General features: G+C 71.6%; 50 protein-coding genes (2 of these 50 only partly in view). 32 read left to right on the forward strand and 18 right to left on the reverse strand.

Annotated elements, in window-relative coordinates; genetic code table 11:
• Both OG417_RS25685 and OG417_RS25690 read right to left on the reverse strand, forming a co-directional pair.
• Positions 1-289, reverse strand: the beginning of a protein-coding gene (locus OG417_RS25685; RefSeq protein WP_329261110.1) for a helix-turn-helix domain-containing protein. Its footprint begins 1,322 nt before the window's first position; the window shows 289 of its 1,611 coding nt (coding positions 1-289); the start codon lies at positions 287-289; its stop codon lies beyond the left edge, outside the window.
• A complete protein-coding gene (locus tag OG417_RS25690) occupies positions 286-1,353 on the reverse strand; it encodes a DUF917 domain-containing protein (RefSeq protein WP_329261113.1) in 1,068 nt (355 codons plus the stop codon). The genes OG417_RS25685 and OG417_RS25690 overlap by 4 nt, the downstream gene beginning before the upstream one ends.
• Positions 1,354-1,483: 130 nt before the next feature.
• Here OG417_RS25690 and OG417_RS25695 point away from each other — a divergent pair, with 130 nt between their 5' ends.
• Genes OG417_RS25695 through OG417_RS25710 form a run of 4 tightly spaced genes read left to right on the forward strand, consistent with a single transcriptional unit; the run spans position 1,484 to position 6,617 of the window.
• A complete protein-coding gene (locus tag OG417_RS25695; protein ID WP_329261116.1) occupies positions 1,484-2,827 on the forward strand; it encodes a purine-cytosine permease family protein in 1,344 nt (447 codons plus the stop codon).
• 60 nt (positions 2,828-2,887) lie between these two features.
• Positions 2,888-4,450, forward strand: a complete 1,563-nt coding sequence (locus OG417_RS25700) for a hydantoinase/oxoprolinase family protein (RefSeq protein WP_329261118.1) — start codon at positions 2,888-2,890, stop codon at positions 4,448-4,450.
• Positions 4,447-5,529 carry a DUF917 domain-containing protein gene (locus tag OG417_RS25705; RefSeq protein ID WP_329261122.1) on the forward strand — a complete coding sequence of 361 codons (1,083 nt, stop codon included), beginning with the start codon at positions 4,447-4,449 and terminating at the stop codon, positions 5,527-5,529. The genes OG417_RS25700 and OG417_RS25705 overlap by 4 nt, the downstream gene beginning before the upstream one ends.
• Positions 5,517-6,617: a DUF917 domain-containing protein gene (locus OG417_RS25710; RefSeq protein WP_329261126.1), complete on the forward strand. Its 1,101-nt coding sequence runs from the start codon at positions 5,517-5,519 to the stop codon at positions 6,615-6,617. Before OG417_RS25705 ends, OG417_RS25710 begins: the two co-directional genes overlap by 13 nt.
• Positions 6,618-6,690: 73 nt before the next feature.
• Here OG417_RS25710 and OG417_RS25715 read toward each other — a convergent pair whose 3' ends face one another.
• Positions 6,691-8,073 (reverse strand): cytochrome P450, encoded by a 1,383-nt coding sequence (locus OG417_RS25715; protein WP_329261129.1) that lies wholly within the window; start codon positions 8,071-8,073, stop codon positions 6,691-6,693.
• A gap of 174 nt (positions 8,074-8,247) precedes the next feature.
• Positions 8,248-9,441, reverse strand: coding sequence for an ROK family transcriptional regulator (locus tag OG417_RS25720; RefSeq protein ID WP_329261132.1), 1,194 nt, complete (start codon positions 9,439-9,441; stop codon positions 8,248-8,250).
• Between the two features lie 169 nt (positions 9,442-9,610).
• Between OG417_RS25720 and OG417_RS25725 the strand changes: the two genes are divergently transcribed.
• The 3 genes from OG417_RS25725 (at position 9,611) to OG417_RS25735 (ending at position 12,600) form a co-directional block, all read left to right on the forward strand.
• Positions 9,611-10,474 (forward strand): sugar phosphate isomerase/epimerase family protein, encoded by an 864-nt coding sequence (locus tag OG417_RS25725; protein ID WP_329261135.1) that lies wholly within the window; start codon positions 9,611-9,613, stop codon positions 10,472-10,474.
• 139 nt (positions 10,475-10,613) lie between these two features.
• Positions 10,614-12,305: a sodium:solute symporter family protein gene (locus OG417_RS25730; RefSeq protein ID WP_329261138.1), complete on the forward strand. Its 1,692-nt coding sequence runs from the start codon at positions 10,614-10,616 to the stop codon at positions 12,303-12,305.
• 19 nt (positions 12,306-12,324) lie between these two features.
• The gene (locus OG417_RS25735) at positions 12,325-12,600 is read left to right on the forward strand and encodes a hypothetical protein (RefSeq protein WP_329261141.1); all 276 of its coding nucleotides are present in this window, start codon (positions 12,325-12,327) and stop codon (positions 12,598-12,600) included.
• Between the two features lie 165 nt (positions 12,601-12,765).
• Here OG417_RS25735 and OG417_RS25740 read toward each other — a convergent pair whose 3' ends face one another.
• The 4 genes from OG417_RS25740 to OG417_RS25755 all read right to left on the reverse strand — a co-directional run bounded on the left by OG417_RS25740 (position 12,766) and on the right by OG417_RS25755 (position 16,811).
• Entirely contained in the window at positions 12,766-14,490 is a 1,725-nt protein-coding gene (locus tag OG417_RS25740; RefSeq protein WP_329261144.1) for a thiamine pyrophosphate-binding protein, read from the reverse strand.
• Between the two features lie 47 nt (positions 14,491-14,537).
• Positions 14,538-15,524, reverse strand: a complete 987-nt coding sequence (locus OG417_RS25745) for a hypothetical protein (protein WP_329261147.1) — start codon at positions 15,522-15,524, stop codon at positions 14,538-14,540.
• Between the two features lie 74 nt (positions 15,525-15,598).
• A complete protein-coding gene (locus OG417_RS25750) occupies positions 15,599-16,207 on the reverse strand; it encodes a carboxymuconolactone decarboxylase family protein (RefSeq protein ID WP_329261149.1) in 609 nt (202 codons plus the stop codon).
• Positions 16,208-16,241: 34 nt separating this feature from the next.
• Complete coding sequence (locus tag OG417_RS25755) at positions 16,242-16,811, reverse strand: carboxymuconolactone decarboxylase family protein (RefSeq protein ID WP_329261153.1); 570 nt, start codon at positions 16,809-16,811, stop codon at positions 16,242-16,244.
• A 209-nt stretch (positions 16,812-17,020) separates the two neighbouring features.
• On the opposite strand from OG417_RS25755, the gene OG417_RS25760 reads away from it, so the two are divergent.
• Entirely contained in the window at positions 17,021-17,629 is a 609-nt protein-coding gene (locus tag OG417_RS25760; protein WP_329261155.1) for a TetR/AcrR family transcriptional regulator, read from the forward strand.
• Positions 17,630-17,643: 14 nt separating this feature from the next.
• Here OG417_RS25760 and OG417_RS25765 read toward each other — a convergent pair whose 3' ends face one another.
• Entirely contained in the window at positions 17,644-18,366 is a 723-nt protein-coding gene (locus OG417_RS25765) for a hypothetical protein (protein WP_329261159.1), read from the reverse strand.
• Positions 18,367-18,605: 239 nt separating this feature from the next.
• On the opposite strand from OG417_RS25765, the gene OG417_RS25770 reads away from it, so the two are divergent.
• Positions 18,606-18,911: a hypothetical protein gene (locus OG417_RS25770; RefSeq protein WP_329261162.1), complete on the forward strand. Its 306-nt coding sequence runs from the start codon at positions 18,606-18,608 to the stop codon at positions 18,909-18,911.
• A gap of 411 nt (positions 18,912-19,322) precedes the next feature.
• The gene (locus OG417_RS54435) at positions 19,323-19,577 is read left to right on the forward strand and encodes a DUF3761 domain-containing protein (RefSeq protein ID WP_442875763.1); all 255 of its coding nucleotides are present in this window, start codon (positions 19,323-19,325) and stop codon (positions 19,575-19,577) included.
• Positions 19,578-19,655: 78 nt separating this feature from the next.
• Here OG417_RS54435 and OG417_RS25775 read toward each other — a convergent pair whose 3' ends face one another.
• Positions 19,656-20,216, reverse strand: a complete 561-nt coding sequence (locus OG417_RS25775) for an EF-hand domain-containing protein (protein WP_329261165.1) — start codon at positions 20,214-20,216, stop codon at positions 19,656-19,658.
• A gap of 132 nt (positions 20,217-20,348) precedes the next feature.
• On the opposite strand from OG417_RS25775, the gene OG417_RS25780 reads away from it, so the two are divergent.
• Entirely contained in the window at positions 20,349-21,599 is a 1,251-nt protein-coding gene (locus OG417_RS25780; protein ID WP_329261168.1) for a hypothetical protein, read from the forward strand.
• A 19-nt stretch (positions 21,600-21,618) separates the two neighbouring features.
• On the opposite strand, the gene OG417_RS25785 is transcribed toward OG417_RS25780, so the two are convergent.
• Positions 21,619-24,402, reverse strand: a complete 2,784-nt coding sequence (locus OG417_RS25785; protein WP_329261171.1) for a glycosyl hydrolase family 95 catalytic domain-containing protein — start codon at positions 24,400-24,402, stop codon at positions 21,619-21,621.
• Between the two features lie 208 nt (positions 24,403-24,610).
• Here OG417_RS25785 and OG417_RS25790 point away from each other — a divergent pair, with 208 nt between their 5' ends.
• The 13 genes from OG417_RS25790 (at position 24,611) to OG417_RS25850 (ending at position 40,270) form a co-directional block, all read left to right on the forward strand.
• Entirely contained in the window at positions 24,611-25,369 is a 759-nt protein-coding gene (locus OG417_RS25790) for an SDR family NAD(P)-dependent oxidoreductase (RefSeq protein WP_329261175.1), read from the forward strand.
• A 3-nt stretch (positions 25,370-25,372) separates the two neighbouring features.
• Positions 25,373-26,740, forward strand: coding sequence for a class-II fumarase/aspartase family protein (locus OG417_RS25795; RefSeq protein ID WP_329261178.1), 1,368 nt, complete (start codon positions 25,373-25,375; stop codon positions 26,738-26,740).
• Complete coding sequence (locus OG417_RS25800) at positions 26,733-27,680, forward strand: thiamine pyrophosphate-dependent dehydrogenase E1 component subunit alpha (RefSeq protein WP_329261181.1); 948 nt, start codon at positions 26,733-26,735, stop codon at positions 27,678-27,680. Before OG417_RS25795 ends, OG417_RS25800 begins: the two co-directional genes overlap by 8 nt.
• Positions 27,673-28,677 carry an alpha-ketoacid dehydrogenase subunit beta gene (locus tag OG417_RS25805; protein ID WP_329261184.1) on the forward strand — a complete coding sequence of 335 codons (1,005 nt, stop codon included), beginning with the start codon at positions 27,673-27,675 and terminating at the stop codon, positions 28,675-28,677. The genes OG417_RS25800 and OG417_RS25805 overlap by 8 nt, the downstream gene beginning before the upstream one ends.
• Before the next feature lie 62 nt (positions 28,678-28,739).
• Positions 28,740-29,720, forward strand: coding sequence for a sugar ABC transporter substrate-binding protein (locus OG417_RS25810; RefSeq protein ID WP_329261186.1), 981 nt, complete (start codon positions 28,740-28,742; stop codon positions 29,718-29,720).
• Positions 29,717-31,228, forward strand: a complete 1,512-nt coding sequence (locus tag OG417_RS25815; protein ID WP_329261189.1) for a sugar ABC transporter ATP-binding protein — start codon at positions 29,717-29,719, stop codon at positions 31,226-31,228. The genes OG417_RS25810 and OG417_RS25815 overlap by 4 nt, the downstream gene beginning before the upstream one ends.
• Entirely contained in the window at positions 31,218-32,426 is a 1,209-nt protein-coding gene (locus OG417_RS25820; protein WP_329261191.1) for an ABC transporter permease, read from the forward strand. The genes OG417_RS25815 and OG417_RS25820 overlap by 11 nt, the downstream gene beginning before the upstream one ends.
• Complete coding sequence (locus tag OG417_RS25825; RefSeq protein WP_329261194.1) at positions 32,423-32,884, forward strand: VOC family protein; 462 nt, start codon at positions 32,423-32,425, stop codon at positions 32,882-32,884. The genes OG417_RS25820 and OG417_RS25825 overlap by 4 nt, the downstream gene beginning before the upstream one ends.
• A 16-nt stretch (positions 32,885-32,900) precedes the next feature.
• Positions 32,901-33,746, forward strand: a complete 846-nt coding sequence (locus OG417_RS25830; RefSeq protein WP_329261197.1) for an amidohydrolase family protein — start codon at positions 32,901-32,903, stop codon at positions 33,744-33,746.
• A gap of 2 nt (positions 33,747-33,748) precedes the next feature.
• Positions 33,749-34,834 (forward strand): Gfo/Idh/MocA family protein, encoded by a 1,086-nt coding sequence (locus OG417_RS25835; RefSeq protein ID WP_329261200.1) that lies wholly within the window; start codon positions 33,749-33,751, stop codon positions 34,832-34,834.
• 11 nt (positions 34,835-34,845) lie between these two features.
• Positions 34,846-35,838: a LacI family DNA-binding transcriptional regulator gene (locus OG417_RS25840; protein WP_329261203.1), complete on the forward strand. Its 993-nt coding sequence runs from the start codon at positions 34,846-34,848 to the stop codon at positions 35,836-35,838.
• Between the two features lie 129 nt (positions 35,839-35,967).
• Positions 35,968-38,847, forward strand: coding sequence for a glycoside hydrolase family 35 protein (locus OG417_RS25845; protein WP_329261205.1), 2,880 nt, complete (start codon positions 35,968-35,970; stop codon positions 38,845-38,847).
• Between the two features lie 13 nt (positions 38,848-38,860).
• A complete protein-coding gene (locus OG417_RS25850; protein WP_329261207.1) occupies positions 38,861-40,270 on the forward strand; it encodes a glycoside hydrolase family 28 protein in 1,410 nt (469 codons plus the stop codon).
• Between the two features lie 19 nt (positions 40,271-40,289).
• Here OG417_RS25850 and OG417_RS25855 read toward each other — a convergent pair whose 3' ends face one another.
• Together OG417_RS25855 and OG417_RS25860 are read right to left on the reverse strand one after the other, a co-directional pair.
• Complete coding sequence (locus OG417_RS25855) at positions 40,290-44,063, reverse strand: tetratricopeptide repeat protein (protein WP_329261209.1); 3,774 nt, start codon at positions 44,061-44,063, stop codon at positions 40,290-40,292.
• 11 nt (positions 44,064-44,074) lie between these two features.
• Complete coding sequence (locus tag OG417_RS25860) at positions 44,075-44,452, reverse strand: trypco2 family protein (protein WP_329261212.1); 378 nt, start codon at positions 44,450-44,452, stop codon at positions 44,075-44,077.
• Between the two features lie 315 nt (positions 44,453-44,767).
• Between OG417_RS25860 and OG417_RS25865 the strand changes: the two genes are divergently transcribed.
• Both OG417_RS25865 and OG417_RS25870 read left to right on the forward strand, forming a co-directional pair.
• On the forward strand, positions 44,768-45,622 hold the full coding sequence (locus tag OG417_RS25865; protein ID WP_329261215.1) for an endo alpha-1,4 polygalactosaminidase: 855 nt from the start codon (positions 44,768-44,770) through the stop codon (positions 45,620-45,622).
• Positions 45,623-45,706: 84 nt separating this feature from the next.
• Positions 45,707-46,207: an NUDIX hydrolase gene (locus OG417_RS25870; protein WP_329261217.1), complete on the forward strand. Its 501-nt coding sequence runs from the start codon at positions 45,707-45,709 to the stop codon at positions 46,205-46,207.
• Between the two features lie 103 nt (positions 46,208-46,310).
• On the opposite strand, the gene OG417_RS25875 is transcribed toward OG417_RS25870, so the two are convergent.
• The 3 genes from OG417_RS25875 to OG417_RS25885 form a co-directional block, all read right to left on the reverse strand.
• Complete coding sequence (locus OG417_RS25875; protein WP_329261220.1) at positions 46,311-47,297, reverse strand: tetratricopeptide repeat protein; 987 nt, start codon at positions 47,295-47,297, stop codon at positions 46,311-46,313.
• Between the two features lie 144 nt (positions 47,298-47,441).
• Complete coding sequence (locus OG417_RS25880) at positions 47,442-48,251, reverse strand: acyl-CoA thioesterase (protein ID WP_329261222.1); 810 nt, start codon at positions 48,249-48,251, stop codon at positions 47,442-47,444.
• Positions 48,252-48,347: 96 nt separating this feature from the next.
• Entirely contained in the window at positions 48,348-49,007 is a 660-nt protein-coding gene (locus OG417_RS25885; protein WP_329261225.1) for a class I SAM-dependent methyltransferase, read from the reverse strand.
• Between the two features lie 378 nt (positions 49,008-49,385).
• Here OG417_RS25885 and OG417_RS25890 point away from each other — a divergent pair, with 378 nt between their 5' ends.
• Together OG417_RS25890 and OG417_RS25895 are read left to right on the forward strand one after the other, a co-directional pair.
• Positions 49,386-50,657, forward strand: coding sequence for an acyl-CoA dehydrogenase family protein (locus tag OG417_RS25890; protein WP_329261228.1), 1,272 nt, complete (start codon positions 49,386-49,388; stop codon positions 50,655-50,657).
• A 109-nt stretch (positions 50,658-50,766) separates the two neighbouring features.
• Positions 50,767-51,633: an alpha/beta fold hydrolase gene (locus tag OG417_RS25895; protein WP_329261231.1), complete on the forward strand. Its 867-nt coding sequence runs from the start codon at positions 50,767-50,769 to the stop codon at positions 51,631-51,633.
• 28 nt (positions 51,634-51,661) lie between these two features.
• On the opposite strand, the gene OG417_RS25900 is transcribed toward OG417_RS25895, so the two are convergent.
• Positions 51,662-52,588, reverse strand: coding sequence for a LysR family transcriptional regulator (locus tag OG417_RS25900; RefSeq protein ID WP_329261233.1), 927 nt, complete (start codon positions 52,586-52,588; stop codon positions 51,662-51,664).
• Between the two features lie 72 nt (positions 52,589-52,660).
• On the opposite strand from OG417_RS25900, the gene OG417_RS25905 reads away from it, so the two are divergent.
• A complete protein-coding gene (locus OG417_RS25905) occupies positions 52,661-53,572 on the forward strand; it encodes a DMT family transporter (RefSeq protein WP_329261235.1) in 912 nt (303 codons plus the stop codon).
• A gap of 12 nt (positions 53,573-53,584) precedes the next feature.
• On the opposite strand, the gene OG417_RS25910 is transcribed toward OG417_RS25905, so the two are convergent.
• Positions 53,585-54,223: a flavin reductase family protein gene (locus OG417_RS25910; RefSeq protein WP_329261237.1), complete on the reverse strand. Its 639-nt coding sequence runs from the start codon at positions 54,221-54,223 to the stop codon at positions 53,585-53,587.
• Between the two features lie 290 nt (positions 54,224-54,513).
• On the opposite strand from OG417_RS25910, the gene fes reads away from it, so the two are divergent.
• From fes to OG417_RS25925, 3 genes are all read left to right on the forward strand, one after another.
• Positions 54,514-55,758 carry an enterochelin esterase gene (gene fes, locus OG417_RS25915; protein WP_329261240.1) on the forward strand — a complete coding sequence of 415 codons (1,245 nt, stop codon included), beginning with the start codon at positions 54,514-54,516 and terminating at the stop codon, positions 55,756-55,758.
• A 330-nt stretch (positions 55,759-56,088) separates the two neighbouring features.
• A complete protein-coding gene (locus OG417_RS25920; RefSeq protein ID WP_329261243.1) occupies positions 56,089-56,346 on the forward strand; it encodes an iron chelate uptake ABC transporter family permease subunit in 258 nt (85 codons plus the stop codon).
• Positions 56,343-57,338: the 5' portion of a FecCD family ABC transporter permease gene (locus OG417_RS25925; protein ID WP_329261245.1), read on the forward strand. It continues 36 nt past the right edge of the window; the window shows 996 of its 1,032 coding nt (coding positions 1-996); its start codon is at positions 56,343-56,345; its stop codon lies off the right edge, out of view. Before OG417_RS25920 ends, OG417_RS25925 begins: the two co-directional genes overlap by 4 nt.

The raw sequence follows: 57,338 nt of genomic DNA on the forward strand, positions 1-57,338 counted from the left end.
TGGACAGCGCGGCGGCGAACGTGCCGCCCGCCACGACCAGCAGCCGGCCGGCTCGGCCGTGCAGCCGGCGGCAGACGATCTCGGCCAGATGCTGGCGCCGGAGGGCGCCGGTCGCTCCGCCCAGATCGAGGACCGCGGCGGTGCCGTACGGTGCGTCGTCGAGTTCGGCGCCGGTCACCACGAGGGTCACGTGATGCACCGCCGCCTCGATGCCCGCGCGTCCGCCGATGACCTCACCGTCGCGCAGGGCCTCGTCGGCCAGCAGGTCGCCCACCGTGACGGCGGTCATGACGCGGTCACTCCGGCCATCGGGAGGTCGAGGCCGAACGCGGACGGTCCGACGAGCCGTGCGGCGGCCGTGGTCCGCAGGGCCGGCGGCGCCGGCAGGCTGAGCACGTCCACGTGCCGCCCGGGCGCGACCCGCTCGGTGGAGATCGGGTACCAGGTGCGCGCGTGGAGCATCACGATGATCTCCGGGACATGGGCGGTCACGGCGCCGTCGTCGAGGGCGAGCAGGTACTCATCGGCCATCTCCAGCCGGAGTGTCCGCCGAGGGGAGCGGGCGTGCTCGATGGTGACCGTGCCGCTGAGCGCGGCCGTGTCGCGGCCCCGCTGGCGTACCTCCAGGACGGTGCCGGTGAACAGCCGGCGGACGGCCATGTCGGCGAGCAGCCGGTCGCGTTCGGCCGGATCACGTTGCCCGCGCCGCAGTGCCCGGCCGAGCCGCAACGCGCGGCTGATGGTGCCGGGCAGCGCGTGCCGGTGCGAGTCGGTGGCACGCATGACGCACAGCGCGCTGGCCGCCCATCCGCCCAGCGCGGGCAGCGCGGCGCGCGCCAGCCGTTCGGCCCCCGCCCCGTCCACGCCGGTGATCAGCAGTTCCGCGCCGGACGGCTCGGCGAGCGCGAGCGGTGCCGTGGGCAGACCGGCGAGCGTGAAGACGGTCTGGTCGATCCGCGGGAAGGCCCGGCCCATGCCGTCCGCGTCCACCAGCGGCAGGCCGAGCCATGCGGCGGCGGCCACCGGCAGCAGGGCGTTGACACCGGCGGACTCCAGACCGTGCAGCGCCGTCACCGCGATGCCCAGGTGCCGCTCGAGTGCCCGGACCGCCGCGGTGAACTCGGTCTCACCGGGGAGGCGTTCGATCATCACCGTGGTCGCCCCGATCGCCGCGACCGGCACGACCCACGCGCCGGGATCGAGGTCGGCGGGGCTCAGGAGCCGTACCGGCCCGTGGTGGTCGAGGACGCGCCGAAGCGTCGCGGCGGCGTTCTGAGTGTCACCTCCGCCACCGGAACCGAGGAGGGTCGCGCCCGCCGCGAGGTCGGCCACGTCACCCGGCGTGATCAGCACAATGCGGGCGATTCTACCCACGGAGGTGGTGCGACCTGCACCTCCGTCCCCTGAGCGTGGTGCAGGTCGTCCATTTCCGGCGGAGCGGGCGGTGCCTAGCCTGCTCGCCAACGGAACTTCGGGAGGACCGATGGCCCAAGGCGATGTGACGATCGCGACCGCCGCGCAGGGCGAGGCCGCGATCGGCAGCGACGACTACGCTCTGCAGCGCGTCCCCCAGCACGCGCGCTACCACTGGTTCTCCATCGCGGCCCAGCGCTTCGGGCAGGTGTCGGCGCTGTCGCAGTTCCTGCTGGGCGCCACGCTCGGCGTGGGCATGTCGTTCTGGGGCGCCGTCGGTGCGATCACGCTCGGTGCGGTGATCCTGGAGATCGTGGCGATTCTTCTCGGGATCATCGGCGTCCGCGAGGGGATGTCCACGTCGGTGCTGGCCCGCTGGACCGGTTTCGGCCGCTACGGCGCCGGCCTCATCGGCCTGGTGGTCGCGGTCAGCCTGATCGGCTGGTTCGGCATCCAGAACGCCGTCTTCGCGCAGGGCCTGCACAGCCTGCTGGGCGGCCCGCCGCTGTGGGCGTGGACGCTGATCGCGGGAGCCTTCATCACGCTCATCGTGGTGTACGGCTTCGCGAGCATGCAGTGGATCGCGTACGTGACGGTCCCCCTGTTCGTCGTGCTCGCCGGCTGGTCGATCACGGTGGAACTGTCCAAGCACTCGTTCGGCTCACTGGTCACGTCTCCGGCACCGGGGCCGCACCTGAGCATGACGGCGGGGACGACGCTGGTCGCGGGCGGGTTCATCGTCGGAGCGGTGATCACGCCGGACATGACGCGGTACAACCGCAGCGTCGCGGACGTCGTCAAACAGACCGTTCTGGGGATCACACTCGGCGAGTACGTCATCGGGCTGATCGGCGTGTTGCTCGCACACGCCGTACGGACCGGCGACGTGGTGGCCATCGTGACCTCGACCAGCGGTACCGCCGGCACCGTGATCCTCATCGCCGCCACGTTGAAGATCAACGACTGGAACCTGTACTCGTCGTCGCTGGGCTTCGTGAACATCATCGACACGCTGTTCGGCCGGCGGGTGAACCGCGCGCTCGTCACGATCGGGCTGGGCGCGGCCGGCACATTGCTGGCCGCGGCGGGGATACTCGACCGCTTCCAGGACTTCCTCACCATCCTCGGCATCGCCGTGCCGCCCATCGCCGGGATCATGGTGGCCGAGTACTTCCTGGTGCGGCGCTGGCGCGGCGACCTGGACGCGGCCGGTGACACCGTGCCCCGCGAGGCGCCGGCCTGGGTGCCGGCCACGCTGGTGATCTGGGTCGGCGCGTTCCTGGTCGGCAAGTACCTCGGCTGGGGCATCCCCGCACTGAACTCCCTGATCGTCGCGTTCGTCGGCTACGTCGTGGCCGGCCGTGCCGGCCTGACCCGCGGCGTGGGGAGCACCGAGCACCGACCCGGCGGCTGACCGCCCGGACACGGCGGAATCGGCGATCGGGCAAGACCGGAGAGAAGGAAGAAGACAAACGTGCGCATCGGAATCGACGTCGGCGGCACGAACACCGATGCCGTCCTCATGGACGGGTCCGCGGTGTTGGCCGAGATCAAGACCTCCACGACCAGCGACGTCACCAGCGGCGTCGTCGCGGCGCTGCGGGGGCTGGCGAAGGGCGCGACCTTCTCTCCCGCCGACATCCAGGCCGTCATGATCGGCACCACCCATTTCACCAACGCGATCGTCGAGGCCCGTCGCCTGGCCCCGACCGCCGTGATCCGCCTCGGCCTGCCGGCCACCAAGGCGCTGCCGCCCATGGTCGACTGGCCCGATCGGCTGCGGTCGGCGATCGGCGACCACGGGTACCTGTGCCACGGCGGCAACGAGTTCGACGGCCGCGTCATCTCCGACCTCAGACCGGACGAGATCAAGCGGGTCGCCGACGCGATCGGCGCCGCGGGGGTGCGCTCCGTCGCGATCTCCTCGGTGTTCTCGCCGGTCAGCGCCGACTTCGAAATGCAGGCGGCCGACATCGTGGCCGAGGTGCTGCCCGGCGTCCACATCAGCCTTTCCCACCAGATCGGCCGCATCGGCCTGCTGGAGCGGGAGAACGCGACGATCGTCAACGCGTGCCTGCGCGATCTCGCCGACACGATCGTGGACGCCTTCACCAGCGCGCTGACCACCGTCGGTATCAGCGCGCCGCTGTACCTCTCGCAGAACGACGGCACGTTGATGGACGTCGAGTTCACGCGCAAGTACCCGGTCGCCACGTTCGCCTCGGGGCCGACCAACTCGATGCGCGGCGCGGCCCTGCTGTCCGGCCTGTCCGACTGCGCGGTGGTCGACATCGGCGGCACCACCTCCGACGTCGGGATGCTCACCCGCGGCTTCCCCCGGGAGGCGGCGACCGAGGTCGACATCGGCGGTGTGCGGAGCAACTTCCGGATGCCGGACGTCCTGTCGGTCGGCATCGGCGGTGGAAGCCGGGTGCGCGGTGACTCGGACCCGGCCATCGGGCCGGACAGCGTCGGCCACGAGCTCACCGAGCGGGCGCTGGTGTTCGGCGGCGACACCCTGACCGCCACCGACATCGTCGTGGCGGCGGGCCACGCCGACATCGGCGACGCGTCCCTGGTCCGCCACCTGGATCCCCGGCTGGTGACCGGGGCGATCGAACGCATCGCTCACGACGTCGCCGAGATCGTCGACCGGATGCGCACGTCCGCGGAGCCCGTGCCCGTGGTGATCGTCGGCGGCGGCTCGGTTCTCATCCCGGACGCGCTGCCGGGCTTCGCCGAGGTGCACCGGCCCGACCACTTCGCGGTCGCGAACGCCATCGGCGCGGCCATCGCGCAGGTCGGCGGCGAGGTCGACCGGATCTTCGCGATCGGCCGGCAGTCCCGTGACGAGGTACTCGACCAGGCCAAGGCCGAGGCCGTGGACCAGGCGGTCGCGGCCGGCGCCCGCCCGGGCAGCGTGCAGATCGTGGAGGTGGAGGAGGTCCCGATCGCGTACCTGCCGGGAAACGCCGTGCGAGTACGGGTGAAGGCCGTGGGCGACCTCGAGTTCGCCGCGACCGGAGGTGCCAGGTGAGCGTGCAGATCACGGCCGACCGGATGGCCGACATCGCCCGCGGCGCCGCGATCCTGGGCACCGGCGGCGGTGGCGACCCGTACATCGGGCGGCTGCTGGCCGAGCAGGCGATCCGGCGGCACGGCCCGGTGACCCTGGTCGACCTCGACGAGGTGCCGGACGACGCGGTCATCGTGTCCGTGGCGATGATGGGCGCGCCGACGGTGATGGTGGAGAAGATGCCGGGCGGCACGGAGATCCAGACGGCGTTGCGGGCCATGAACGAGGTGCTCGGCGCGGAGATCACGCACCTGTCCTGCATCGAGGCGGGCGGGATCAACTCCACGATCCCGTTCGTGGCCGCCGCCGAGACGGGGCTGCCGCTGCTGGACGCCGACGGCATGGGCCGCGCGTTCCCCGAGCTGCAGATGGTGCTGCCCACGCTGGCCGGGGTCTCCACCTGCCCGCTGGCGCTCGCCGACGAGAAGGGCAACAGCGCGCTGCTGCGCACGGTCGACAACCGGTGGGCCGAGCGGTTCGCCCGCTCCATCGCCATCGACATGGGATGCCGGGCGATGACCCTCCAGTACGTCCTGCGCGGTGATCAGGTGCGCGAAGCGCTGGTACCGGGCACGCTGCGTCTCGTCGAGCGGCTGGGACGCGTGGTCCGCGAAGCACACGGCCGCCGCGACCCGGTGGCCGCGGCCACCGAGGTCCTGGACGGGCACCTGCTGTTCACCGGCAAGATCACGGACGTGGCCCGGCGCACCACGGGCGGCTTCGCGCGCGGCACGGCACGGCTGGAGGGCACCGGCGCGTACGAGGGCCGCACGCTGGAGCTGGAGTTCCAGAACGAGAACCTGGTGGCCCGCAGGGACGGCGTGGTCGTGGCCGGGGTGCCCGACCTGATCTGCGTGCTGAACAGCGACAGCGGTGAACCCGTCACCACCGAGGGGCTCCGCTACGGATTCCGCGTCAGTGTCGTCGGCGCGCCGTGTGACCCGCGCTGGCGTACGCCCGCCGGCCTCGACCTCGTCGGTCCCGGCTACTTCGGGTACGACCACGACTACGTGCCCGTGGAGACGTCATGCGCGAGCTGACGACCGTCGACCTGCGCGATCTCGCGCTGGGCGCCACCGTGCTCGGCACCGGCGGCGGAGGCGACCCGTACATCGGGCGGCTGCTCGCGGAGCGGCAGTTGCGTTCCGGCCGCCGGATCCGGGTCGTCTCCGCCGACGAGCTCGACGCCGACGCCCTGGTCATCCCCACCTCGATGATGGGGGCACCGACCGTGATCGTCGAGAAGCTGCCCAGCGGCACGGAGAACGTCACGGCCCTGCGGGCGCTCGAAGCCCGGCTGGGGCGCACCGCGGCCGCGACGATGCCGGTGGAGTGCGGCGGCGTGAACTCGATGATCCCGCTGTACATGGGGGCGCTGCTCGACATCCCGGTGGTCGACGCCGACGGGATGGGCCGGGCCTTTCCCGAACTCCAGATGGAGACGTTCCACATCTACGGCGTGTCCGGCTCCCCGATGACCGTCGCCGACGACAAGGGCGACGCGGCGCTGTTCGAGACCGGCGACAACCGGCGCATGGAGTGGCTCGCCCGGGGCGTGACGATCCGGATGGGCGGCGCGTCGTACGTGTCGATGTACCCGATGACCGCCGCGCAGGTGCGCCGCACCGCGATCCCCGGCACGCTCGGCCTGGCCCAGGCCATCGGCCGTACGCTGCGGGAGGCGCGCGAGGCGCACCGCGATCCGTTCGCCGCGCTCACCGAGATGCTCGGATCCACCATCTACCGCCACGGGTCGGTGTTGTTCCGCGGCAAGGTCGTCGACGTCGAACGCCGCACCGTCGAGGGCTTCGCGCGCGGCACCGCCACGCTGGAGTCCTTCACCGGCACCGACCGGCTCCAGCTCACCTTCCAGAACGAGCACCTGGTCGCCCGCACCGACGGAGAGGTCCGCGCGATCGTGCCCGACCTCATCTGCACGCTGGACAGCGAGACGGGGATGCCGGTGACGACCGAGTCGCTGCGCTACGGCATGCGGATCACGGTGTACACGATCTCCACACCGGAGCTCATGCGGACACCGTCGGCCCTGGAGACGTTCGGCCCGGCCGCCTTCGGCCTCCCCGATGCCTACATCCCGGTGGAGGACCTCGTCAACGGCGATGCCTGAGGAGAGGCGTCCAGGCCACACCTGTGGGTCGGTACGGCTTCCGCTCACCGGTCCTGACGACTCGTGACCACCGTCAGTCCGTGTCGCCGGCCCACCAGTTCGCCAGGCGGCGCCACCAGCGGGCCGGTGCCTGGGGTGCCGGTGGCTCCTCGGCGCCGGGGGCCGTCGGCGTCTCCGGGACGTCGTCGTCACCCGCTTCGGTCACCGGGCACGGCTCGGCGAGCGGTGGCGGCGCGGGCTCGGGAGCGGCGGGGAACCGTACGGGCAGCGAGGACAGGGCGCGCTGGATGAAACCGGGTCGCCACGTGAGTTCCTCGGCGGGGACGGCCAATTCCATGTCCGGCAGCCCGTCGAGGAGCTTCTCGATGGCGACCGTGGCGAGGATGCGCGCCTGGCCCTGAGCCGGGCAGGCATGGGGCCCGACGCCCCACGACAGGTGGGCGCGGTTACCGGCCCGGTCCTCGGCCCGGGTCGACGGATCGTTGTTGGCGGCCGCGAAGCTGATGACGACCGGCTGGTCGGCCGGCAGCCTGACACCGTGGAAGTCGAGCGGCTCGACCGGATAGCTGATGCCGAAGTTCGCGAGCGGCGGGTCCGTCCACAGGACCTCGTCGAGGGCGTCCTCGACGGACAGGCTCCCGCCGGACAGGCCGCCCCCGAACCGCTCGTCGGACAGCAGCAGCCGCAACGTGTTGACGATCAGGTTCTGCGCGAGCTCGCTGCCCGCGCCGACGATCATCACGATCTGGTGCGCGACCTCCTCGTCCGTGAGTTCGGCCGGATGCTCCATCAGCCACGTCGTCACGTCCTGGCCCGGGTTCTCGCGTTTGAGGGCCATGAGCTCCAGGACGGCCAGGCCGAGGGTCATGTTGGCCTCTTCGGAGTTCTCCCACTTGAGGACCTCCCGTACGGCCGCGACCATCCGCTCGCCGAGCTCGGCCGGACAGCCGCACAGTTCGTTGAACACCAGCAGCGGCAGAACCAGGGCGTACTCGGTGCGCAGGTCCGCCTCTCCCAGAGGGCTCATCCGGCCGATGAGACGGCTTGCGCTGCGCTCGACGAAGGTGCGGAGCGCGTTCTGGTCGACCCGGTCCAGGGCGTCGGTCACGGCCTCGCGGAGCCGCGAGCGGAGGGGGTCGTCGGTCAGGTTGCATGTCGGCCGGTACGCCATGATCGGCAGGACCGGGCAGTCGGGCGGAATCCCCTGTTGCCACCGGCGGGCGTCGCGGGGGAATCTCACCTGGTCGCGCAGTATTTCGAGGGCGACGTCGTAGTCGGTGACCAGCATCCCGGGCACGCCGGGGGACAGCTCCACCGGCGCGATGGGGCCGTACGCGCGGAGCCGGCGGTACACGCCTTCGGGGTCGGCGGCGAACTCCGGCCCGTGCAGCGAAAGGAGCCCGTCGGTGGTCGAGCCGTCCGGCGACGGTGACGGACTGGAACCGGGCGAGGTCATGTGCGCTCCTGACCATGTGCCTGCGAACAAGGGCGTCCGAAGCCCATGTGGGGTCAGCGGGTGATCATCGGGCCACGCATCGAAGTCGGAAAGGCTACACTCAGCGATCTTGTCGTCGCAAACAGGACTCACTTCGCTGACGGCAGTGTCGAGGAGGGACCGCCGGGAGACCGCTCAGGTCCAGCCGAGGGCCCGGTCGACCGCGGCCGGGGCGAAGACGGTGTCGCCGAGCAGGTGCGCCGCGCCGACCATGCCGGCCTCTTCTCCCAGGCCGGTGCGCACGATGGACAGGTCGCGGGTCGCCAGCGGTGACGACTGGCGGTAGACGACCTCGCGGACCGTCGCGAGGAACGACTCGTCCGCGTCGACGAGCGGGCCGCCGATCGCGATCACGTGCGGGTTGATCAGGCTGGCCACGTCGGCCACGGCGTGTCCGATGATCCGGCCTGAGCGGCGGACCATCCGCCGTACGTCGGGGTCGTGGGCACGGGCGAGGCGCACGAGGTCGTGGACCGACTCGGTGTCGCGGCCGAGGCTTCGCAGATCGCGGACGAGTGCCCAGCCCGAGGCGTACGCCTCGACGCATCCGCTGTTGCCGCAGCGGCACAGGGGCGGGTCGCCGGTGCGGTCGGACTCGATCGCGGGGATGTGGCCGATGTCGCCGGCCGCGCCCACCGCGCCGCGGTGGATCCGCCCGCCGAGCATGAGACCGGCCCCGACGCCGGTCGCGGCCTTGACGAGCAGCAGGTCCTGCTCGCCGGGATGGCAGGCGCGGTGTTCACCGAGGGCCATGAGGTTGGCGTCGTTGTCGACGAGCACCGGGCCGGCGAACTCTCCGGCGAAGAACTCCGGCACGCGATAGTCGTCCCAGCCGGTCATGATCGGCGGACTGACGACGGTGCCGCTGTCGAACTCCACGGGGCCGGGCACGCCCAGCGCGACGCCGCGCACCGCGTCGCGATCGCGGCCGCACTCGGAGAGAAGCGCGGCGAAGTGTCGGCGGACCGTGCCCAGCACGCGGCGCGGCCCGGTCGCGACGTCGAGGTTCACGGCACGGCGGGCGAGCAGGCGGGCCGCGAGGTCGGTGACGGCGGTGCGTACGTGGCTACCGCCGATGTCGGCCACCAGCAGCACCCCGACGCCGGCGTCGATCTCGAAGGACCCGGCCGGTCGGCCCCTGGTCGAGTCGCCACCGCTGGACTCGATGATGTAGCGGGCGCGGGTGAGCGCGTCGAGCCGCTGTGCGACGGTCGACCGGGACAGCCCGGTGTGCGCCATGATCTGCGCGCGCGTGGTCGCCCGTCCCGTCCGGATCAGTCCGAGGACGGCTCCCGGCCCCGTCGGGCCGCCCACGACGACCGGTGCCATGGCGTGCTCCTTCCACGACCTCCCGGGTGGCCACCCGCTCGGTACGGGAGAGCATAAACCGCCTTATGCGTTCCCATCAGTCGAATATGTGCAGTGTCACATCCACTTTTGCTTGTCGATTACGCATAAGTCGGACTAGCTTCGCCTGGCAGGAGCCAAGGAGGTGATCGTGAACCCTCTGGGCGTCCACTCACTGGTGTGGGTCGGAGAGCTGTCGCCCGAACCGCTGCGCGGCGCGGTGGAGCAGTCACGAGCGGCCGGGTTCGACCTGATCGAGCTGTCCCTGCACGACCCCGGCGCCATCGACGTCGGGCACACGCGTGCCGCCCTCGCCACGGCCGGCCTGGACGTCGTCTGCTCGCGCGGGCTGGACTTCGACGCCGACATCTCCAGCGACGACACGCGGACCGTCGAACGCGGAGCCGTCCAGCTCGCCGAGTCGGTACGGCTGACCCGCGTGCTGGGCGGACGTTACTTCGGCGGGGCGTTGTACAGCGCGCTCGGCAAGTACCCCCGCCCGGTGACCGCCCGCGGGCGCGCGAACTGCGTGGCGGTCCTGCGCGACCTCGCCGCCGAGGCCGCCGGTATCACCCTGGGACTCGAGGTCGTGAACCGGTACGAGAGCAACGTCGTCAACACCGCGCGGCAGGCCCTCAACCTCATCGACGACATCGGCGCCGACGGCGTGGTGGTCCACCTGGACACCTACCACATGAACATCGAGGAGGGCGACCTCGCCCGTCCCGTCCACGAGTGCGCCGAGCGGCTCGGCTACGTTCACGTCGGCGAGAGCCATCGCGGTTACCTGGGCTCCGGGACGATCGACTTTCCCCGGTTCTTCCGCGCCCTCGCGGCGATCGACTACCAGGGGCCCATCACGTTCGAGAGCTTCTCCTCCGCCGTCGTCGCGGAAGGGCTCTCCAACAACCTCGCGATCTGGCGGAACCTGTGGGACGACGGCGCGGACCTCGCCCGCCACGCTCGCGCGTTCGTCACCGAACAGCTCACCGCGGCGCGTATGAACCGCCGCTGACCCTCGCCCGCCGAGCCCGCGCGCTCGCAGTGGACCTGCCCGCTGCCGCCACGGCTCCGGTCGGGCGTGAACGCGCCGGCCTCGTCGTGAGATCCCCGATGGCGCCACGAGACCCCGAGGAGGAAGAAGTGATCGCCGAATGAACGTGTCGGCCGCCGGAACGCTGGACGTCAACGGCCTGGACTACACGATCCTCGCCATCTACTTCGCCGTCGTCCTGGCGATCGGCCTTCTCGCCAGACGGGCGGTCGCCACCAGCGAGGACTTCTTCCTGTCCGGCAGGTCGCTGCCGGCGTGGGTGACCGGACTGGCGTTCATCTCCGCCAACCTCGGCGCGCTGAAGATCCTGGGAAACGCCGCCAACGGGGCGCAGTACGGCTTCGCCGCCCTGCACTTCTACTGGGTCGGAGCGATTCCGGCGATGGTGTTCCTCGGCCTGTTCATGATGCCGTTCTACTACGGCAACAAGGTGCACAGCGTGCCGGAGTACCTGCGGCGGCGGTTCAACGCGCCGACCCACTTCTTCAACGCGCTGACGTTCGCGGTCGCCCAGGTGCTGATCGCCGGGGTCAACCTCTACGCCCTCGCGCTGGTCGTGAAGAGCCTGCTCGGCTGGCCGCTCTGGCTGGCGATCATCGTGTCGGGGGGACTGGTCCTCGTGTACATCACGCTGGGCGGTCTGTCGGGCGCCATCTACACCGAGGTGCTGCAGTTCTTCGTCATCCTGGCCGGGCTGATCCCGATCGTCGTGATCGGGCTGCACCAGGTCGGCGGGTTCGGCGGCCTGGTGGACCGGGTGCACGACCGTACGCTGCTCGACACCTGGCAGCAGAGCGGCGTCGGGCACTGGAAGAACCCGCTCGGCGACTGGCTCGGCCTGGTGCTCGGGGAGGGCTTCGTCCTGTCATTCGGCTACTGGACGACCAACTTCGCGGAGGTCCAGCGGGCGCTGTCGGCCAAGGACATGTCCGCCGCGCGCCGCACGCCCCTCATCGGCGCCTTCCCGAAGATCTTCTTTCCGCTCCTGACGATCGTTCCCGGCATGATCGCGCTGGTCACGATCCCGCACTTCGGCGGCGACGGCGGCCCCGCGTACAACGATGCGATCCCGGAGCTGATGGGCCGGCTGTTGCCGAACGGCGTGCTCGGCATCGCGCTCACCGGCCTGCTCGCGGCGTTCATGGCCGGCATGGCGGCGAACGCCAGCGGCTTCAACACCGTCTTCACCTACGACATCTGGAAGCCGTACGTCGCCCGCGACCGGTCCGACCGTTACTACCTGAACGTCGGCCGGATCGCCACCGTGGTCGGCATTCTCATCAGCGTGGGCACGGCGTTCATCGCCTCCGGCTACGGCAACATCATGAATTACATCCAGCTGCTGTTCTCGTTCTTCAACTCGCCGTTGTTCGCGACGTTCGTGCTCGGCCTGTTCTGGAAGCGTACGACGCCGTGGGCCGGTTTCTGGGGCCTGATCGCGGGCACCGTCGCGGCGGCCGCCATGCACTTCGCGGCCTTCCACATCGGATACTTCTACCCGGGTGGGCATCTCGACCCGACGCACGCCACGATCAACGCGCAGATGTCGAACTTCTACGGCGCGATCGTGGCCTTCGTGGTCGACGCGCTGGTGACCGTCGCCGTCACCCTGGTGACCCGGCCGAAGCCGGACAGCGAGCTCGCCGGGCTGGTGTGGCGGCTGCCGTCGGCGGGTGGCCTGGTGGAGGCGCGCGAGCCGCGCCGGCACTGGTGGGAGTCCGAGCCTCTGCTGGGCTCCGGTGCGCTCGGCATCGCGCTCGTGCTCTCGCTCGTCGTGCTGTTCGTCAAGTAGACCTGGGGAAGGTGCTTCGATGTCCGAACAATCCGGCGCCGGCCCGGCCAATCGCTCGCGGCGGCTCTTCGACCTCCGGTTTCTGATCAGCGGCCTGTTCCTCGTCTACGGAGTGATCGAGGTCGTCACCGGCCTGCTGGACTCCCACGCCGAACTCGCCAAGGCCGACGGCATCCGCATCAACCTCTGGCTCGGCCTCGCCATGCTGGTGCTCGGGCTGAGCTTCCTGCTCTGGGCGAGACTACGGCCACTCCGGCCCGCCGACCACGGCGAGGGAGGAACTGACAACGCGTGAGGTGCTTGAGCGCAATATAGCGACCAGGCTCGCGCTCACCGGACCGGTCGGCTTGCTTCTTCTCGCCGGGGGCTCGATTCCGATCCTCTTGGCCGTCCATGCCTCGTCGCCCAACCTGGCGAGGTGGAGGCACGAGCCGGCCGCTCGGCGCCCTGGGCGCCTGGCTCAGACGTCGCGTTCGAGCCGGGCGTCGAACGTGGTGACCGGAGCGATCCTTTCCTTGCTGATGACGACGTCGATCAGTGCGGGACGCGTACCGGCGATCGCCTTCTTCAGCGCGTCGCGGAAGGTCTTCGCCGAGTCGACACGGGCGGCGAACAGGCCATACGCGGCGGCGACTTCGGCGTGGTCGATGTCGATGAAGTCGCAGACCTCGTGTACGACGTCGCCTCCGAGAGCGTGCTTGAACCCCACGTGCTCGTACGCGAGGCTCGCGTTGTTCAAGACGATGGTCACTGCGGGTAGGTTCAGCCGCACCGCGGTTTCAAGGTCTCCGACGTTGTAGCCGAAGCCGCCGTCGCCGGTGAGCGCGAACGCGCGCCGTCCCTCTGGTGCCGCGAGCTGGGCGCCGAGCACGGCGGGAAACGCCCAGCCGAGCGTACCGGCGGCGCGCAGGAACGTCCGGCCCGGTGCGTGTACGGGGAACAGCGCGCCTCCCCAGGCGCCCATGAAACCGGTGTCCGCCACGAGCAGGTCACGGTCGTCGGCGAACTCTCGGAGGATCGCGACGACGGCCTCGGGCCGCACGTGGCCGGCGGCGGGGCGACGCGCGACGGCCTGGAAGGCCTCTCGCCAGGCATCGTGTCTTCTCCGGACGGCCGCGCCCCATGCGCGGTGAGCGTCCTTGCCCGGTCTGGAGGCCAGTGCCGTGGCGAGGGCTCGGCAGGTCTGTCCGGCATCGGCGACCACACCCGCCTGGACGGTGCGGGTCCGGCCGATGCGTTCGGCTGAGAGGTCGACCTGGACGAGCTCGGCGTGAGCCGAGGGCAGCGTGTACGTGTCGGTCGCCAGGCCGCCGAGATCCGTGCCGATGGCCAGGACGAGGTCCGCGTCCCGGGCGACCTCATTGGCGATCTTGCTCGAGTATCGTCCCGCGACGCCGGCCGACAACGGATGGTTCTCGCGAATCGATCCCTTGCCACCGAGTGTCGTCAGGACGGGAACGGCCGCGGTCTCCGCTAGTTCGGTGAGGTCGGTCGCGGCGTCGGCGAGCAACACGCCGTTGCCGGCCAGGATCACCGGTCGCCGGCTGCGGGCAAGCCGATCGAGGATGTCGTCCACCGCGCTCGCCGCCGGGGCGGGCGGCGTCGGCGCACAGGCGGGTGCGCGGCGAGCCGGTGGCTGCGTGACTTCTGCGAGTATGTCGCTCGGGATGTCGATGTGCACCGGCGCGGGGCATCCGGCGGCCGCGATACGCACGGCCTGGCTGACGAGCTCGCCGGCGCGATCCGCGCGCGTGACGCGTGCCTGCCATTTGGTGACCGGCTGGAACATGGGTGGCTGGTCGAGCTCTTGATACTCGAACTTGTACTCGACCCGCGTCGAGACGGTGCTGGTGAGCGCGACGAGCGGGCTGTGCGCCCACCAGGCGTCCGCGAGCGCCGCAGAGACGTTCGCCGCCCCCGGCCCCCACTGTCCGTACACGACCGCGGGCCTGCCGGTGACGCGAGCGTATGCGTCGGCCATGACGACGGACGCGGCTTCGCTGCGGGCGAGATGCATTTCGACGCCGTGGTCGCGTAGCGCGCGCCACAGCCACAGATCACCACCCGTGACCAGGAAGACGCGCTCGATCCCGTTGTCCTTCAGCGCGCGAGCGACCGCGTACGCGACGCGGAGCTCATCGGCCGGGTGTGGCCGGTCCGTCGCCGTGCCACTGCCTGCCCTCATCATGAACGTTCTCCTGTCTCAAAGGATCTGGTGGTGCCGCGAGGCGGTCAGCGCGCCGCGTGCGGCCGCAGTTCGACGCGCAACAGCGCGGCTTTGCGGACGACCCCGCCGGGCGGCGCGGTCGTGCCGCCATCGGTGGTCACGTAGGCCACCCGGCCGTGGTCCGCGGGCCCACGGCCCCAGACGGCGCTGGACGGCCCGGCCAGCACCGGGTCGAACGGGTCACCGGCGATGTGACGGACCTCGCTGCCGTGCCGTGGCGTGAGCGGAACCCGGTCGATCGTGTTGGCGCGATGCCGGGTGACATAGGCGAATCCGGCGTCTTCGTCTACACAGAAGTCGTCGGCGTTGTCGATGGCGGCGACGAACTCCGGAGCGCCGGCGGGATCGAGCGTGGCCGGGTCGACCGGCACGCGCATGAACACCTGCTGGGCGGTCGAGGTGTACCAGACGTAGCCGGCGCGTGCGCCGTAGCGCACGCCGTTGACGCCCGGTTGCGGTGGCGGTGGGACCTCGCTGTCGGGGTCATCCGCCATCGTGTCGTGGGCCAGCCATACGCGCGCCGACGCGCCGCGGGCGCCCTCGGTCAGATCGATGCGCCAGATCAGCCCGGCGAAGCAGTCGGCGGCCAGCATCACGCCGGGACCGAGCAGGCAACTGCCGTTGAGGGCGCGGACCCGCGTATCGAAGGTGAAAATGATCTCGGGTGAGACCGGGTCCCCCGGGGCCCAGCCACGAAGATCCACCCGGGCCAGGTGGGACTCGTGGGTGGTGTAGCCGTCGGACAGGCTGACGATGAACACCTCGGGTTCGACCTCGGCGATGCCGGTGACGAGGTGCTCGAAAGCGTGTACCAGCACCGGGCCGACCGCGGCGCGCGGTTCGGGACCGGGCACGCACCACAGTTCCTTCTGCAGCACCGCGGTGATCAGGACCGAACCGTCAGCGCGGACGGCGAGGTTTTCCAAGAAGTACTTTTCCGGGAAGTACGCGACCGGAGTCAGCGTAACCGCCGGAAGCGGGGCGATCGGCATGGAATTCCCCCACTCGTGGCTTCGCGTTGGTCGGAGGGTCGTCGTCGGTCGAGCCCGACGGCGCGGAGGCGTGCTCAGTCGCCATGAGAGGTCTCCGGAACGGGGATCTCGAAGGTGTTGAGCAGGCCGCAGACGGTCTGGTAGGCGCCGATCAGCAGCACCATGTCGGCGACGCCCTCCGTTCCGAATGCCGTCCGGGCCTCGTCGTAGACCGGCTGTTCGACCCGGCGTTCGGCCATCAACCCGCGTGTGAACCGCCACGCGGTCCGCTCGGAGGCCGACAGCTCGCCGGGCATGTCGCCGGTGGCCAGCGCCTCGACGGCCTCCTGCGACAGGCCGGTCGTCCGGGCCGCGGCCGAGTGGGCGTACAGTTCATAGGCCGAACGCCACACGGCACCCACGGTCAAGATCACGACCTGTCGTACTCGCGCGGTCAGCGAGGTGTTCTCCTCCTCGGCGGCCTGGAAGTCCAGGAAACGGCCGGCGATCACGGGAGTGAGCAGCGCCGGATTGAAGGGGCCGATGAAGCGGCCGTCCTCCGTGCGGCTGACGAATCCGTGGTGCTCCGCCCATGGCGCGACCGTCTCCGCCATGCGATCGAACAGTCGCTGCCGCCTCTCGGACAGTGCCGCACGTTCCGCCAGTGGAAGGCGCCCGCCGAGCCCGTGGTTGCGGATGGACATACGACGTCTTCTTTCTGTCTTCTTTCTTTCGGGTCTACTGGTCGAGCCCGACCGCGTTGGACGGCACATCGAAGGCGGCCAGGGTCAGGGACACGGCGGTGAACCAGCCGAGCAGCACCGTGAGGTCGACGATCCCCGCGTCGCCCAGCAGTTCCTGAGCACGCCGGAACAGCCCGGCGGGGACGACGCGCGCCGCGATGAGCGCGCAGGTCAGCTCGTAGACGACCTGCTGCCGGGGATCCTCGAACGAGGTCGGCAGACCGGCGATGAGCGCCTGTATCGCCTCGGGCCGCAGCCCGCCGGCCTTCTCGCCGATCTTCTCGTGCTCGTAGCCGGCGTACGCCGCCCCCCAGCGGCCGCAGACGAGGTTCGTGGCGATCTCGATCTCGGCCTTCGTCAGCGTCGACTCGGTCTGGTAGTAGGCCCCGGTGGGCACGATCGTGCGCGACAGCCGGGGGTTGGCCAGCCAGATCTTGTGCGGGCCGGGGACGAGCCCGCGAAGCTCACGGGTGAACTCGTACGCCGCCTTCATGTCCGGGGGCATACGGTCGACCGGAGTCTCGGTGAAGCGCCCGAACGTTCCGAAGTCGGATGAGTCGATCATGTCGTCGTCCTTTCTCGACGCGGCACCGTGAGGACGCGTCGGCGACCGCGAGCACTGTGGGCATCCGCCGCTTCTTGTTCCCGGGCCTGCCTGCGGTCGGTCGCGGTTAATCGCGCACGAACGTTCATTTTTATGCTGTCCACTGTGCTCTTCGTCGTGTCCTCGCGTCAAGTGCGAACGTTCATGCTTTTTTGCTAGCGTGACGTGCCGTGCCGAAGGTCTCGCCTGAGTACCGCGACGAGCGCCGCGCCCACATCATGGCCGCGGCCCGCCGCTGCTTCGTCCGTGACGGGTTCCATGAGACGTCCATGCAGGACCTGGTGCGCGAGGCCGGCATGTCATCCGGCGCGGTGTACCGCTACTTCGACAGCAAGGACGCGGTGATCCTCGCCATCGCCGAGGAGAATCTCGACGAGGTCGTCACGCTCGTGCGGGAGTCGGTCGAGCATGGCAGGCGCGGCGTCGGTGCGGCGCTGGCGGCGGCGTTGGAGTTCGTGGCCGCACGGCACGCGGACGACGGGTTCGGCGCGATCGCGCTGCTCGTGTGGTCGGAGGCCCTGCGCAACCCCGCGTTGGCCGCCCGGCTACGGCAGTCGTTCGACGTGGCCGGTCGCACACTCGCCGAGACCGCCGGAGCCGGAACGGCCACCCGCACAGGGCTCGCCCCGGAGGACTTGGCGAATGTGCTGCTGTGCGTGCTTCCGGGCTATCTGCTGCAGGTGACGCTGCGCGAAGGCGAAGCCCTGAAGGGTATTCCCGATGCCGTACGCACGCTCTGGCCGATCGACACCGATACGCCACCCTCGTCCACGTCTTGAAGCCGCCCGCCGACCTATCTCAGGGTCGTGCTCGCCCTGCGTTGAGCCTGCCGGGCAAGGGTCTCGGCGTCCGCCCGGGTCACATTCGTGCCGGTGACGTCGATGTTCGCGAGGTACCCCGGACCGGTGAAGAAGACCTGCCACGAGCGCAGGCGCGTACCGCCGGTCACCTGGTCGGTCCGGATGATCCGCCCGCCGTCTCCGATGTGCAGGGGCTCGTCGGAGACCACGGTGGCCGTGACGGTCGTACCGGCGGCGCGTGCCTTGATGGTCCGGCACGCCTGCGGGACCGGCTGGGTGACCGCCTGCTCGGCCACCGGATCCGGGACCGCGACGAGCACTTCCGAAGGGGACCGCCCGACCTGGGCGAAGCTCACGAAGGCGCTGGGCATGGAGCCGGTGACGTCGATGCCGGTACGGCCCATCGCGTCGCACGACGGGTTACCCGTGGCCTGCGGCGCACCCCCGGAAAGCTTCTTGATCACCGTCTCGTACGGACCGCTGCCCTTGGAGATCGCGGCGGCTCCGGCAGGTGGTTTGATCAGAGCGCCGGCGAGCTGCCGCGCCGTGTATCTCGGCGACGCGGATGCCGGCGTCGCGGACGCCGATCCGCTCCGTCCGCCGTGTGGCGACGCCGTGGTCGGCGCCGCGCTCTTCTCGCCCCCGCCGTGACAGCTCGCCGACGCCGCCACCGCGACCATCACGACGATCGCCGCCCGTGTTGCGCTGGTCCCCATTCGCCACGCTCCCCACTAGCCGATTCGGCGGGGTACTGACTAGGACGCGCGAACGGCGAGCCGCGTTGACGGACATTGACGCGACCGCGAGACGCAGGGCTCCGTACGTGCATGGCCGTGCTAACGGCCCTCAAAGTCCGCGTGATCGCCGGCGGGTCCCACCGCTCGCCGGGCGCCACGAACGTACACACGCGGTAGGCCGCCGGCCGTCTGCGGCGGCTCGCTGGAGAGGAATCGACGTGAAACTCAAGACTCTTGCCGTCGCGGTCGCCACGGGCGCCGCCGCTCTGCTGCCCGCCGCCGCCGTGGCCGCCACCGGCGGCTTCTACTGGAGCCCGGACGGCAGCGGCACACAGTCGGCCTCGCTGCAGAATCCGCAGGCCGGCCACTGCTACACCCTGCGAGGCACCCGGCCACCCTTCTATGCGATCAACGCCACCGACCACACCGTGCACTATTACCGTTCGGCCGGCTGCTCCGGCGAGGCCGGGTCGCTGCCCCCGAGCACGACCGGCAACGTCACCCGGTATGTGAAGTTCGACTGATCGGCCGTACCGCAGCGTGCTGTTCGGCTGAATCGTCATCGCCGCCCGGGTCGGCTGGGCGCTTTCCGGGGCGCGCAGGCCGAACCGCTTCGGGTGCCGTACGCCGACGCCCGCGTGCGGGCGAACAGGACGTCGTACTTCATCCTTCCGGCCCAGCCGGACGTTTCCTCTATGTCCGACAACGGTCACCGCGATCCGGCCCCGTCATCCGCCACGACGCAGCTTGCGTCACACAAGCACCAACGACGGGGAGATGTGATGCGCCGAGTTCTGATCATGCTGCTTGCCGCGTGCACGGCGGGTGCGCTGTTGACGGGGTGTAAGGCACCGCAGGACGCGAGCGGGCCGGCGCCGTCCACGTGGCCGGAGGAGTCGGCTTCGGCGGAGAGCTCGCCGGACCCGGTGCCCTCGATGGTGACGCCGTCGGCTCCGCCCTCGAGTGCGCCACCGAGTTCGTCGCCGCGCAGGACTCATCGGGTCACCCATCGGCCGGTGACGCGTCCCGTGCCCACGCATCGGCGGCCCACGCATCGTGCGTCCGCGCCGAAGGCGCCGTCCAACCCCTCCGGCGCGACCGCGAAATGCAAAGACGGCACGCTGTCCTACTCTCAGCACCACCAGGGCACGTGCTCCCATCACGGCGGCGTCGCGATCTGGTACAAGTAGCCGCCCATCCGCGGATCAGGGGGACGGCCTGCCTCTCCGCGCACGAGGCAGGCTGTACGTTCGGCGGAGGCTCCCGGCTCAGGGGTCGGGAGTCGGGGCCACCAGGACGTGGCCGGGAATGTCGGTGCGTTCGGACCTGTACCAGTCCACGATCGCCGCGGCCCAATGGTCGACCGCGATCCGGCCGTGGCCCGATTCGTCCAGTTCCTCGAACACCGCCTCGCTGTTCGCCCTCGCGAAGCCGCTCGCGGTCATGCAGGTGAGGAAGTCGTCGCGTTCGACGTATCCGTCGTCATCCCGGTCGACCAGCGCGGCCACCGACGTCGCGTAGTCGGTCACGGTGTGTTCGGCGTCTCCGGGGTCGCCCAGCCGGGCGAGGTACTCCTCCCGGCTGATCCGGCCGTCGCCGTCGGCGTCGAGGGTCGCGCGCAGGCCCGCCCAGAAGCGGCGATGCCCGTTCACGACCGCCTGCCCCTTCGCCGACCCGCGCGGCTCGCCCACCGCGCTGAGCACTCTGGTGGCGAGCCGGTCGAAGTCGCTCTCGTCCAGGTAGCCGTTACCGTCGGAGTCGAGTATGCGGAACCGCAGCAGCAGCCGCTCGCGGGCGCCGGAACCGGCCTGCGCGGACTCGTGACCCATGGGGGACCTCCCGATCACCTTTTGTGATCGCCAACTTACATTAGGTGAGCATCAGGGGGAAGGTCCGGTTGTGGCCGTGGCGACGGGTCCGCGGACCGAGGGATCCACCTCCTGAAATGGGACAATGCGGGCATGCGTACGGTCCGGCAGAGTGGCTGGTGGAGGCGCGCGGCCCGGCCGGCCGTGGCGTTAACGCTCATCGCGGGCCTCGGAGGGGCGTGTGCCGATCTACCGGGGGGCGCTCCGCCGGCGGGATGGGACGACGCGTTCCGCCACCCGGAGCTGCCCGAGCGCACGGCGCCGGCCGGCACCTACCCGTGGGTCGAGCCGGATGACCCGTCCGCGGTCAAGGTGTCGGTGGCCGGTGGGCTCATGAACGCCGTCGTGGTCGGTGACGTCATCGTCGTGGCGGATCGGGTCGAAGGCGTGCCCGCCGGCTCGACGGGCGCTCTCGGCGTACGGGTGCGTGGGGTGGACCCGGAAGGGCACACCCTGTTCACGGGTCCGGTCCTGGCGGCCGAGTCCGGCCTGTCGGACGGGCCGGGGCTGCATCTGCTCGGAGACGGCCCCGGGCTCCGTGTCGCCTTCAGCTATCACAAGACCGGTCCCGGCGGGCGGTTGACCTACGTCGACATCTACGACCCGTCCGCGCGAGGGCACGTGCGCCCCCGTACGGTGCGGTTACCCACCGACGAGCAACTGGAATGGGCCGGAGACACCGCCTTCCAGGGCGCGTTGCTCGATGACGGCGGCCCGATCACGATCCTGGACGCCGACGGCACGCTGAGCCCGTGGCATCGCCCGGGATGGTCGCCGGTCGCGGCCACCGGCGACGTCGTCGTCGACGCCCACCGCAGCGACGACAGCCGGCACCAGGGGTTCGAGGTCGTCGACCGCCGTACCGGCCGGGTGCTGTGGTCCGGGCGCGGCCAGACCGTCTACGCCGTGTCCACCCGGGCCGTCATCGCCGGGCACACCCGCCGGCTGATGCTGTCGGACCTGCGCACCGGCGAGGTCCTCGCCCGCGGCGATGACCCCCTGTCCAGTGGCGGCACCCCCTCCGACGCCGACGGCACCCGGCAGCAGGGCGATCTGATCACGACCTGGGAGGTCGCCGGCAGCACGCGCCACCGATGGGTGCACGGCGGCTGGAACGTCGGCTACTACGCCATCTGGCAGGGCGACCTCTACGGCTTCCAGAACCCGGGGAACCCGATGGACGACGACCCGATGGCGCTGTGGATCCCGCCGACCGGGGTTCCGCACCGGTTCCCCGTCACCGGCAAGGCCGCGCCTCTCGGCGTCACCACCGACGGTCACGCCGTCGCCCTCACCGGCACGTTTCGCGGCCATGCCCTGTACGTCCTCCCTCTGCGCCGCTGAGCGGGCCCGCGTCCCGGAGTCAGCCGGTCCGGGCGGTGACGAACGTGACGTAGCTGGAGCCGCCCTGGCCGTCCACGCCCGAGTTCGGTCCCAGGTGTACCTGGCCGGCGGGCATGGTCTTGGCGAACACCGCGAGTGGCCGGTCGCTCGTCTGGACCGTCATGGCGGTGCGCGTGAAGCCCTGGTCGGCGAGCCAGCCCGGCCACCACGATCCCTCGCCGCGGGTGTCGAACGCGACGTACACCGTCGCCGGACGCGCCAGGTCGAGCGTCAGGTAGTCCGCGGGCTCGGTCAGCTGGGAGTCGTCGTTCGCGCCGCGGATCAGGACCGCGCCGTCGAGGGCGTCCGGGAGTCCCGTGACCGTGTAGCCGCGGTCGACGTACGCCGGCGCCCCGACCGCCGCGCGGACCAGGGCGTGCAGCTTGTCCGGCCGCTCGACGGTCACCAGGTCGCTGTTGATCTGCGGCGTGCTGTGCGCGACTCCGAGCGTGCGCTGCCCGAGCGTCTTCACCTTGTCCGCCGGCCGCCCGCCCAGTTCGCCGAATGAGAAGGACGAGTAGGGCTGTGCCGTGCGTTCCAGCAGGTAGCTCGCGCCGCGCTTGACCGGCAGCGCGATCTGCGACGCGGTGGTCGCCGCGACCACGGGCCGGCCGCAGCCGCACGCGCCGTTCACGACCTGGATCCGCTGGCCGGGCCACGGGTTCTGGATCTTCAGCGTGTCCGTGCTGCCGGCCCGGATGCCGACCAGCGAGGGCGAGCCGCCGCGTGTCTCCACGCTGACGCGGTGGCCGCCCGGGATCTGCACGGCGCCCGTGGCGGTCCAGTCCGCCGGCCACGCCGGGGCGATGCGGAGAGTGCCCTGGTAGGACTGCACGAGGGACTCCTGCAACGCGGACGCCACCACGGCTCCCCAGCCGTCGTAGTAACCGCCGCCGCGCGCCGGATCGGAGTTGCGGCTGTGCGAGGCGAAGCCGTTCGGGAAGATCTGGAAGTCGGAGGTGCCCTGGACCAGCAGGTTCTTCATCTCGTCGGCCCGGCCGAGCCGTGCGGCCCAGACCGAGTCCGAGGCCCATTCCCGCGTCTGCACGTAGACGCGGTTGGTGAACGTCGACTGCATGAGCGAGGAGTCGGCGCCGTACAGGCCCCACGGCCACAGCGCCTCCAGGTCGGGGTCCTGGGTGTTGTGCGCCGCCTCGTCCGTGCCCGACCAGGCGAGCACCGGCTGTCCGTTGCGCGTCGCCGTACGGAACGGCGGCAGCTTGGCGACCGCCTGACGAAGCTGCTCGGCGAGGTCGTGGTCGCCGTGCCGATCGGCGAGCCCGGCGACGACCGGGAAGATCGTCCGCATCGCGGCGAGGTCGGGGGTGGGGTCGGTGGTGTCCCACTGCACCTCGAGGGCGTTGACGTGCTGGAGATGCAGGTACCCGTCGTCTCCGGGACGCAGCACGGACAGGTAGAACCGCGCGACATCGCTCATCAGCGGATACCCGGAGTCCAGGAGCGCCTGGTCGCCGGTGTAGCGGTACTGCGACCACAGGTTGGCGACGACCTCCGGGCCGGTCGACAGGATGCGGTTGACCCAGTCCGGATCGGCGCCGCTGTCACACGATCCGGCGGTGCCGTCGAAGCGCAGGAACTCCGGCACGCACACGCCCTTCGCGCCCGGCCAGTGCTCGGCGGTCCACTTCCGCATCTTCGCGAGGCGGTCGAGGTACAGCCGGAAGTAGGGGGTGTTGAGCGCCGCGGTACCGGCCCCGAGGTTGGTGTACACCGGCTGCCGCAGGTTGAAGTGCCACCAGTTGGCCGCCGACCAGTGGATGTCGTCGCGCCAGGGCGAGAACAGGCTGGTGACGCCGCCGTGGCTGCTCGGCACCGCCGAGCGCATCGACGCCGCGGACATGTACAGCTGCATCGCCCGCAGGTTCTCCAGGTACTCTCCGGTGCCGTCCGGTGAGCTGATCTCGATCGGCGCCGCGTCGTTCCAGAACCGGTGCCACCAGCGCAGATGGCCCGCGTCGGCGCCGGCGTCGAACGCTCCGCGCACCGCGGCCCGCGTCGCCTTCGCCACGTCGCCGCCCTTGTACGCCGGGACGCCGACCACGATGCGGAAGCTGCCGTCCTGTCGCGGCTTGAAGCTGAGGTGGACGGTCCGGTCGCCGGTCACCGTCGCGTGCACCTGGCGCCCGTCGGCGGTCATGGCGGCGATCGCGCCCGACGTGGTGCCGGAGGGCTCGTCGTGGAAGGTCTCGGCCAGTGCGGCCACGCCGCCCGACGCGTACGTGACGGGACTGCGGCCCTGCCACAGCTTCAGGTCGGCGGTCTGGGTCCGGCCGGGGTCGGCGCCGGTGACGTCCAGCACGAACTGGTCCGTGCCGGCACGGACGTGCGCGTGCGCCGTCATGCCCCCGCCGCGCTGGTCCAGGTCGGCGTCGTACAGGCCGAGCCGGCCGCGGTAGTCGGCGGAGCTCATCAGCGGGAACAGTCCTGGGACGACCAGCTGTCCCGCGCCCTTGAGGTCGGGGAACGTGTCGCCGCGGTTGAACTGCGCGGTGAGCCCGTCCTCGGACCAGACCGCGGCGCCGAGCCGGCCGTTGCCGAGCGGCATGCTCTGGTAGTTCTGCCACGGCGGGCTCTGCAGGACGAGGTCCGAGCGCGACACCACGCCGCGCGGATCCGTCTGCAACGCGCCGTGCCGCCAGGCCGTCGTGGGTGGTGACGCGGCGACGGCTGGAGCGACGGGGGCCACCATCGCCGTCGTGACCGCCGCGCAGGCGATGAGAATCGAGAACCGGCCGCGCCTCATGACAAATGCACCTCGGAGGTCAATCGATTGACTGAGGTCGAGCGTTCCGGATTGTGGCCCGTTGCCGCGGAACCGTCAAGACCTCGCCGCCTCGACCGGCGGCCGAAGGCGAGAATCGGACGAACGCCCCAACTGCCCCCTTGTTTTGGTCCTGTTCCCGCTGTTACGTTCCAGTCAATCGTTTGAACGAGCGAAGGAGGACGCCCGGATGGGGGTCGCGATCGACCTGGCGGGGCGTACGGCGCTGGTCACCGGTGCGGCGGGAGGTCTCGGGTCCGCGTGCGCCAGGGCACTGGCCGAGGCAGGGGCCGACCTGGTCCTCACCGATCTGGACGAGGACCGTGTCGCGGCGAGCGCGGCCGGCCTCGGGGCGCGCGTCCGTGCGGCCGACCTGGCCGACCTGGACCAGGCGAGGGCGCTGGTCGAGGAGATCGGTGAGCTGGACATCCTGGTGAACTGCGCGGGGATCATGCGGACCACGCCGTTCCTGGAGGTGTCACCGCAGGAGTGGCGGCGGATCGTCGACGTGAACCTCAACGCGACGTTCTGGATCACACAGGCGGTCGGCCGCCGGATGGTCGAGCGGGGCCGCGGGTCGATCGTGACGCTGGCCTCCGTCGCCGCGCGGTCCGGACGGCCGAACGCCCCGCACTACTCGGCCACCAAGACCGCGCTGCTGTCCCTGACGAAGTCGGCCGCCGAGGCGTTCGCGCCGGTACGGGTCAACGCGGTGTGTCCCGGCGTCTTCCTCACGCCCATGTGGGAGGAGATCATCGCCGACCGGGACCGGCGGTTCGGCGACGGAGCCGGACAGGGCTATCTGAAGGAGGTCGGCGACCGGGCGCCGCTGCGCCGCCCCGGCCGCGCGGAGGAGCTCGCGTCCGTGGTGCTGTTCCTGGTCAGCGACCTCGCGTCGTACGTGACCGGGCAGGCGCTCAACGTCGATGGCGGACTGGAGATGGACTGACGGATGGCGACGCCGAGGATGACGCAGACCTTCAAGCTGCTGCCCGAGTTGTTCGGCGACGGCGGCATGGCGGATGTCTTCTCCGCCGAGAGCACCGTGTCGGCGTGGCTGCGGGTCGAGGCCGCGCTCGCGCGGGCGCAGGCCGACGCGGGAGTGCTCACCGAGAGCGACGCCGAGGCCATCGCCGGAGCGTGCGTGCTCACCAACATCGACCTGGAGCGCCTCTGGCGTGAGGCGGTCAACGTGGGGTACCCGATCCTTCCGCTGGTCCGGATGATCGCGGCCGCGCTGCCCGAGGGCCCCAACGGCCGGGTCCACTACGGCGCCACGACCCAGGACATCATGGACAGTGCCCTGTCTCTTCAGATGGGGGAGGCGCTGGACCGCCTGCTCGTGCTGCTCGGGGAGTTCGGTGACGCGCTCTCCCGGCTGGTCGAGGAGCACGCGGGCACCGTCATCGCCGCGCGTACCCATGCCCAGCAGGCGGTTCCCACGACGTTCGGGGCCAAGATCGCCGTACTGCTCGCGGAGGTGACGCGGCAGCGCGAGCGGCTCAGGGCCGCCGCGCGGACCGTACGGATCGTCTCGCTCTTCGGCGCCGGCGGCACCTCCGCGGCGCTGGGCGCGCAGGCCGCCACGGTCCGGAAGGGCATGGCGCTGCGGCTCGGCCTGCGCACCACCGACGTGCCCTGGCACGTGGCCAGGGACGGCGTCGTCGAGTTCGGCGTCGCCTGTGCGGGGGTGACCGCGACGGCCGCGCGGTTCGCACGTGAGGTCGTCGACCTGTCCCGGACGGAGGTCGCCGAGGTCCGCGAGGCGGGCGGTCACCACCGTGGCGCCTCCTCCACGATGCCGCAGAAGGCCAACCCGATCGGCTGCGAGGCGATCATCGGCATGTCCGGCACCGCCGGAGCGCTCAGCTCGGCCCTGTTCCGCGCGATGGAGGCGGGCCATGAGCGGGCGGCGGGGGAGTGGCAGGTGGAGTGGTACGTCGTGCCGCAGCTCGCGGAGCTCGGCGCCGGCGCGCTGGCCACCGCCGCGCAGGTCGCCGGCGGACTGCGGGTCTTCCCCCAGGCCATGAGGGACAACCTCGAAGCCGAGGGCGGACTGATCATGGCCGAGGCCTACATGATGCGGCTCGCTCCGGCGCTCGGCCGGGAGCGGGCCCACGACCTGGTGTACGAGGCGGCCGGCCGGGCCCGGGCCGAGCGCCGGACGCTGGCGGAGACCCTGCGAGAGCTGGCCACCCCCGGCGACGCGGCGGTCCTCGGCGAGTTGTCCATCACCCCCGACTCCTATCTCGGGGACGTCGAGGCGATCTGCACGGCCGCGCTGGCGGCATGGCGAAAGGAGGGTGTCGACGGTGAGTGAGCGGCGGCTCGCGGACCTGCTGGCCATGTGGCGGATCCGCGCTTTCGAGGAAAAGGTGCGCGACCTGCGGGCCGAGGGGTCGATCGTCGGCTCCGTGCACCTGTGCATCGGCCAGGAGGCCATCCCGGTCGGTGCCTGCGACGCCCTCGAACCGGAGGACGCGCTGTTCGCGACGTACCGCGGCCACGGCTGGGCGATCGCCAGGGGCGTGCCCGTCACTCCGCTGTTCGCCGAGCTCATGGGCCGGGCCACCGGCGTGAACGGCGGGCGGGGCGGCTCGGCCTACTTCACCGCGGCCGACCACGGCTTCCACGGGGAGAACTCCATCGTCGGCGCGGGCGCGCCCATCGCGTGCGGCGCGGCGCTCGCGGGCCGGTACGACGGCTCCGGGCGCGCGGCGGTGACGGTGTTCGGCGACGGCGCGATGAACCAGGGCGCGGTGCACGAGGCGATGAACTTCGCCGCGGCCTTCGACCTGCCCGTGGTCTTCGTCTGCGAGAACAACGGCTACTCGGAGCTGACGCCGATCGCCGACATGGTCCGCAGCGACCGCCTCGCGGGCCGGGCGGCGGCGTACGGCATGCCCGGCCACCGGGTCGACGGCAACGACGCCGAGGCGGTCCGGTTCCACATGCGTGACGCGCTGGAGGTCGCGCGCGAGGGAGGCGGGCCGACGTTGCTGGAGTGCGTGACCGAACGCCTCGTGGGCCACTACATCGGCGACGCCGAGACCTATAGGCGCCCGGGGGAGATGGATCGGATCCGGCGAAGAGAGCCGATCGCCCGGCTGCGCGAGGGTCTGCTGGCCGACGGTGTTCCCGCCGCGGAGATCGACGCGGTCGAGACGCGGGCCAGAGCCGAGATGGACGCGGCCGCCCGTACCGCCCTGGCGGCGCCGCTCGCCGACCCGGCGACCGTGAAGGAGCACCTGTATGCCTGAGACCGGGACCGGTGAGGTCCGCAAGCTCTCCTACGGCGAGGCGGTGAACGCCGCCCTGCACCGCCTGATGGAGGAACTCCCCGAGACCCTGGTCTACGGCGAGGACGTCGGCGAGCCCGGAGGCGTCTTCGGCGTGACCCGCGGGCTGCGCAAGCAGTACGGGGCCCGCGCGTTCGACACCCCGATCAGCGAGTCGGCGATCCTCGGCAGTGCGGTCGGGGCGGCGATGATGGGCCGGCGCCCGATCGTCGAGATCATGTGGGCGGACTTCTCGCTCGTCGCCCTCGACCAGATCGTGAACCAGGCCGCGAACGTCCGGTACGTCTCGAACGGCCGGCTCAGCGCCCCGTTGACCATCCGCACCCAGCAGGGCGGCGCGCCGGGTGCGTGCGCACAGCACAGCCAGTGCCTCGAGGCCCTCTTCCTGCACGTCCCGGGCCTTCGGGTCTGCATGCCGTCCACGCCGCAGGACGCCTACGACCTGCTGGTGACGGCGGTGCACAGCGACGACCCGGTGCTGGTGGTGGAGAACCGGACGCTCTACTTCGGGCCGAAGGAGGAGGTGCGGGTCGGCGGCGAGCCGGGTCCGATGGGCGGGGCGCGCGTCCGCCGCTCCGGCGCCGACGCCACGGTCGTCACGTGGGGTGCGATGACCGTCCGGGTGCTCGAGGCCGCGGAGTCCCTCGCCGGTGAGGGCCTCGACGTGGAGGTGCTGGAGACACCCTGGCTCAACCCGTTCGACACGGACGCGGTCACGGCGAGCGCCACCCGCACCGGCCGGCTCGCGGTGGTGCACGAGGCCAACGTCACCGGAGGGTTCGGCGCCGAGGTCGTGGCGCGCGTCACGGAGTCGGGGGTACCCCTGTCGGCTCCGCCGGTCCGCGTCGGAACCCGCGACACGCGGATGCCGGCCGCGCCGGCCCTGGCGCAGGCACTCGTGCCCGACCCCGCGCGCATCGCGCGAGAGCTGCGGGCGCTCGTCCGAGGGACGTCGTAACAGGCCGTCCCGCAGCCTCGGGGGGCTTTCATAGTCAATCGTTTGACCATTCAGGAGAACCCGTGCGCAAGCCATTCCTCGTCGCGGTCGCCCTCGCGGCCGCCGTGACCGCCTGCAGCAGTTCGTCCGGTTCCACGTCCGCGCAAGGCGGCGGGAAGAAGCACTACACGATCGGCGTCTCGAACCTCGGCCTGAGCTTCCCCTTCCCCGCGGCGATCAGCAAGGGGATCAAGGAGGAGGCGGCCACGCTCGGCGTCAAGCTCGTCGAGCTGGACGCGCAGGGCAAGGCCGACAAGCAGAGCAACGACGTCCAGGACCTGATAGCCCAGCAGCCGGACGGGGTCCTCCTGCTGCCCGTGGACTCCGGTGTCGCCCAGGGGCTGGCGGACCGGCTCAGCGCCGCGAAGATCCCGACCGTCGCCGTGGCCTCGCAGGTCGGCGACCCCAAGCAGCGCAAGCTCAAGGACGTCTACCCGAGCCTGGTCGCGCTGGCCACCCAGGATGAGTACGCCGCCGGCGCCCAGGCGGGGCAGCTCGCGGCCGAGATCGTGCCCGGCGGCGGGAAGATGGCCGTCGTGGAGGGCCAGGCGGGCTTCGCCGAGGTCACGAACCGCTGGCAGGACTTCCCCCAGGCGGCCGCGTCCAAGGGCGGGACGTTCACCGTGGTGGCCCGGCAGCCGGGCGACTGGGTTCAGGACAAGGCCCAGTCGGCGTGCCAGAACATGCTGGCCTCCCACGGCGACATCGGTCTGTTCTACGCCGAGTCCGACGACATGTCGGTCGGCTGCGCCAAGGCGGTCTCGGCCGCCGGCTCCAAGGCGAAGGTCATCGGCATCGGCGGCAGCAAGCTCGGCATCGACGCGATCAGGTCGGGCCAGGTCGCCGGCACCGTCTGCTTCAAGCCCGAGGACCTCGGCAAACTCGCGCTGAACACGCTCTACCAGGACCTGACCGGCCAGAAGAAGCAGAAGGCCGCGTTCGTGACCTACGACACGCCGGTCATCACCAAGGACAACCTCAACGACTGCACACCGCAATGGTGACCACGCTGCTGTCCCTCGACGGCGTCGGCAAGGCGTTCCCGAGCGGCACCGTCGCCCTGCGGGACGCCCGGCTGGACGTCCGGCGCGGCAGCGTCCACGGTCTCGTGGGCGCCAACGGGGCCGGCAAGTCCACGATGATCAAGGTCATCGCCGGTGCGCACGCTCCGACGGCCGGCACGCTGCGCTGGAAGGGCGAGGAGGTCCGCTGGAGGAATCCCGGCGCCGCTCGCAACGCCGGCATCGCCACGATCATGCAGCACGTGCCGCTGGCACCGGCGCTGACGGTCCTGGAGAACGTCTTCCTCGGCAGCCCGGGCCCCTGGCGGCTCCAGCGCGGGCGGCGCGTGGAGCTGGACCGGCTGCTGGACCGCGTGGGCTACGCGATCGACCCCGACGCCGAAGTGGCCGACCTGGCCATCGGCGAGCGGCAGATGGTGGCGATCCTCCAGGCGCTGGCCACCGGCGCCGAACTCGTCGTCATGGACGAGCCGACGGCCTCGCTCGCCGACGCCGAGCGTCAGGTGGTCTTCGACGTGGTACGGCGGCTTTCCGCGCAGGGCACCGCGTTCCTGTACGTCTCGCACTTCCTCGATGAGGTGCTCGACCTGACGGACCGGGTGACGGTGCTGCGGGACGGCACCGTGGTGGAGGACGGCGAGACCGCCGCGTACGACGAGGACCGGCTCGTCCAGGCGATCGTCGGCCGGGACCTGCTCGCCGCCGAACGCCGTACGCCCGCGCCCGTCGCGGCCGACCGCCCGCCGTTGCTCACGGTCCGCGACCTCGACTCGCCGGCCGGCGTTCACCGGGTCTCCTTCGAGGTACGGCCCGGTGAGGTCGTCGGCCTCGCCGGACTCCTCGGCTCCGGCCGGTCGGAGATCCTGCACGCGGTCTACGGGGCCGACCCGCGTGCGCGTGGCGAGGTGCTCGTCGACGGGCGGCGCGTTCGCCGCGGACCCCGCGCGGCCGTCGCCGCCGGCATGGCGCTCGTCCCCGAGGACCGGAACGCGCAGGGCCTGGTGGGCGCGTTCCCGATCTGGAAGAACATCTCCCTGCCCGACCTGTGCTCGCTGGCCTCGGGCCGGGCCCTGCCGCGGGAGGGGGCCGAGCGCCGGCTCGCCGCCCGGGCCATCGAGGATCTCGGCATCGTCTGCCCGGGACCCGACGCCGCCGTCACCGAGCTGTCCGGCGGCAACGCGCAGAAGGTCGTGTTCGGCAAGTGGCTGTACGGCGGTGCCCGGGTCTTCCTGCTCGACGAACCCACGGCCGGGGTCGACGTCGGCGCCAAGGCCGACATCCTCGACCTCATCCGCGGCTTCACCGCCGAGAACGGCGCCGTGCTCATCGTGAGCAGCGAGTTCGAGGAACTGCTCGCCGTGGCGACCCGCGTTCTCGTCGTCCGCGACGGGCGCGTCGTCGCCGAGCGCGCGGCTCATGAGACCTCCGAGGAGGAACTGCTGATGCTCGCCAATGGTTTCGACGGCGGAGGAGCTCCGGATGACGATTGAGAAACCCGCGGCCCGCTCGCGGCTGGCCGCCGCGTTCCGGCCCGGCAACGCCGGTGTCGTCTACGCCCTCGTGCTCATCATCGTCGTGCTGACCGTCCTGTCGGCCCAGATGGGCCGGCCGAGCTACCTGTCGGCGACCAACATCACCAACATCCTCGACCAGTCGTCGCTGGTCGCGATCCTCGCCGTCTTCACGACGGTCGTGCTGATCAGCGGGAACTTCGACCTGTCCATCGCCTCGGTCGCGGCGTTCTCCGCGGCCACCGCGCTCAGCCTGGTCAGCTCGCTCGGGCTGCCGCTGGCCATGGCCATCGCCCTGGGCGCCGGTCTCGTGTGCGGTGTCGTCAACGGCGTGATCGTCCAGCTCGTGGGCATCAACGCGTTCATCGTGACGCTCGGCACCATGACGGCCGTCCGCGGCCTGGTGCTCATCGTCACGGACGGCCGTACGATCACCGCCAAGGACCCCGACGCGCAGCGGTCGCTGATCGCGCTGCAGGCCGGCTACTGGACGCTCACGCACCTCCTGGCGATCATCGGTGTCATCGCGCTGGTGGCCGGGGCCGTCGTGCTGATCCGCCGGAAGGACCGGAGAGTGGGCGGCGTCGCGGTGGCGGCGGGCGTCGTGCTGATCGCGCTCGACCCGCTGCTCGGGTACCAGGTGCGGCTCAGCAAGCCGACCTACTACCTCATCCTCATCGCCGCCGTCACGTGGGCCGTGCTGCGCTACACCGTGATCGGCCGCCGCCTGTACGCGGTGGGCAGCAACGCCGAGGCGGCCCGCCTGTCGGGCATCAACGTCAACCGGTACAAGATCGGCGCGTTCGTCCTCAACGGGCTCGGGTCCGGGTTCGTCGGCGTGCTCTTCGCCGCGAAGCTGCTCGCCATCAACCCGACCGGCCTGAACGGCACCGAGCTGACCGTCCTCGCGGCGGCCATCCTCGGCGGCACCTCACTGTTCGGCGGCGTGGGCAGCGTGCTGAAGTCCGTGGTCGGCGCGCTGATACTTTTCACTCTCGACAACGGCTTCAACGTGCTGAACCTGGGCGCCAACTACCAGGGGGTCATCGTCGGTACGGTCCTCATCGTGGCCGCCGCGATCTACACGATCGCCGGCCGGAAACGCCAGACCCGCGGGCGCGGCGCGGCGGCACGGGCCGCCGCACCCGGCCCCAAGAAGGAGGAAGCCCTGCGATGAACGGGGTCTGGCACTTCTCCTTCACCGTCGCGGACCTCGACCGGTCGGTGGCCTTCTACCGGGATCTGCTCGGCTTCACCCTCGTGCACCGGCAGGACCAGGACAACGACTACACGCGCCGGCTCGTCGGCTATCCCGACGCGGTGCTGCGCGTGGCGCAGCTCGCCGTGCCCGGCCAGCCCCGCGGCGTCTCCACCCACGACCTGGAGCTCGTGGAGTACATGCGGCCACGGGGCGCGCCCCGGGACCCCGCGCGGCACCTGCCGGGCGCCGCCCATCTGGCCCTCACCGTCGAGGACGCACGGGCGGAGCACGCCCGGCTGTCCTCGGCGGGGGTGCGGTTCGTGTCACCCCCGAACGAGATCACCGCGGGAGTCAACGCGGGCGGGGCGGCCTGCTACTTCCTCGATCCCGATGACATCACGCTGGAGCTCGTCCAGCCTCCGCCGGCCACCTGATGGGAGAGAGAGCCGAATGGTCGTGATCGACGCTCACCTGCACTTCTGGGACCTGGAGACGGGCTCCTACCCGTGGCTGACGCCCGCCTCCGGGTCGATCTTCCGCACCTTCGCGCCCCCGGAGGTGCTGCCACAGCTCGACGCCGCGGGCGTGGATCGCGTCGTCCTCGTGCAGGCCGCCGACACCTACGCCGACACCGACGCGATGCTCGCGCAGGCCGACGCCCACGACGACGTCATCGCCGCCGTCGTCGGCTGGGTGCCGCTGAACCGCCCGGACGAGGCCGCCCGGGCCCTGGAGCGGTACGCCGCGCATCCGAAGTTCGCCGGGGTGCGGCATCTCATCCACGACGAGAGCGACCCCGACTGGGTGGTGCAGGACGCGGTGATCGAGGGGCTCGGCCTGCTCGCCGAGGCGGGCCTGCCGTTCGACGTGGTCGCGGTGCTGCCACGGCACCTGGAGCACGTGGCGGTGCTCGCCGAACGCGTCCCGGGCCTGCGCATGGTCATCGACCATCTCGCCAAGCCGCCGATCAGGGAGAAGGGGTGGGAGCCGTGGGCCTCGCTCCTCGCCCGCGCCGCCGAGTGCCCCGGGGTGTACGCCAAGGTCTCCGGGCTGAACACGGCCGCCGACCCCGAGACCTGGACCGCCGAGGACCTGCGGCCGTACGTCGACCACGCGCTCGGGGTCTTCGGGCCCGAGCGGCTGATGTTCGGGGGTGACTGGCCGGTCGCGACACTGGCCGGCGACTACGCCAAGGTATGGGAGGAGACCGGCGTGCTGCTGCGCGACCTGCCGGACACCGAGCGAGCCGCCGTCCTGGGCGGCACCGCCGCGCGCTTCTACGGCATCGGGAGCTGACCGTGCTCGACGTCTTCGCCCCCATCGCCGCCGCCGTCGACCTCACCATCCCGCCCGAGCATCGGCTGCCCGTCGCCGTCGTCGGCGCGGGCGCCATCGTCGACGTCGCCCACCTGCCCGCCTACCGCGCGGCCGGGCTCGAGATCACCGGCCTGTTCGACCTCGATGCCGGCAAGGCGCGGGCCACGGCGGACCACCACGGCATCGAGCGGGTCTACGGATCACTGGAGGAGCTGCTCGCCGACGAGCGGGTGGCCGTCGTGGACATCGCGGTCGCGCCGGACGCCCAGCCGGGCATCGCCAGGACCGCGATCGAGGCCGGCAGACACCTGCTCTGCCAGAAGCCCTTCGCGCCCGACGCCGCCACCGGCCGCGAGCTGGTCGACGCCGCCCGCGAGCGCGGCGTGAAGGTCGCGGTCAACCAGCAGCTGCGCTTCGACGAGGGCATCGCCGCCGCGCGGGCCATGGTCCGGGCCGGCTGGATCGGCGAGCCGACGGCCATGACGTTCACCGTGAACATCTTCACCGACTGGAGCGCGTGGGACTGGCTCGTGGCCTCCGACCGACTGGAGATCGCCTACCACTCGATCCACTACCTGGACGCGATCCGTTCGATCCTCGGCGATCCGGAACGCGTGTTCTGCACGGGCAGCCGTACGCCCGGCCAGCTCGCCAAGGGCGAGACCCGGACGATGAGCACGCTGGTCTATCCGGGCGACGTACGCGCGCTGGTCCACGCCACGCACGAGAACCGGACGGGCGACTACGAGGCCGCCTTCCGCATCGATGGCTCCGAGGGGGCGATCAAGGGAACCCTCGGGCTGCTCTACGACTACCCGCACGGGCGTCCCGACACCCTGGAGGTCAACAGCCGGACCCTGCCGACCGACGGCTGGCTGCCCTACCCGGTGACCACGCGCTGGCTGCCCGACGCGGTCGCCGGCCCGATGGGGTCGCTGCTGGCCGCGATCGCCGAGGACGGCGAGCCGGAGACGACGGCGGCGGACAATCTCCGTACTCTCGATCTCATGGACGCGCTGTATCGATCCATGCGGACCGGAGAGAGTGAAAGACTCCTGTCGTTATGAGAACGGCCCGTGTGACTCTGGCGGACGTCGCCGCGATGGCCAAGGTGGACCGCGCGGTCGTGTCCCGGGTGGTCAACGACGATCCCACCCTCAACATCCGGCCGGAGACCCGTCAGCGGGTCCTGGCGGCGATCAAGGAGCTGGGTTACCGGCCCAACGTGACGGCCCGCAGCCTCCGCACCGCGCGGGCCCACATGTTCGGGCTGTTCATCCCCGACTTCGCCAACCCCGTCTACGCCGAGATCATCAAGGGCGCCGAGGCCGCGGCGGCGGCCCTGGGCTGCGTGCTGGTCACCGGCAGCGCCACCGGCGCCGGGCTGGTCGGCTACATGGACCTGCTCGGCCCCGGCCGGATCGACGGGCTGCTGCTGGCGGGGTCGGGGGAGGACACCGGGCTGATCGAGCAGCTCGACCGCGCGGCCGTGCCCTGGATCATGCTCAACCGCCGCAGCCCGGCCGTCGAGCGCTACGTGATCCTGGACGACGAGCGCGCGGCCCGGCTCGCCGTCGGGCATCTCGTCGGGCTCGGCCACCGCCGCATCGCCCACCTCGCCGGTCCCTCCGGCGCGGACACGGCGCAGCGGCGGTTCGCCGGCTACTCCGCGGCGATGCGTGAGGCCGGGCTGCCCGACGGGCCGATCGCCGCCGCCGACTACACGCCGGCCGGCGGGGCCGCGGCCATGGGCTCGCTGCTCGCCGACCCCGACCCGCCGACCGCCGTCTTCGTGGCGAATGTGGCCTCGGCCATCGGCGCGATGGAACGCCTGCGCGAGGCCGGGCTGGAGATCCCCCGCCAGATGTCCATCGTGGCGGTGCACGACCTCGACCTCGCCAGCTACCTGGCGCCGCCCCTGACCACGGTGCGGATGCCGCTGGAGGAGCTCGGCCGTCGTGGCGTCTCGCTGCTGAACGGCCTCAAGCCCGACGACAGCGTCGAGGAGATCCTCGCCGGCCCGATGGCGCTGATCACGCGGGCCTCCACCGCTCCTCCGTCCCACGACTGACGATCACGCGCCCCGGGCGCCGTGCTCGGTGCCGACGTCGGCCAATTTGGATCAAACGATTGACCGGCGCGGCACCACACGATAGGACCGGGGTTTAGGAAAACCTTTTCCCGACGAAGGGATGGGCCGATGGCGATCCGGCGGCCTCTTCTGGCCCTGGTGCTCGCGTGCCTGCTGACGACCGGGCTGCTCTCCGCGCCCGCGCACGCCGAGCGCGAGGGGCGGCACACGGTCGGCTTCGACCGCTACTCGCTGACGATCGACGGCCAGCGGGTCTACCTGTGGTCCGGCGAGTTCCACTACTGGCGGCTGCCCAGCCCCGCCCTGTGGCGTGACGTGCTGGAGAAGATGAAGGCCGCCGGGTTCAACGCGGTGTCCATCTACTTCGACTGGGGTTACCACTCACCGCGCCGGGGCGTGTACGACTTCACCGGGGTCCGCGACGTCGACCGGCTGCTGGACATCGCCGACCAGGTCGGGCTGTACGTCATCGCCCGCCCGGGCCCGTACATCAACGCCGAGACCGACTCCGGCGGCTTCCCCGGCTGGCTGACGACCCTCAAGGGCAAGGCCCGCTCCACCGATCCGGCCTACCTCGCCGCCGCGAACGAGTGGCTGGGAGAGATCGACCGGATCCTGGCCCGCCACCAGGTCACCGACGGCCGCGGCCCCGTGCTCCTCTACCAGGTGGAGAACGAGCTCTACAGCGTCAAGCAGAGCGAGGAGGAGAGCCGGGCGTACCTGAGCGCGCTGGAGAAGAAGGTCCGCTCCGACGGCATCACGGTGCCGTTCACCGGCGCGAACGACGCCAGGTTCACCTCCGGCACGGGCGCCGTCGACATGGAGGGCTACACCGTCTACCCGCAGAGCTTCGACTGCGCCGAGCCCGGCCAGTGGAAGCCGGTCCCGTCCGACTACGGGCAGTACCGCGCGGGGCTCCCCGACACGCCGGTGAACTTCGCCGAGTTCCAGGGCGGGGCGTTCGACGAGTGGGGCGGCGCGGGCCATGAGAACTGCCGGACGCTGACCGGCCCCGACTTCGAGCGGGTCTTCGAGGAGGCCAACCTCGCCGCGGGCGCGACGATCCAGAACTTCTACATGACCTACGGCGGCACCAACTGGGGCTGGCTCGCCACGGACTTCGACTACACCTCCTACGACTACGGCGCCGCGATCGACGAGGCGCGCCGGCTCACCCCCAAGTACACCGAGCAGAAGCTCCTCGGCTACCTGGTCCAGTCCGTGGCCCCGCTGCGTACGACGGATCCGCTCACCACCGCGCCGCCGGACGACGGCGCGATCCGGATGGACGCGCGGGTCGACCCGAACACGGGGACGCGGTTCTACGTCGTGCGCCACGCCGACTCCACCTCCACCGCCGACGACCGGACGCACCTCGCGCTCGATCTCGGCGCGGCGGGCCGCTACCCGACCGTGCCGAGCGCGCCCGGTACCGCGCTCACCCTCGCGGGGCGTGACTCGAAGCTGCTCGTCGCCGCATACCGTTTCGGCGGCCAGGAGCTGGTCTACTCGACCTCGGAGCTGATGACGCAGGGGACGTTCGCCCAGCCCTCGGGCACCGGCAAGCGCGACATCGCGGTGCTGTACGGGCGCCACGGCGAGGACGGAGAGACCGTGCTGCGCTACGCCTCCAAGCCCAAGGTCACCGTGCTGTCCGGCTCGGTGCGGTCGAGCTGGGACGCCGGCCGGCACGACCTCCGCCTCGACTACGAGCACGACGGCCTGGCCCGCGTGCTCGTCCACGGCGGGACGCGCGACCTGCTGCTGCTGATCGGCGACGACCAGGCCGCCGGGACCTTCTGGCGGGCCGACACGAGCGCCGGCCCGGTCCTGGCCCGCGGTCCCTACCTGGTGCGCGGGGCATCCGTCTCGGGCCACGGCGCGGAGGTCGCGCTGACCGGCGACACCGACCGGGCCGGGCCGCTGGAGGTCTTCGCCCCGCAGGGCGCGCGTTCGGTGCGCTGGAACGGCCGTCCGGTCCGCATGACGCCGACGAGCTCCGGCAGCCTCGGCGGACAGCTGGCCGGGCCGCGCCCGGTGTCGCTGCCGGCGCTGACGAACTGGAAGTACCGCTACGAGACGCCGGAGGCCCAGCCGGGCTTCGACGACTCCGCCTGGCCGGCCGCCGACCACACAACGACGGACAATCCGTACTGGGACAAGACGGCGCCGGTCCTGTACCCGGACGACTACGGCTTCCACCACGGCGACGTGTGGTACCGCGGCCACTTCACCGCCACCGGAGGCCAGACCGGCATCACGCTGTCCGCCACGGTCACCGACCACGGCGCCTACGCGGTCTGGCTCAACGGCCACTACCTCGGCAGCGGCGGCGACGGGAACAAGAACTTCGCCTTCCCCGCCTCGGCGCTGCGCCCGGGGGCGGACAACGTCGTGTCCGTGCTGGCCGAGAACATGGGCCACGACCAGGACCGGGCCGCCGACGACTCGTACCGGGAGCCGCGCGGTCTCACCGGCGCCGCGATCACCGGCTCGTCCGCGACGATCAAGTGGCGGATCCAGGGCAACCAGGGCGGCGAGAACCCGGCCGACCGGGTGCGCGGCCCGTACAACAACGGCGGGCTGTACGGGGAGCGGGCCGGCTGGTCCCTGCCCGGCCGTCAGGACGCCGGCTGGCCGACGGTGAGCCTGCCGCACGCGGAGCCGACCCCCGGCGTGGGCTGGTACCGGACGACGTTCCGGCTGAACGTCCCCAAGGGACAGGACGCACCGATCGGGCTCAAGATCGACGACGACGCGGCACGGCACTACCGGGCACTGATCTTCGTCAACGGCTGGCAGGCCGGCCGGTACATCAACGACGTGGGTCCGCAGCACGTGTTCCAGGTACCCGCCGGAATCCTGCGGACCGACGGCGAGAACACCGTCGCGATCGCGGCCTGGGGCCTGGACGGCTCCGGCGGGCTCGGTGACGTCTCGCTCGTGCGGGAGGGCGACTACGCCGGTCCCGTCTCCTCCTCGCGATGAAAGGACTCTCCCGATGACCTCACACGACTGGTCGCGCAGGACAGTGCTCGGTACGGCCGGCGGGCTGGTGCTGGCCGGGGCCGTCGCGGCCGTGAGCGGGCCCGCCGGGGCCGCGACCATCGGCGTGCACGGACGGCCCGGGTGGGGGTACGCCGAGGGCATCGCGCACCGCGTCCGGCCGCCGAGGTTCCCGAACCGCCGCTTCCCCGTCACCCGCTTCGGCGCGGCGGGCGACGGGACGACGCTGTGCACCGAGGCGTTCGACCGGGCCGTCAAGGCCTGTCACGCCGCGGGCGGCGGGCACGTCATCGTCCCGGCCGGCACCTTCCTGACCGGGCCGATCCACCTGCTGGACAACGTCGACCTGCACCTGGAGAAGGACGCGCGGATCACCTTCAGCACGAACGCCGCCGACTATCTGCCGGCCGTCTACAGCCGGTGGCAGGGCATCGAGTGCTACAACTATTCGCCGCTGATCTACGCCTACGGCCGCAAGAACATCGCGGTCACCGGATCGGGCACGCTCGACGGCCAGGCCACGTGGGACAACTGGTGGTCCTGGAACGGCGACGACGCGGCGGACGCGGCGTGGGCCACGCTGCAGAAGATGGCCGTCGACGGTGTTCCGGTGAAGCAGCGGGTGTTCGGCGACGGAAATCACCTGCGGCCGAACTTCATCCAGTTCTACCGGTGCCGGAACGTGCTCGTCGAGGGCGTCACGATCGTCGATTCCCCGATGTGGGAGATCCATCCGGTCCTGTCGGAGAACGTCACCGTCCAGGACGTCACGGTCGTGAGCAAGGGACCGAACAACGACGGTTGCGACCCGGAGTCCTGCCGTGGCGTCGTGATCCGCGGCTGCTCGTTCGACGTCGGCGACGACTGCATCGCGATCAAGTCCGGCCGCGACGACGACGGCCGCCGGGTCGGCGTGCCGTGCACGGACGTGCTCATCGAGGACACCGAGATGATCAACCGGTACGGGGCGATCGCCATCGGCAGTGAGACCTCGGGCGGCGTCGCGAACGTGTACGCCAGGAACTCCCGGATGGGCGGTTCCGATCTGCACTACGGCCTCTACGTGAAGACGAACTCGGTGCGCGGCGGGCTGATCGAGAACATCTACCTGAAGGACATCGCGGTCAGCGGCATCAACCACGAGTTCATCTCCATGAACCTCAACCACGGCGAGGGGGACACCGGAGAGTACGACCCGATCGTGCGCAACATCGAGGTGCGCGACCTGACCTGCGAGAGCGCGCGCGCCGTCGCGAGCATGGTCGGCTACGAACGCGACCCGATCAGGGACGTCCGGCTCCGGAACTGCGTGTTCGACAACATCCAGCAGGACAGCCAGATCCAGTACGTCGAGGGCCTGTCCCTCCGCGACGTCCTGGTCAACGGTCAGCCGATGACCGTCTGACGTCTTCACGCCGAGGTCGTCACTGGATGTACTCCTCGTACTTCTGGGTCAACCGAGCGGCCTCGGCGAACCGTCCGGTTTCGATCAGCACGTGCCACAGGGCCCCGACGGTCTCTCTCAGCCTCGGCAGCGTCTCGCGATTTCCGGCCTCCGCCTGCCGGAGGTAGAGCGTCGCAGCCTCCTCGAATAGTGGTACCGCCTGCGCGGACAGGTCGCTTGCGCGGAAGGCGCTGCCCAGGTTGTGCAGGGTATCCGCGAGCTCCGGTTCGTACCGGCCGGGGTCGGCGGCGGCCAGATCCCGCCGGATGCCGACGACCTCGTGGAAGAGCACCAGCGCGTCGGCGACACGCCCGGTCAGTGCGTACGTTCTTCCGGCATTGCTCAGGGTCCGGGCCAGTCGCGGACGGTATGTGCCGGGGGAGCTCTCGGCGACCTGCCGTATGAGCGCGACCGCCTCCTCCACTGCGGCCCATGCCTTGGACCGCGGGCCGAGGGCGGCGTATGTCTGGCCCAGCTGGCTCAGCGAGGCGGCCAGGTCGGCGACGGCGGGCTCCGACGAGAACTCGGTGACGAGCGCGCGGCGGATCTCGACGGCCTCGTCGGCGGCGGCCACCGCGCCTTCCATGTCTCCGGCCATCAGGCACTGAATGGACAGATTGTGCAGCGCCTGCGCGAGGTACGGACGGGACTCGTCCCGGTCCGGCTCGGGCAGGTCGTGGTACGCGGTGACAGCCTCCTGCGTGACGTCCAGGGCCCGGCGGGCGTCACCGGCCTGCCAGGAGCGATGGCCGAGCACGAGGAGACCGTCGGCGAGCGACCGGCCATGGCGGAGCGGGTCCGTCGCGGCGAGGGCCGAACAGACCCGCACGCGCTGCTCGGCGGCGGACATCGCCTCGTCGTGGCGGCCGATCCGCTCCGACCGCTTGACCAGCAGGTCCAGGGCGCGGGCGTACTCGGGGCCGTAGCGTTCGAGATCCACTACGGCGAGCCGCTCGCGGATCGCGGCTGCCCGGGCGGTCGCGTCCGCGGCCTCCTCGTGCCGGTCGAGGTCCGCCAAGTCCGCGCTGAGATTGATCAGAGCGTACGCGCACCTGTGCAGAACGTCGGGGCGCAGGCGTTCGGACTCGGCGGAGACCCCGTCGAGGATCGCGACGGCCTGCAGGCTGGCCGACAGAGCCGTGTCCGGGTGACCGTCACGGGCATAGGCGATCGCCAAGGTGCTCAGCGCGTCGGCGAACTCCGCCCCATAGCGGTCGTGATCGGTGCGGGCCAGCTCAGCGAACCGCTTGACGGCCCGCCCGGCGAAGGCCAGCGCCTCCTGGTGGCGTCCGGCGTCGGTGAGGTCGTTGGCGTAATTCCTCAGGCTGTTCGCCAAGTGGGGGCGGTATCGCTCCGGCTCGGCGGTGCTGAGCTCCTCGTACAGGACCGTGGCGGCCCCGGACTCCTCGACCGCCTCGGCGAAACGTCCCGCGTTGCCAAGGGCGACGCCAAGGCTGTAACGGGCGTGCGCGAGAGTCGCCGGATCCGGCGTGGGCCCGGCCGGACTCTGGAGGATACCGGTGGCCTCGCGGAGGGCGTCGACGGCCTCATCGTGGCGGCCAAGGCTCGTGCAGGCCGAGCCGAGCCGGATCAGGGCATCGGCCAGCTCACCCGGTGGCGGCGCAGCGACGGCGCCGCGGCAGTGGCGTACGGCCAGCCGGGCATGAGTGACCGCCAGCCGCCCGAGCAGCAGGTTCGGATGCACGGCTTCCAGGCTCGCCTGGGCGGCCTCGGCGATGGCCCGCGCCGTCTCGCTCCGGGCCGGATCCGCGTCCGGGTCCCCGTACTCGGCGAGGCAGTCGTTCAGCAGCCAGGAGAACGCCGACCACGGAGCGGTGGCCGCCGCCGTCAGCAACTCCCGCAGCCGGGAGGCCAGCAGCGCGCCCAGGACCTGCCGTACGGAGCCGTCGCGGTCGGCGGCGAGCCGCAGAGCGTGCAGCATGCGGGCCAGGTGGGCCAGGTGGGCCGGCGTGCGGGCCTCCTCGTCGACGAGCCTCGCCGTCAGATCGGCGAGGCCCGGCGTGGTGGCCAGCAGCCGTTCGGTGAGCGCGTCGGGGCGCAGCGACGCGATCGCCGGGACGCCCTCACGGTCGTCCTCGGCAGGGAAGGCCCGGACGAGCCAGTCGGCGACCTGCCCTCGCCGCTCCGACGTCGCGTCGGCCAGGTCGGGGACCGTACGGAGCAGCTCACGGGCCTCGTCCCGGTCCGGCTCTGTCAGCGCGGCGAGGGCGACCGCCTGCTGGGCGGGGACCTCACCCAGCCCGAGGTGGACGCGGACGCCGCCGTTCCACCCCGTCTGTGCGTGCCCCCATCGCCGTCTCTCGCGATCGAGCAGGCGGTCGAGCAGACGTTTTCGCAGGCCGTCTGGGGCGTCGGCGTCGATCCGCTCGCCGTGCACGCTCAACAGCGCGGCGATGTGCACCAGCAGCGGACTGTCATACTCGTCGCTGCTCACGTCCGGCGCGGGGCCGGCCGCGACGCCGAGCCGTTCGGCGAACGCGGCCACCGCCGCCGCGGCCTGTTCAGCCCGCTCCGCCGGGCCGAAGCCGGCCGGGGTGAGCGCGAGCCGCAGGTCGGTCACCTCGGTGAACAACCCGTCGGTCTCGGCGTCGATCGTCCGCCACCAGCCGCCGGCCTGCCGCGCGACCAGCAGCAGCCGTACCGGCGGCCCGGCGTGACGGGAGTTCGCCAGGCGCTCGGCGAGCCGGGTCAGCGCCGGGATCATCCGTTCGGCGTAGTCGAAGACCAGTAACAGCGGCCAGACCGGGTCCATTCGCGCCCAGGCCTCGTCGTCGACCAGGTCCTGATCGGCGACGTGGGCGTCCCAGCCGTCCTCCTCGCGCATCCGTACGCACAGTTCGGCGGCGAGCCTGCTCTTGCCCGCGCCGCCCTCGCCGGTCACCAGCGCGACGCTGAAGGACTCCGCCGAACGGCACCAGTCGCGCAGGCTCGCGAGCTCGCCGGCGCGCCCGGAGAACGGCACGACGCCGTGGCGCGGCAGCAGGAGCCGCGCCTCGGAGTGGCGGTGCGGCAGCTCGTCGTACGGCTCGCGGAGCACGCGAGGGTCGAGCGGCCAGGGTTCGTCCTCGTGGACCGGCTCCGGCACCGGATGGCCGGCCAGCGCGGCGAACTCCGGGTCCGCGAGGAGCCCGGCCACGCTCACCGCCTCCAGCCGGCGGTGGGCGAAACCCCCGAGGTCCCCGACCACGACGCCGAGCAGGCGCCGCCCGCGGGACGACAGCAGCGCCGCGCCGCACACGCCCGACCAGTCCCGCGTGCCGGAGGGCGGCGGCGAGTCGAGGTCGATGACCAGCCGCTCGGCCTTGGCGCGGGTGTTCGGCGACAGGTGTCCGACGGCCTCGTCGGTGTCGCGCACACGTTTCGGACGGGTCTGCGACGCGGGGAAGCCGATGGCGACGCAGGGCACCCGCTCGTCGACGGCGGGCAGGCCCCAGCGCAGCGCGCCCGTGTCGGGCGACCCGCGCCACGGTGCGTTCCCCACCCGGAGCAGCGCCGCGTCGACCGCGTCGTCGCGCCGGCACCACACCACCGTGACGCCCTCGGTGAGCCAGTCCGGCGTGCCGAGCGGCCGGACCTGGACGTTCCGCAGGGCCCCGTCGTCGGACTGGACCACATGAGCGGCCGTGAGCACCAGGTCGTCGCCGATCGCGTATCCCGAACCGAAATTGTCTCTCTCGGCCTCGGCCCAGATCTCGACGACCCGCGCGGCCCTGCTCCGGTGTGCCGGCGACATGGCGCCTCGGCTCAGGCGGGGCGCTCGGGAAGAGCGTCCGCGACGCGGACGTCGGCCGTGTCGCCGGCCAGGTCCGGGGTGAGCGTGAGCTTCACGCTGTGGGTCGCCCCCCGGCTGTGGTCGAGCTTGCCGCCGACCTTCACCACCTGCCACAGGCCGAGCTCCGCCGAGCCGCCGCCGGAGGTCGTGGCGACCACCTGGAGGTTCACCTCGATCGACTCGACCTTGAAGCGCAGCTCTTCCTGACGCGCCGCTTCGATGGCCTCGGCCAGCTCGGCACGCAGGCTCGACAGCGCTCGAGCGAGCGGAAGTCCGTCATCCGGCACCGGCGATTCCATGTCGCGCTCCGCTCTCCCGGCCACCCGCTGGCTCGCGATCGTGAATGTCATGATAATTCGCCGACGGCGGGGAGTCCGTGGATGACGGGCGTCCCGCGATCGGTCCCGGGGCCGGCCGGTGCTCGAAGCGGCGAAGCGGCAGGTCCCGCGCTTCCGCGCCGGAAAGGGTTGCGCAAGATCCACTGATGGGTGATCCTCTCTGCTGGCCGACGGAAGGAGCGATTCCTCGCGTGCTGGCGTCAGTCCTGCGGATCCTTATGGGCGACGCCACCCCTGCCGCCGCGGTGAAGCCGGGGCCGGTGAGTACGGGGAGTGCGGAACAGCACGCATGCCGCCCCGTGGTACCCAGTCTCACGAGGAGCGTTCATGCGCCATCGAGTACGCCTCATCGTCGCCGCTCTCGCGGCACTCTTCACCTGCCTGGTATCGGCCGCGCCGGTCCAGGCCGCCACCCTCCCGAGCCCGGTCTCGTGTTCCGGCTGTTGGCATCCGGCCCTGAACACCAGCTGGCAGTGGCAGCTCTCGTCGGTGCCGTCCGCGCCGTACCTGGACCTGACCATGTACGACATCGACGGATTCGACGCCACCGCCGGTGACGTGGGCCGGCTGCACTCCACCAAGTCCGGCCGCAAGGTCGTCTGCTACATCAGCGCGGGCACGTACGAGGACTGGCGCCCGGACGCCGGCGACTTCCCCAGCAGTGTCCTCGGCAACGACGTCGACGGCTGGGAGGGCGAGCGCTGGCTGGACATCCGGCAGTACACCGGCACGCTCGGCACGATCCTCAAGGCGCGCATGGACATGTGCAAGTCCAAGGGGTTCGACGCGATCGAGTTCGACAACGTCGACGGCTACGGCAACGATCCCGGGTTCCCGCTCACCGCGAACGACCAGCTGAAGTTCAACGGCTGGCTGGCGAACGAGGCGCACGGCCGTGGCCTGTCGGTGGGGCTCAAGAACGACAACGCGCAGCTCAAGGCCCTCCAGCCGTACTTCGACTGGGCGCTGAACGAGGAGTGCTGGAAGTACGACGAGTGCACCAGCGCGCAGACCGGCGGCTACGGCTATGACAAGTACGTCGCCGCCGGCAAGGCCGTCTTCAACGTCGAGTACGACCTGGCCACCTCGAAGTTCTGCGCGAAGGCCAACGCCCAGAACTTCAACTCGTTGAAGAAGGACCTCGACCTGACCGCCTACCGGGTTCCCTGCCGCGGCGTCTGACCGTCCCGGCCGTACGGGCCCCGCCGGACCGCCTCCCCGGCGCTCCGGCGGGCGCTCGGTGGATGTTCCCGCTAGCCTCGGCGGATGAGTTCTGGCCGTTCAGCGATGGTGCCCGCCGATCAGTACGTGGCGTCACTGGCGCGTAAGCGGATGGGCGCGGGCGCGTTGTTCCGGGACGGGGCCGGGCGGGTGCTCCTGGTGGAGCCGACGTACAAGCCCACCTGGGAAGTGCCCGGCGGGGCGGTCGAGCAGGAGGAGTCGCCGACGGCGGCGTGCCGCCGGGAGGTGCTCGAGGAGCTCGGCCTGGACCGGCCGGTCGGGCGGGTGCTCGCGGTCGACTGGGTGCCGTCGACGCCGGAACGCCCCGAGGGGGTGATGTTCGTCTACGACGGCGGCGTGCTGGCCGAGACCGACATCGCGGCGATCCGGCTGCAGGCCGACGAGCTCAAGTCGTCCGCGTTCGTGGCGCCCGAGCGCGTGGGTGAGCTGACCGGCGCGCTGCTGGCGCGCCGGATCGCCGCGTGCCTGGACGCGGTGGCCGCAGGCACGGCCGTGTCTCTTGAGAACGGTCGCTCGGCCGGTTGATCCCGCCCGCGCCCCGGCACGATCAGCCTCACCTGGCAACGGGGCCAGGGCCGTCACTGAGGTGATCTCACCGGTTCCCACGTGAGATCACCTCACTGAGCCCTCATCCGGCCTGCTGGTAGCGGCGGGCCGCGGCCACGAGCTCGGCGGGCAGGCCCGGACCGGTACATGCGTGATCGATCAGCAAGTGGAGGTAGGAGTCGTTCGGCAGTTGCGGCGCCAGCTCGATGAGCTCGCTCAGGTCGGCCGGGGAGCCGGTGAGCCGCGCCCGGTAGGCGGCCCCGGCCGCGCGGAGCGTGGTCTCGGTCGGCTCATGGTGCAAGCCCTGATCGATCAGTCCTACCGCGGCGGCGAAGTCGCCCTGTTCGGCCCGCAGGTCGGCCAGGTCGAGATACAGGGACCAGTTGGCCGGGTCCAGGACGAGAGCGCGCTCGAATGCCGCCGTGGTCTGCTCCCGATCACCCAGCCGGCGCCACGTACCCGCGCGTACCACCTCCGTCAGCATGATCCGCTCAATGGAGTCGGCCTGGTCGCAGAGGCCGAAGGAGTCGTCGATGAGGCCGCACGCCCGCAGCAGGATCGCCATCTTGGCCAGCGCCTCCGGTCGCGGCGACCGGGCGTTGACCACGTCGATGGCATGGAACCAGGGCCGGAACCGTTCGCGCATGGCGTCGGTGTCCAGCTCGTGGCCGTAGTCCATCGTTCGCATCGCGGCATCGGCCAGCGCTTCGGCACTCACGGCGCCGAGGAACCGCTCGTCGCCGAACCACGGGGCCGTGGACCAGGCGATCTCGGGCTGCGCGCCGGTGACCGCCCCGATCGCCAGCGCCGCACCGTCCATGTCGCCCTCGAGGAAGCAGATGTATGACCGCGCCAGCACGGCGCTCAGGGAGTTCGCATCGTGGATGACCCCGGCCAGCTCCGACCGCTGGTCCTTCCACAGCTCGGCGAGCACCGCGTAGGGCTCGGGCTCCTGAGGCGCGGAGGCGATGGCGCTCGCGAGATGGCGCAGGGCGGCCTCCGGGCTGCCGCCGCAGTGCGCCAGCACCCGCGCAAGACCGGCTCCAGCCGATACCGCTCGATTCGACATCGTCCGAGCGTAGCGGGACGACGATGGAGTGAACGGTTCCGCCAGCTCGGATGGCGTCGTCGGTACCGTGGTCCTGCCGGATCCGCACCTCACGGTCAGGCATATCGCCTGATCCATCGCAACGGTCCGCCAGGGACACCGTGGTCATCGTCGGGATGAGTCACCGGGCGCCCGCAGGAGGGCTTCCTGGGCCACGGAGGCGACGAGGGTTCCGTCCAGGGCCCGTACCGAGCCCTGAGCCAGGCCGCGGGTGCCCACGTGGGCGACGGGGTCCATGGAGTACAGCAGCCACTCGTCGACGCGCGGCGGGCGGTGGAACCAGATCGCGTGGTCGAGGCTCACACCCAGCGCCTGAGACTCCGGCGACCGGGCCGCCCGTACGACGGCGAGGTCCGACAGGTAGGTGAGCACGCACGCGTGCCGTGCCGGATCCGCGCCGACCGGCGTCGTCGCCCGTGCCCAGAAGGGGTGGGAGATCGGGAAGGGGCCGGGATCGGGTGTGGCGACCGGCCGTATCTCGACCGGCTGGTCGTCGCCGAACAGCAGGGACAGGCGCACCGGGCGGAGGCCGTCGGGCGGCGGCACGGGCGGGGGAGCGGACGCCTGCCAGTCCTCGCCGGGTTCGGGTTCGTGGAAGGAGGCGAGCATTTCGAAGATCGGCTTACCCTCCTGGCAGGCGGTGACGTCGCGGGTGGAGAAGGCACGTCCGTCACGCGTCCTGTTCACCTCGAACCGCAGCGGCAGACCCGGCCGGCCGGGCCGTATGAAGTAGGCGTGGAGGGAGTGCACCCGCCGCCGCGCGTCGACGGTGAGACCGGCGGCACGCAGCGCCTGCGCCGCCACCTGCCCGCCGAACGACCGCTCCAGCGCACCGTCCTGCGGAGCGGCGAGGAAGTGATCGCCGTCCAGTCGATCGAGTTCCAGCGAGGCCCAGAACGGCGCTGCGTCGGTCACGGGTGCCTTTCGTCCTGACGATGGGGGTGTGGGACATTCTCCCTCGGACGGGGCATGTGGGCTCGCGCGGTAGCGCGGCCGGGGCTTTGCCGGCCGCTACCCGGCGCCGGAGCCTCGCTGCTTGAGCAGGCCGTGTCCCACGAAAGTGAACATGGATTCGCCTGCCGCCAGTGGTTGCGGTTCGGCCGTGAAGCGGTGCACGCCGACTCCGAAGCCGGCGTCGGGCCGTGACAGCCAGTGTCGCTCGAAGCCGGACCGTTCGAACCAGTCGCAGATCAGCGGCACGCGGTCGGGCGCCGAGCGGTGCCGCGTCCAGATGACGGTCCCCCCGGTCCTGGTGAGCTGGGGGCAGAAGGCGATGGTGCGCCGGATGTCCTCGTCGGTGATGTTGCCGAACAGCCCGCACACCAGGACCACGTCCGCCGGAACCATGCCGCGGTATTGGTCGATGAGCGCGGCGTCGCCCGTGAGCACCTCCACCTGGTCGAGCCCTGCGGCCCTGACCGCCGCCGAGGCGAGCGCGGTGTTGCGTTCGTCGAGCTCCACCAGGCGCGCGCGAACGTCGGCCCGGCGGGGATGCCCGTCGAGCACCTCCAGCAGGTCCCGGCCCTGCCCGGCGCACAGACTGACGACCCGCAACGGACCGGGCGGGCAGCCGTCCAGGGCGGCACCGACCTGCTGCTGCACCACCTTCAGGCGCCGGGCCAGCGACGAATCCGCCAGGTCGTACTGATCGTGCCAGGCCCGCCAGTCCATGGCCATCACCCTAACCGCCGGGACCGGGGCCCTTAAGAGACGAAAACCCCCGCCGAAGCGGGGGCTCGGTAGCGGTGTTCGCATGCGTGGCCGGCTGAAGTCGTACGGCCCCCTGCTAGTGCGCCGGGGGCCGCGGCGGCTTGCGGGCGGACGTCGCGACCGCCGGCCTGGAAGACGGGTCGCGCCCGACGACAAGATCCGTGCTCAGGTCGCTGTGGCCGAGGCACTGAGAGGGCTCAAGGCTTACGTCCGGGTCAACGGTGGAACGCCATGGCACGAGGATGACCTCGGTAGGTCGCTGGACGAGCGGGCCTGCTGGGCGTGATGGTGCCCAGGGCTGAGACGCCGGACGAGCACGGCTACCTAGTTCGGGCACCAATGCCCATCGCCCACCCCGACCACCGCGAACGCCTCAGCTTCGACGCCCGCCACAGCGGCTTCTGCACCAACGGGGGAAAGGCCATGACCGACATCGCCATTCACGACACCGACACCACCCGCCAGCGGCTACGCGCGCAGGTGCGCCAGTTGTGCGCAGGTTTCGCGGGCGACTACTGGCGTACCTGCGATCGCGAACGCGCCTACCCGGAGGAGTTCGTGCACGCCCTCACCGAAGCCGGCTACCTGTCCGCACTCATCCCGGAGCAGTACGGCGGGCTGGGCCTGGGCGTCACCGAGGCCGGCATCATCCTGCAGGAGATCAACCGTTCCGGCGGGCACGCCGCCGCCTGCCACGCCCAGATGTACACCATGGCGCCGCTGCTGCGGCACGGCAGCCAGGAGCAGAAGGACCGTTACCTGCCCAAGATCGCTTGCGGCGAGCTGCGTCTGCAGGCCTTTTCCATCACCGAACCCGAGGCCGGCTCCAACACCCCGGAGATCCGCACCACCGCCGTGCACGACGGCGCGGACTACACGGTGACCGGCCACAAGAACTGGACCAGCCGCATCTCCCAGTCCGACCTGCTGATGCTGCTGGCCCGCACCCGCCCACTACCGGAGAACCCGGCCGAGCGAGCGGAGGGCATCAGTCTGTTCCTCGTCGACCTGCGCCAGGTCCGCGCCGAGCAGCCTCGCTCGCTGATCGTCGAGCCGGTGCGCACGATGTTCAACTACGCCACCAACCAGGTCTGGTACAAGGACATGCGGATCTCCGCCGACAGCCTGATCGGCGAGGAGGGCAAGGGATTCCGGTACGTCATCGACGGCTGGAACGCCGAACGCATCCTGCTGGCCTCCGAGGCCATCGGCGACGGCTACTGGTTCCTCGATCGGGCGATCGACTACGCCAAGCAACGCGATGTCTTCGGCCATCCCGTCGGCGCCGACCAGGGCGTGCAGTTCCCGCTCGTCCGCGCCTACACCCAGGTCATCGCCGCCGACCAGCTACGCACCCGTGCGGCGGCCCTGTTCGACACCGGGCAGAAATGCGGCGCCGAGGCCAACACGGCCAAGTATCTGGCCAGCGAGGCCAGCTGGCAGGCGGCCAACATCTGCCTGGACGCCCACGGCGGCAACGGGTTCGTCGACACGTGGGACGTCGAGCGCAAGTTCCGTGAGACCCGCGTCTACCAGGTCGCTCCCGTCAACAACAACCTGATCCTCGCCTTCCTCGGCCAGCACGTGCTCGGGCTGCCCCGCTCCTACTGACCGATCATGACCTCGACTTCGACGACCTGCACACTGACCGGTGAATTTCGCCGGCGTCGTGCGTCTGTAAGGGAGAACAACGAGGAATCACCGGCAGGGGAGAGCACCCATGACCGAACCGAAGACCGACACGCTCGCCGTGCCAGGGGCCGTGCTGCACTACGACGTCCGGAGCCACGGCTCCGGCGACCATCCGGTCCTGCTGCTCATCGGCTCGCCGATGGGCGCCGCGGGATTCGCCACCCTGGCCGGGCACTTCACCGACCGTACGGTCGTGACCTACGACCCGCGCGGGGCGGAGCGCAGCAGGCGTACCGACGGCGCCGCCGAGTCCACACCCGAGGAGCACGCCGACGACCTGCACCGGCTGATCGCCACGCTGGACGCCGGCCCGGTGGAGATCTTCGCCAGCAGCGGCGGAGCCGTCAACGGCCTGGCCCTGGTGGCACGGCATCCCGAGCAGGTCCGGACACTCGTGGCGCACGAGCCGCCCGTGGCACGGGAACTGCCGGACCACGAGCCGGTACTCGCGGTGTGCGTCGACATCCACGAGACGTACCTGCGCAGCGGCATGGGGCCCGCGATGGCGAAGTTCATCGCGCTCATGAGCCACGAAGGGGCGGTCCCGGCCGGGTTCGCCGACGGGCCGGCGCCCGACCCCGCCGCCTTCGGGCTGCCGGCCGAGGACGATGGTTCACGCGACGATCCGCTGGTCGGGCAGAACATGCTGTCCTGCACCCACTACCGGCCCGACTTCGCGGCGCTGCGCGCGGCGCCGACCCGGATCGTCATCGGCGTGGGAGGCGAGTCCGGCCAGGTGCTGACCGGGCGTGCGGCCGTGGCGGTGGCCGACCGCCTCGCGACGGAGCCCGTCACCTTCCCGGGCGGGCACGACGGGTTCCTCGGCGGTGAGTACGGCGCCACCGGCAAGCCCGAGGCCTTCGCCGCCACCCTCCGCACGGTCCTCACCGGCTGACGCCCGTCCTCCGGAGCCGGGAACGCGTTCATCCGCCCGGCGGGACGTGATCCGGACGGGCGGACACGGCGTCCACGATCGCGGTGACGGCCGGATGCCAGGGGTGTCCAGGCGGACCGGTGAGCACCAGGCGGCGGGTGATCTCCTGGATGAGCGGGACCATGACCAGGCGCGGGACGAGCATGGCGCCGGCCAGGGCCGGGAGGATCGAGACGCCGATCCCGGCGCGGACCATCGCCATCAGCGTTCCCATGTCGCGGATGCGGTGCGTCGGATCGAACGGAACACCCGCCCGGCGGTGCAGCTCGCGGATGTGTCGCTCGCAGCCCCCGAGTGAGAGCAGGAACGCGTCGTCGGCGAGGTCGGCGACGTCGACGGCCGGTTCGCCGGCGAGCGGGTGATCGGCGGGTAGCAGGGCGTGGAAGCGGTCCCGCGCGATGGTCACGCCCGGCCCGGGCGGCGGGTCGACCAGGACGGCGAGGTCGACGGTGCCGTCGCCGAGCCAACCGGTGATCTCCTCGTCCTCACCCTCGAACAGGGTGACGCCGACACGGGGGAAGTCGGTGCGCCACTGGGTCATCAGGCCGGGCAGCAGCCCCTGGCACACCGTGGTGGGCGCGGCCAGCCGGAGGCTGCCGCCCGGCCTGCCGTCGCGCTCGTCCGCGAGGTCGCGGATGGCGGCCGCCGCCGCGACGGCGGCACGGGCGTGGGGCAGGACACGCTCCCCGAAGGCGGTCGGCCGCGGGGGAGCCTGTCGGGTGAGCACGGCGGAACCGAGGCCACGCTCGAGCGCGGCGACGGCATGGGAGACGGCGGACTGGCTGATGTGCAACGTCTCGGCCGCAGCGCCGAACCCGCCCTCGTCGAGCACCGCCACGAACGCCCGCAGCTGGCTGAGGTTCAGGTTCATGAGTCCTCCGGAGGCACGGCGCTCTCGCTCACCACGTGCGGTCATGAGTGATCCTCATGTGAGGCGACATGTTACTTGTTGGACTCATAATGCCGATCCGGCGCATCATCCGATGCCGTGACCGAGCTTCGTGAGACCCGACCGGCGCGCCGGTCGGCCGGCGACCGTGCGACGCCGCGCTGGATACCGGGGTTCGCGCTGCTGTCGCTGATCTGGGGTGCGAGCTTCGCGCTGATCAAGGTCGCGGTGGACGCGGGGACCGCGCCGATGTGGGTGGCCTTCTGGCGCTGTTTCTTCGGCGCCGTGGCCCTGGGCGCGGTGTGCGCCGTACGCCGGATCGCGCCGCCGCGCGACCGGGCCACGTGGGCGCACGCGCTCGTGGTGGCGGTGCTCTTCAACGCGGTGCCCTTCGCGCTGTTCTCCTACGGGGAGACGCGGGTCAGCTCGGTGCTGGCCGGCATCTGGAACGCGACCACCCCGCTGACCACGCTCGTCTTCGTCCTCGGGCTGATTCCGGGGGAGCGGCCCACCGCACGGCGTGTGCTCGGCCTGCTGACCGGGTTCGCCGGCGTCCTCGTGGTCCTGGGCGTCTGGCACGGGCTCCAGGGCGGCACCGCAACGGGTGACCTGGCGTGTCTGGGGGCGACGACCTGTTACGGCGCGGCTTTCACCTACACGCGGAGGTATTTCTCGGGCCGGGGCGACGCGGCGGCGCTGGCGCTGACGCAGGTCCTCTGCGCGACCGTCGAGCTGGCCGTCGTGACGCCCCTGCTCGCCGGGCCGCCGTCCTGGCCCGGCGAGCGGGCGGGCGTCGCCCTGGTGGTGCTGGGAGCCGCCGGCACCGGGCTGGCCTACGTCATCAACCTGGCGGTGATCCGTGCGGCGGGGACGACGGTGGCGGCCTCGGTCACCTACGTCACCCCGCTCTGGTCGACGTTGCTGGGCGCCTGGCTCCTCGGGGAGCCGCCGGGCTGGAACACCCTGGCCGGGGGCGCGCTGGTACTGGCCGGCGTGATCGTGTCACGGTGAGGACCCGGTGCGTCATACGGCGGACGGCCGGAGGCGGTGCGGCATCTGCCAGCCGCTGGCGAGGCGGGACGGGTGCACGTTGTGGCCGCCCCCGAAGAACTCGCAGAACTTCATGATCAGCGGGTCCCAGCCCACCGGGTCCACGTAGTGGGTCCCCGGAATGACCAGGTCCTCCTCGACGTGGGACCGTACGACCTCGACCTCGAAGGCCGTCACGTTCAGGGAGCCGACGCCGAACGGGTGCGTCGCCACGAGCCGGCACTCCAGCTGGATCGGGCACTCGGCGACGCGGGGCGGCGCCACCAGATCCGACGCCTGCTCGGTCAGCCCGGCCGTCGCGAACTTCTCCGGCTCGTACCGGTAGCCCTGCCGCGCCTTGTACTCGGGTACGTCCGGGCGGCCCGTGGTGAGCGCGAGCCGGTCCACGGCCTCCACCATCGCCGACGACGGCAGGTTGAGGACGCACTCGCGCTCGCGCAGCAGGTTCGCGGGGGTCTGGCCGCTGTTGGCCAGGCCGAGCATGCAGTGGTCGCCCAGCCACCACGCGGACGACATCGGCGCGAGGTTCGCGGTGCCGTCCTCGTTGCGGGAGCTGATGAGAACGACCGGGGTGCCGAAGTACAGCACCTTCAGTTCGGGATCGATATGCACTCTTCGTCTTTCGCCGGGTACGGGGTTGGATCGGCCCGGAACGCGGGGCCGGTCACCACTGTGCGTGGCACCGGGCCGCGGTCGCTGGCGGGAATCCGACCTCGCGTTCGGCGCGGGGGAGCGGCCGGAGACGCGGGCCTCCCGCACGTGCCGGCCGGGCCGTACGGGGGCGGTCCCCGCGCCGTCGGCGATGGCGTCCGGGCGGTACGCTCGGTCGGTGAGGTGGCCGGGGGAGACGGCCCCTGAGCCGTTCTCACCGTCCTCCGGGAGCCAACCGTATGTTCGCCTCCGTGCCCCCCGTCGGCGCCCCCAGCCATCCGCCCCGGCTGGCGCGGCCCGACGCGGTGCCCCGGCTCGACGATCCCGTTCTCGCCCTGCCCGGCCCGGAGAACATCGCGGACTTCTGGGCGGACGTCCGCCGGCGCGGCACGCCTCTGATCGCGCCCGATCCGCGGGGCGGTCGGGACCAGGTGGCCGTGACGTTCCTGTGGCGGGGTACGCCCGCCACGCGCGCCGTCCAGGTGCTGCCCAACAAGCTCGGCGACCCGCGCGACCCCGAGCGCAACCTGATGGAGCGCGTGCCCGGGACCGACGTCTGGCACTGGACGGTCCGGCTGCGCGACGACTGGCGCGGGACGTACGACTTCTTCGTCGACGAGGGCGGCGGTCCGGAGCCGGGCGGCGCCGACTACTGGCGATGGCTGCGCACCCGCCGCCGGGCCGACCCGTTCAACGCCCGTACGCTGCCGCGCCGCTGGAGCGGCGACCCCGTCTCCTACGCCGAGCTGCCGACCGCGCCACGCGCCGTGCACTGGGAGCCCCGGGCGGATGTCGCACGCGGCGCCGTGGCCGAGCACAAGGTGGCGACCGCGCACCTCGGCGGCCACCGGCGGGTCTGGCTGTACGCCCCGCCGGGCGTCGAGGCCTCGGCCGAGCTGCCCGTCCTCGTGCTGCTGGACGGCGAGCACTGGCAACCGCGGCTCGGCGTCGCGCACCTTCTCGACAACCTCCTCGCGGACGGGCGGATCCCGCCGCTGGCCGCCGTCCTGCCCGACTCCGTGGACGGCGACACCCGGTGGGCGGAGCTGACGTGCCGGCCGGAGTTCGTCGCCTTCCTCACCGACGAGCTGCTTCCCTGGGCCTCCGCGCGGCTGCCGCTCACCGGCGACCCCGCTCGCACGGTGGTGGCCGGCCAGAGTCTCGGCGGGCTCAGCGCGGCCTTCGCCGCGCTGACGGCGCCGCACCGCTTCGGCAACGTCCTGGCCCAGTCGGGGTCGTTCTGGTGGCCCGACGGCCCGGAGCCGGAGTGGCTCACCGGCCGCATCGCGCACGGGCCCCGGCTTCCGGTGCGCTTCTGGCTCTCCTTCGGCGAGCAGGAATGGGTGCTGCTCCCGGCCGCCCGCCGCCTGCGCGACACCCTCGCCGCCGCGGGGTACGACGACGCGGTCTACCGCGAGTTCAACGGCGGCCACGACTACCTGTGCTGGCGTACGGAACTGGCCGACGGCCTGGCGGGCCTGCTGTCGGGCGCATGACGCAGCGCGTGTGAACCTTCCCCGTGCCGCGAGCCGTGCCGCGAGCCGTGCCGCGAGTCGCGCCGCGAGCCGTCGCAGCCGTGTGAGGGGTCCCTTCACCTCGCCCTGGCCAGGTGAAGGGACCCCTCACAAGCGCGCGCCCGGGCGCGGCGTCCGCGCGCGGGCGCGGCTCTCAGCGAATCAGGGATCGAGCTCCTTCAGGCGTGCGGCCAGCACCGCCGCGACGTCGTCGAGCCACCGGTCCCGCACCAGTTCGGGATGGGTGCAGGGCAGGTCGTGGTTCGCGATCGAACCGGTCACGTACGGCGACCACGCCTCGCGCGTGAGCCAGTGCCCGGCCCGTGGCGCCGCCGCGGGCTGCCCGCCCCGTACGCCGCGCGGGCGCTGACCGGGGGGCGGACGGCCGCACAGCTCGTCCTGTCCGCGCTGATCGCGGCCGACGTCATGATCCTGGCCGACGTACTCGTCCGGATCGTCATCCGGCCCTGGGAGACCCCGGTCAGCGTGCTGCTCGCCTTCGTCGGCGGACCGCTGCTCGTCTGGATCGCCCGCTCCTCCCGGCTGTCGACCGCGGGAGCCCCGGCATGACGGACGTCACCCCGCCCGACGGCACACCCCTGCGCACGGGGACCCTCTCGTGGCTCTTCCCCCGGCGCAGCGCACTCGCCGCAGCGTTCCTCGTGCCCCTCGCCGTCGTCGCGGTGACCGCGAGCTCCACCGGCATGAGCCTGTCGCAGACCGTCTCGGGCCTGCTGCGCACGGGCGACTCCGGAAGCATCATGATCGTCTGGGACCTCCGGCTGCCGCGCGTCGTCGCCGGCCTCATGGTGGGCGCCGCCCTGGGCGTCTCGGGCTGCCTCACCCAGACCCTCGCCGGCAACCGGCTGGCCACTCCCGCCCTCGTCGGCGTCAACGAGGGCGCCACCGCCGCCGTCGTCGCCTCCGCGGCCGGCTCGGCGACCGGCATGGTCGGCGATTGGTGGCTCGGCCCGCTCGGCGCCGTCGCCGCCGCGGCGCTGGTCGTGCTGTGCGCGGGCGGGGCCGGCGCGGCCGGCTACCGCCTCCTCGTCGTCGGCATCGGCGTCTCCACGTTCATCGGCGCCGTCGGCGACCTCGTCATGTCCCGTCAGAACGACAACACCGCGGGCGGCGTGTTCCTGTGGGCCGTCGGCAGCCTGAACGGGCGCGACTGGAGCGTCGGCGGGCCGCTGCTGGTCGCCCTGCTGTTCCTCCTCCCGCTCTCGCTCGCGGCCGGGCACCGCCTCCAGCTCCTGCGGTTCGACGACGACATGGCGGCCTCCCTCGGCGTCGACCTGCGGCGGGTACGCGCCGCGGCCCTCGCGCTCGCGGTCGCCCTCGCCGGACTCGCCGTCGGCGGGCCGATCGCCTTCGTCGCCCTCGCCGCGCCGATTCTCGCCCATCGGCTCGCCGGGCCCACGCGCGTCCCGGTGACCGGCTCCGCCCTGACCGGCGCCGCGCTCGTCACCGCCGCCGACGCGCCGGCCCGGGTCGTCGGCCCCGTCGAGTTGCCGGTGGGCGTCGTCACGAGCGTCCTCGGCGGGCCGTTCCTCCTCTGGGTT

The sequence above is a fragment of the Actinoallomurus sp. NBC_01490 genome, from assembly GCF_036227085.1.
GTDB lineage: Bacteria > Actinomycetota > Actinomycetes > Streptosporangiales > Streptosporangiaceae > Actinoallomurus > Actinoallomurus oryzae.

What these genes read in the sequence shown, in the direction of transcription:
- OG417_RS25710 (WP_329261126.1), top strand. Translation starts at nt 5,517, where the DNA reads ATGCGCGAGCTGACGACCGTCGACCTGCGCGATCTCGCGCTGGGCGCC.
- OG417_RS25875 (WP_329261220.1), bottom strand. Translation starts at nt 47,297, where the DNA reads ATGTCGAATCGAGCGGTATCGGCTGGAGCCGGTCTTGCGCGGGTGCTG.
- OG417_RS25780 (WP_329261168.1), top strand. Translation starts at nt 20,349, where the DNA reads ATGCGTACGGTCCGGCAGAGTGGCTGGTGGAGGCGCGCGGCCCGGCCG.
- OG417_RS25740 (WP_329261144.1), bottom strand. Translation starts at nt 14,490, where the DNA reads ATGAGGGCAGGCAGTGGCACGGCGACGGACCGGCCACACCCGGCCGAT.
- OG417_RS25830 (WP_329261197.1), top strand. Translation starts at nt 32,901, where the DNA reads ATGGTCGTGATCGACGCTCACCTGCACTTCTGGGACCTGGAGACGGGC.
- OG417_RS25775 (WP_329261165.1), bottom strand. Translation starts at nt 20,216, where the DNA reads ATGGGTCACGAGTCCGCGCAGGCCGGTTCCGGCGCCCGCGAGCGGCTG.
- OG417_RS54435 (WP_442875763.1), top strand. Translation starts at nt 19,323, where the DNA reads ATGGTGACGCCGTCGGCTCCGCCCTCGAGTGCGCCACCGAGTTCGTCG.
- OG417_RS25720 (WP_329261132.1), bottom strand. Translation starts at nt 9,441, where the DNA reads ATGGCACCGGTCGTCGTGGGCGGCCCGACGGGGCCGGGAGCCGTCCTC.
- OG417_RS25890 (WP_329261228.1), top strand. Translation starts at nt 49,386, where the DNA reads ATGCCCATCGCCCACCCCGACCACCGCGAACGCCTCAGCTTCGACGCC.
- OG417_RS25870 (WP_329261217.1), top strand. Translation starts at nt 45,707, where the DNA reads ATGAGTTCTGGCCGTTCAGCGATGGTGCCCGCCGATCAGTACGTGGCG.
- OG417_RS25825 (WP_329261194.1), top strand. Translation starts at nt 32,423, where the DNA reads ATGAACGGGGTCTGGCACTTCTCCTTCACCGTCGCGGACCTCGACCGG.
- OG417_RS25805 (WP_329261184.1), top strand. Translation starts at nt 27,673, where the DNA reads ATGCCTGAGACCGGGACCGGTGAGGTCCGCAAGCTCTCCTACGGCGAG.
- OG417_RS25795 (WP_329261178.1), top strand. Translation starts at nt 25,373, where the DNA reads ATGGCGACGCCGAGGATGACGCAGACCTTCAAGCTGCTGCCCGAGTTG.
- OG417_RS25785 (WP_329261171.1), bottom strand. Translation starts at nt 24,402, where the DNA reads ATGAGGCGCGGCCGGTTCTCGATTCTCATCGCCTGCGCGGCGGTCACG.
- OG417_RS25845 (WP_329261205.1), top strand. Translation starts at nt 35,968, where the DNA reads ATGGCGATCCGGCGGCCTCTTCTGGCCCTGGTGCTCGCGTGCCTGCTG.
- OG417_RS25850 (WP_329261207.1), top strand. Translation starts at nt 38,861, where the DNA reads ATGACCTCACACGACTGGTCGCGCAGGACAGTGCTCGGTACGGCCGGC.
- OG417_RS25735 (WP_329261141.1), top strand. Translation starts at nt 12,325, where the DNA reads ATGTCCGAACAATCCGGCGCCGGCCCGGCCAATCGCTCGCGGCGGCTC.
- OG417_RS25750 (WP_329261149.1), bottom strand. Translation starts at nt 16,207, where the DNA reads ATGTCCATCCGCAACCACGGGCTCGGCGGGCGCCTTCCACTGGCGGAA.
- OG417_RS25865 (WP_329261215.1), top strand. Translation starts at nt 44,768, where the DNA reads ATGCGCCATCGAGTACGCCTCATCGTCGCCGCTCTCGCGGCACTCTTC.
- OG417_RS25715 (WP_329261129.1), bottom strand. Translation starts at nt 8,073, where the DNA reads ATGACCTCGCCCGGTTCCAGTCCGTCACCGTCGCCGGACGGCTCGACC.
- OG417_RS25755 (WP_329261153.1), bottom strand. Translation starts at nt 16,811, where the DNA reads ATGATCGACTCATCCGACTTCGGAACGTTCGGGCGCTTCACCGAGACT.
- OG417_RS25765 (WP_329261159.1), bottom strand. Translation starts at nt 18,366, where the DNA reads ATGGGGACCAGCGCAACACGGGCGGCGATCGTCGTGATGGTCGCGGTG.
- OG417_RS25730 (WP_329261138.1), top strand. Translation starts at nt 10,614, where the DNA reads ATGAACGTGTCGGCCGCCGGAACGCTGGACGTCAACGGCCTGGACTAC.
- OG417_RS25820 (WP_329261191.1), top strand. Translation starts at nt 31,218, where the DNA reads ATGACGATTGAGAAACCCGCGGCCCGCTCGCGGCTGGCCGCCGCGTTC.
- OG417_RS25855 (WP_329261209.1), bottom strand. Translation starts at nt 44,063, where the DNA reads ATGTCGCCGGCACACCGGAGCAGGGCCGCGCGGGTCGTCGAGATCTGG.
- OG417_RS25885 (WP_329261225.1), bottom strand. Translation starts at nt 49,007, where the DNA reads ATGGACTGGCGGGCCTGGCACGATCAGTACGACCTGGCGGATTCGTCG.
- OG417_RS25790 (WP_329261175.1), top strand. Translation starts at nt 24,611, where the DNA reads ATGGGGGTCGCGATCGACCTGGCGGGGCGTACGGCGCTGGTCACCGGT.
- OG417_RS25895 (WP_329261231.1), top strand. Translation starts at nt 50,767, where the DNA reads ATGACCGAACCGAAGACCGACACGCTCGCCGTGCCAGGGGCCGTGCTG.
- OG417_RS25745 (WP_329261147.1), bottom strand. Translation starts at nt 15,524, where the DNA reads ATGCCGATCGCCCCGCTTCCGGCGGTTACGCTGACTCCGGTCGCGTAC.
- OG417_RS25900 (WP_329261233.1), bottom strand. Translation starts at nt 52,588, where the DNA reads ATGACCGCACGTGGTGAGCGAGAGCGCCGTGCCTCCGGAGGACTCATG.
- OG417_RS25860 (WP_329261212.1), bottom strand. Translation starts at nt 44,452, where the DNA reads ATGACATTCACGATCGCGAGCCAGCGGGTGGCCGGGAGAGCGGAGCGC.
- OG417_RS25695 (WP_329261116.1), top strand. Translation starts at nt 1,484, where the DNA reads ATGGCCCAAGGCGATGTGACGATCGCGACCGCCGCGCAGGGCGAGGCC.